53 protein-coding genes, 4 tRNA genes and 1 pseudogene (2 of these 58 only partly in view) are annotated in these 55,588 nt (G+C 66.9%); 19 read left to right on the top strand and 39 right to left on the bottom strand.

Translation table 11 applies throughout. The features are described from left to right. The 6 genes in view from ACIBO2_RS44725 to ACIBO2_RS44700 are tightly spaced (at most 20 nt apart) and all read right to left on the bottom strand, a layout consistent with a single transcriptional unit that may run on beyond the window. Window positions 1-87 carry the start of a hypothetical protein gene (locus tag ACIBO2_RS44725; RefSeq protein ID WP_358532552.1) on the bottom strand. Its footprint begins 1,302 nt before the window's first position, so the window shows 87 of its 1,389 coding nt (coding positions 1-87); its start codon is at window positions 85-87; its stop codon lies beyond the left edge, outside the window. Window position 88: 1 nt separating this feature from the next. After that, a complete protein-coding gene (locus ACIBO2_RS44720) occupies window positions 89-1,288 on the bottom strand; it encodes an OmpA family protein (protein ID WP_358532549.1) in 1,200 nt (399 codons plus the stop codon). Beyond that, window positions 1,281-2,219 (bottom strand): hypothetical protein, encoded by a 939-nt coding sequence (locus tag ACIBO2_RS44715; protein ID WP_358532546.1) that lies wholly within the window; start codon window positions 2,217-2,219, stop codon window positions 1,281-1,283. Before ACIBO2_RS44715 ends, ACIBO2_RS44720 begins: the two co-directional genes overlap by 8 nt. Next, window positions 2,216-4,486 carry a hypothetical protein gene (locus tag ACIBO2_RS44710; protein WP_358532543.1) on the bottom strand — a complete coding sequence of 757 codons (2,271 nt, stop codon included), beginning with the start codon at window positions 4,484-4,486 and terminating at the stop codon, window positions 2,216-2,218. The genes ACIBO2_RS44715 and ACIBO2_RS44710 overlap by 4 nt, the downstream gene beginning before the upstream one ends. Beyond that, window positions 4,479-5,153, bottom strand: coding sequence for a toll/interleukin-1 receptor domain-containing protein (locus tag ACIBO2_RS44705; protein WP_358532540.1), 675 nt, complete (start codon window positions 5,151-5,153; stop codon window positions 4,479-4,481). The genes ACIBO2_RS44710 and ACIBO2_RS44705 overlap by 8 nt, the downstream gene beginning before the upstream one ends. Window positions 5,154-5,173: 20 nt before the next feature. Further along, a complete protein-coding gene (locus ACIBO2_RS44700; protein WP_397304204.1) occupies window positions 5,174-6,454 on the bottom strand; it encodes a helix-turn-helix domain-containing protein in 1,281 nt (426 codons plus the stop codon). 102 nt (window positions 6,455-6,556) lie between these two features. On the opposite strand from ACIBO2_RS44700, the gene ACIBO2_RS44695 reads away from it, so the two are divergent. Both ACIBO2_RS44695 and ACIBO2_RS44690 read left to right on the top strand, forming a co-directional pair. After that, on the top strand, window positions 6,557-6,850 hold the full coding sequence (locus ACIBO2_RS44695) for a hypothetical protein (protein ID WP_358532535.1): 294 nt from the start codon (window positions 6,557-6,559) through the stop codon (window positions 6,848-6,850). Between the two features lie 336 nt (window positions 6,851-7,186). Then, window positions 7,187-7,387, top strand: a complete 201-nt coding sequence (locus tag ACIBO2_RS44690; RefSeq protein ID WP_397304203.1) for a hypothetical protein — start codon at window positions 7,187-7,189, stop codon at window positions 7,385-7,387. Between the two features lie 259 nt (window positions 7,388-7,646). Here the strand turns inward: ACIBO2_RS44690 and ACIBO2_RS44685 are convergent, their stop codons facing one another. The 3 genes from ACIBO2_RS44685 to ACIBO2_RS44675 form a co-directional block, all read right to left on the bottom strand. Then, the gene (locus ACIBO2_RS44685) at window positions 7,647-8,057 is read right to left on the bottom strand and encodes a hypothetical protein (RefSeq protein ID WP_358532529.1); all 411 of its coding nucleotides are present in this window, start codon (window positions 8,055-8,057) and stop codon (window positions 7,647-7,649) included. 458 nt (window positions 8,058-8,515) lie between these two features. After that, window positions 8,516-8,591, bottom strand: a tRNA-Lys gene (locus tag ACIBO2_RS44680). Window positions 8,592-8,650: 59 nt separating this feature from the next. Further along, the gene (locus ACIBO2_RS44675; RefSeq protein ID WP_358532526.1) at window positions 8,651-9,805 is read right to left on the bottom strand and encodes an acyl-CoA dehydrogenase family protein; all 1,155 of its coding nucleotides are present in this window, start codon (window positions 9,803-9,805) and stop codon (window positions 8,651-8,653) included. Window positions 9,806-9,896: 91 nt separating this feature from the next. Between ACIBO2_RS44675 and ACIBO2_RS44670 the strand changes: the two genes are divergently transcribed. Beyond that, window positions 9,897-10,196 (top strand): PspC domain-containing protein, encoded by a 300-nt coding sequence (locus ACIBO2_RS44670; RefSeq protein ID WP_397304202.1) that lies wholly within the window; start codon window positions 9,897-9,899, stop codon window positions 10,194-10,196. Here ACIBO2_RS44670 and ACIBO2_RS44665 read toward each other — a convergent pair whose 3' ends face one another. Then, window positions 10,197-11,462 (bottom strand): MFS transporter, encoded by a 1,266-nt coding sequence (locus ACIBO2_RS44665; RefSeq protein ID WP_358532521.1) that lies wholly within the window; start codon window positions 11,460-11,462, stop codon window positions 10,197-10,199. It lies immediately after the preceding gene. A gap of 109 nt (window positions 11,463-11,571) precedes the next feature. Then, window positions 11,572-11,922: a metallopeptidase family protein gene (locus ACIBO2_RS44660; protein ID WP_397304201.1), complete on the bottom strand. Its 351-nt coding sequence runs from the start codon at window positions 11,920-11,922 to the stop codon at window positions 11,572-11,574. A gap of 51 nt (window positions 11,923-11,973) precedes the next feature. Here ACIBO2_RS44660 and ACIBO2_RS44655 point away from each other — a divergent pair, with 51 nt between their 5' ends. The 7 genes and pseudogenes from ACIBO2_RS44655 (at window position 11,974) to ACIBO2_RS44625 (ending at window position 16,580) form a co-directional block, all read left to right on the top strand. Then, complete coding sequence (locus ACIBO2_RS44655; RefSeq protein ID WP_358532517.1) at window positions 11,974-13,518, top strand: metallophosphoesterase; 1,545 nt, start codon at window positions 11,974-11,976, stop codon at window positions 13,516-13,518. Beyond that, window positions 13,519-13,591 (top strand) — tRNA-Glu (locus ACIBO2_RS44650). Between the two features lie 87 nt (window positions 13,592-13,678). Further along, a tRNA-Asp gene (locus ACIBO2_RS44645) sits at window positions 13,679-13,753 on the top strand. A gap of 4 nt (window positions 13,754-13,757) precedes the next feature. Then, window positions 13,758-13,834: transfer RNA gene (locus ACIBO2_RS44640), tRNA-Phe, on the top strand. A gap of 712 nt (window positions 13,835-14,546) precedes the next feature. Next, a complete protein-coding gene (locus tag ACIBO2_RS44635) occupies window positions 14,547-15,851 on the top strand; it encodes a hypothetical protein (RefSeq protein ID WP_358532514.1) in 1,305 nt (434 codons plus the stop codon). Between the two features lie 215 nt (window positions 15,852-16,066). After that, window positions 16,067-16,411 carry a type II toxin-antitoxin system Phd/YefM family antitoxin gene (locus ACIBO2_RS44630; protein WP_397304200.1) on the top strand — a complete coding sequence of 115 codons (345 nt, stop codon included), beginning with the start codon at window positions 16,067-16,069 and terminating at the stop codon, window positions 16,409-16,411. Further along, window positions 16,327-16,580: pseudogene (locus ACIBO2_RS44625) on the top strand (Txe/YoeB family addiction module toxin). The gene ACIBO2_RS44630 and the pseudogene ACIBO2_RS44625 overlap by 85 nt, the downstream one beginning before the upstream one ends. 48 nt (window positions 16,581-16,628) lie before the next feature. Here ACIBO2_RS44625 and ACIBO2_RS44620 read toward each other — a convergent pair. The 5 genes from ACIBO2_RS44620 to ACIBO2_RS44600 are packed head-to-tail and all read right to left on the bottom strand — an operon-like array spanning window position 16,629 to window position 21,538. After that, window positions 16,629-17,618: a hypothetical protein gene (locus tag ACIBO2_RS44620; RefSeq protein ID WP_397304199.1), complete on the bottom strand. Its 990-nt coding sequence runs from the start codon at window positions 17,616-17,618 to the stop codon at window positions 16,629-16,631. Between the two features lie 52 nt (window positions 17,619-17,670). Beyond that, on the bottom strand, window positions 17,671-18,534 hold the full coding sequence (locus ACIBO2_RS44615; protein ID WP_397304198.1) for a bile acid:sodium symporter: 864 nt from the start codon (window positions 18,532-18,534) through the stop codon (window positions 17,671-17,673). Window positions 18,535-18,583: 49 nt separating this feature from the next. After that, window positions 18,584-19,909, bottom strand: a complete 1,326-nt coding sequence (locus ACIBO2_RS44610; protein ID WP_397304197.1) for a Dyp-type peroxidase — start codon at window positions 19,907-19,909, stop codon at window positions 18,584-18,586. A 21-nt stretch (window positions 19,910-19,930) separates the two neighbouring features. Continuing rightward, window positions 19,931-20,947 carry a hypothetical protein gene (locus tag ACIBO2_RS44605; protein WP_358555015.1) on the bottom strand — a complete coding sequence of 339 codons (1,017 nt, stop codon included), beginning with the start codon at window positions 20,945-20,947 and terminating at the stop codon, window positions 19,931-19,933. 57 nt (window positions 20,948-21,004) lie between these two features. Next, entirely contained in the window at window positions 21,005-21,538 is a 534-nt protein-coding gene (locus ACIBO2_RS44600; RefSeq protein WP_358555012.1) for a hypothetical protein, read from the bottom strand. Between the two features lie 159 nt (window positions 21,539-21,697). Between ACIBO2_RS44600 and ACIBO2_RS44595 the strand changes: the two genes are divergently transcribed. Next, the gene (locus tag ACIBO2_RS44595) at window positions 21,698-24,817 is read left to right on the top strand and encodes a BTAD domain-containing putative transcriptional regulator (RefSeq protein ID WP_397304196.1); all 3,120 of its coding nucleotides are present in this window, start codon (window positions 21,698-21,700) and stop codon (window positions 24,815-24,817) included. A 33-nt stretch (window positions 24,818-24,850) separates the two neighbouring features. On the opposite strand, the gene ACIBO2_RS44590 is transcribed toward ACIBO2_RS44595, so the two are convergent. From ACIBO2_RS44590 to ACIBO2_RS44575, 4 genes are all read right to left on the bottom strand, one after another. Next, a complete protein-coding gene (locus ACIBO2_RS44590) occupies window positions 24,851-25,849 on the bottom strand; it encodes a hypothetical protein (RefSeq protein WP_358555006.1) in 999 nt (332 codons plus the stop codon). Next, window positions 25,846-27,339 (bottom strand): phenylacetate--CoA ligase family protein, encoded by a 1,494-nt coding sequence (locus ACIBO2_RS44585; RefSeq protein ID WP_397304195.1) that lies wholly within the window; start codon window positions 27,337-27,339, stop codon window positions 25,846-25,848. Before ACIBO2_RS44585 ends, ACIBO2_RS44590 begins: the two co-directional genes overlap by 4 nt. 250 nt (window positions 27,340-27,589) lie before the next feature. Next, complete coding sequence (locus ACIBO2_RS44580; RefSeq protein ID WP_397304194.1) at window positions 27,590-28,783, bottom strand: serine hydrolase domain-containing protein; 1,194 nt, start codon at window positions 28,781-28,783, stop codon at window positions 27,590-27,592. A 40-nt stretch (window positions 28,784-28,823) separates the two neighbouring features. Beyond that, entirely contained in the window at window positions 28,824-29,201 is a 378-nt protein-coding gene (locus ACIBO2_RS44575) for a hypothetical protein (protein WP_358555000.1), read from the bottom strand. Window positions 29,202-29,427: 226 nt separating this feature from the next. On the opposite strand from ACIBO2_RS44575, the gene ACIBO2_RS44570 reads away from it, so the two are divergent. Continuing rightward, the gene (locus ACIBO2_RS44570; RefSeq protein ID WP_397304193.1) at window positions 29,428-29,817 is read left to right on the top strand and encodes a TraR/DksA family transcriptional regulator; all 390 of its coding nucleotides are present in this window, start codon (window positions 29,428-29,430) and stop codon (window positions 29,815-29,817) included. A gap of 15 nt (window positions 29,818-29,832) precedes the next feature. Here the strand turns inward: ACIBO2_RS44570 and ACIBO2_RS44565 are convergent, their stop codons facing one another. After that, entirely contained in the window at window positions 29,833-31,203 is a 1,371-nt protein-coding gene (locus ACIBO2_RS44565; RefSeq protein WP_358554997.1) for a hypothetical protein, read from the bottom strand. 43 nt (window positions 31,204-31,246) lie between these two features. Here ACIBO2_RS44565 and ACIBO2_RS44560 point away from each other — a divergent pair, with 43 nt between their 5' ends. After that, window positions 31,247-31,822, top strand: coding sequence for a hypothetical protein (locus tag ACIBO2_RS44560; RefSeq protein WP_358554995.1), 576 nt, complete (start codon window positions 31,247-31,249; stop codon window positions 31,820-31,822). 47 nt (window positions 31,823-31,869) lie between these two features. Further along, window positions 31,870-32,475: a hypothetical protein gene (locus ACIBO2_RS44555; protein ID WP_397304192.1), complete on the top strand. Its 606-nt coding sequence runs from the start codon at window positions 31,870-31,872 to the stop codon at window positions 32,473-32,475. A 12-nt stretch (window positions 32,476-32,487) separates the two neighbouring features. Here the strand turns inward: ACIBO2_RS44555 and ACIBO2_RS44550 are convergent, their stop codons facing one another. Further along, the gene (locus ACIBO2_RS44550) at window positions 32,488-33,075 is read right to left on the bottom strand and encodes an NAD(P)H-dependent oxidoreductase (protein WP_358554991.1); all 588 of its coding nucleotides are present in this window, start codon (window positions 33,073-33,075) and stop codon (window positions 32,488-32,490) included. A gap of 85 nt (window positions 33,076-33,160) precedes the next feature. Between ACIBO2_RS44550 and ACIBO2_RS44545 the strand changes: the two genes are divergently transcribed. Continuing rightward, a complete protein-coding gene (locus ACIBO2_RS44545; RefSeq protein WP_358554989.1) occupies window positions 33,161-33,649 on the top strand; it encodes a MarR family winged helix-turn-helix transcriptional regulator in 489 nt (162 codons plus the stop codon). Between the two features lie 177 nt (window positions 33,650-33,826). Here ACIBO2_RS44545 and ACIBO2_RS44540 read toward each other — a convergent pair whose 3' ends face one another. From ACIBO2_RS44540 to ACIBO2_RS44515, 6 genes are all read right to left on the bottom strand, one after another. Beyond that, on the bottom strand, window positions 33,827-35,866 hold the full coding sequence (locus ACIBO2_RS44540) for a cellulose binding domain-containing protein (protein ID WP_358554986.1): 2,040 nt from the start codon (window positions 35,864-35,866) through the stop codon (window positions 33,827-33,829). Window positions 35,867-36,132: 266 nt separating this feature from the next. After that, window positions 36,133-37,386, bottom strand: a complete 1,254-nt coding sequence (locus tag ACIBO2_RS44535) for a DUF4407 domain-containing protein (protein ID WP_358554983.1) — start codon at window positions 37,384-37,386, stop codon at window positions 36,133-36,135. An 88-nt stretch (window positions 37,387-37,474) separates the two neighbouring features. Beyond that, window positions 37,475-38,488: a hypothetical protein gene (locus ACIBO2_RS44530; RefSeq protein ID WP_358554980.1), complete on the bottom strand. Its 1,014-nt coding sequence runs from the start codon at window positions 38,486-38,488 to the stop codon at window positions 37,475-37,477. Continuing rightward, entirely contained in the window at window positions 38,433-40,583 is a 2,151-nt protein-coding gene (locus ACIBO2_RS44525) for a hypothetical protein (protein WP_397304191.1), read from the bottom strand. The genes ACIBO2_RS44530 and ACIBO2_RS44525 overlap by 56 nt, the downstream gene beginning before the upstream one ends. A 2-nt stretch (window positions 40,584-40,585) precedes the next feature. Next, on the bottom strand, window positions 40,586-41,326 hold the full coding sequence (locus ACIBO2_RS44520; protein ID WP_358554974.1) for a hypothetical protein: 741 nt from the start codon (window positions 41,324-41,326) through the stop codon (window positions 40,586-40,588). A gap of 266 nt (window positions 41,327-41,592) precedes the next feature. Further along, entirely contained in the window at window positions 41,593-42,288 is a 696-nt protein-coding gene (locus ACIBO2_RS44515; RefSeq protein WP_397304190.1) for a Crp/Fnr family transcriptional regulator, read from the bottom strand. 547 nt (window positions 42,289-42,835) lie between these two features. Here ACIBO2_RS44515 and ACIBO2_RS44510 point away from each other — a divergent pair. Further along, window positions 42,836-43,291 (top strand): Pycsar system effector family protein, encoded by a 456-nt coding sequence (locus ACIBO2_RS44510; protein ID WP_397304189.1) that lies wholly within the window; start codon window positions 42,836-42,838, stop codon window positions 43,289-43,291. A 31-nt stretch (window positions 43,292-43,322) separates the two neighbouring features. Here ACIBO2_RS44510 and ACIBO2_RS44505 read toward each other — a convergent pair whose 3' ends face one another. The 3 genes from ACIBO2_RS44505 to ACIBO2_RS44495 all read right to left on the bottom strand — a co-directional run bounded on the left by ACIBO2_RS44505 (window position 43,323) and on the right by ACIBO2_RS44495 (window position 45,698). Continuing rightward, a complete protein-coding gene (locus ACIBO2_RS44505; protein WP_358554965.1) occupies window positions 43,323-43,952 on the bottom strand; it encodes a DUF899 family protein in 630 nt (209 codons plus the stop codon). 94 nt (window positions 43,953-44,046) lie between these two features. Then, window positions 44,047-45,180, bottom strand: coding sequence for a CU044_5270 family protein (locus ACIBO2_RS44500; protein ID WP_397304188.1), 1,134 nt, complete (start codon window positions 45,178-45,180; stop codon window positions 44,047-44,049). Beyond that, window positions 45,177-45,698, bottom strand: coding sequence for an RNA polymerase sigma factor (locus ACIBO2_RS44495; protein ID WP_397304187.1), 522 nt, complete (start codon window positions 45,696-45,698; stop codon window positions 45,177-45,179). The genes ACIBO2_RS44500 and ACIBO2_RS44495 overlap by 4 nt, the downstream gene beginning before the upstream one ends. A 163-nt stretch (window positions 45,699-45,861) precedes the next feature. Between ACIBO2_RS44495 and ACIBO2_RS44490 the strand changes: the two genes are divergently transcribed. After that, a complete protein-coding gene (locus ACIBO2_RS44490; RefSeq protein WP_358554956.1) occupies window positions 45,862-46,497 on the top strand; it encodes a hypothetical protein in 636 nt (211 codons plus the stop codon). A gap of 65 nt (window positions 46,498-46,562) precedes the next feature. Here the strand turns inward: ACIBO2_RS44490 and ACIBO2_RS44485 are convergent, their stop codons facing one another. The 4 genes from ACIBO2_RS44485 to ACIBO2_RS44470 all read right to left on the bottom strand — a co-directional run bounded on the left by ACIBO2_RS44485 (window position 46,563) and on the right by ACIBO2_RS44470 (window position 50,284). Continuing rightward, window positions 46,563-47,756 carry a sensor histidine kinase gene (locus ACIBO2_RS44485; protein WP_397304186.1) on the bottom strand — a complete coding sequence of 398 codons (1,194 nt, stop codon included), beginning with the start codon at window positions 47,754-47,756 and terminating at the stop codon, window positions 46,563-46,565. Then, window positions 47,753-48,397: a response regulator transcription factor gene (locus ACIBO2_RS44480; RefSeq protein WP_357939612.1), complete on the bottom strand. Its 645-nt coding sequence runs from the start codon at window positions 48,395-48,397 to the stop codon at window positions 47,753-47,755. Before ACIBO2_RS44480 ends, ACIBO2_RS44485 begins: the two co-directional genes overlap by 4 nt. A 50-nt stretch (window positions 48,398-48,447) precedes the next feature. Then, on the bottom strand, window positions 48,448-49,827 hold the full coding sequence (gene lpdA, locus ACIBO2_RS44475; protein WP_358554950.1) for a dihydrolipoyl dehydrogenase: 1,380 nt from the start codon (window positions 49,825-49,827) through the stop codon (window positions 48,448-48,450). An 82-nt stretch (window positions 49,828-49,909) separates the two neighbouring features. Continuing rightward, entirely contained in the window at window positions 49,910-50,284 is a 375-nt protein-coding gene (locus ACIBO2_RS44470; RefSeq protein ID WP_358554947.1) for a tautomerase family protein, read from the bottom strand. A gap of 45 nt (window positions 50,285-50,329) precedes the next feature. Between ACIBO2_RS44470 and ACIBO2_RS44465 the strand changes: the two genes are divergently transcribed. Then, window positions 50,330-51,382 carry a quinone-dependent dihydroorotate dehydrogenase gene (locus tag ACIBO2_RS44465; protein ID WP_397304185.1) on the top strand — a complete coding sequence of 351 codons (1,053 nt, stop codon included), beginning with the start codon at window positions 50,330-50,332 and terminating at the stop codon, window positions 51,380-51,382. A gap of 129 nt (window positions 51,383-51,511) precedes the next feature. After that, on the top strand, window positions 51,512-52,291 hold the full coding sequence (locus ACIBO2_RS44460) for an aminoglycoside adenylyltransferase domain-containing protein (protein WP_397304184.1): 780 nt from the start codon (window positions 51,512-51,514) through the stop codon (window positions 52,289-52,291). Between the two features lie 8 nt (window positions 52,292-52,299). Here ACIBO2_RS44460 and ACIBO2_RS44455 read toward each other — a convergent pair whose 3' ends face one another. The 4 genes from ACIBO2_RS44455 to ACIBO2_RS44440 all read right to left on the bottom strand — a co-directional run. Next, complete coding sequence (locus ACIBO2_RS44455) at window positions 52,300-53,904, bottom strand: beta-N-acetylhexosaminidase (RefSeq protein ID WP_358554938.1); 1,605 nt, start codon at window positions 53,902-53,904, stop codon at window positions 52,300-52,302. Then, entirely contained in the window at window positions 53,901-54,752 is an 852-nt protein-coding gene (locus ACIBO2_RS44450; RefSeq protein WP_358554935.1) for an N-acetylmuramoyl-L-alanine amidase, read from the bottom strand. The genes ACIBO2_RS44455 and ACIBO2_RS44450 overlap by 4 nt, the downstream gene beginning before the upstream one ends. Before the next feature lie 125 nt (window positions 54,753-54,877). Then, window positions 54,878-55,126: a hypothetical protein gene (locus tag ACIBO2_RS44445; RefSeq protein WP_219532555.1), complete on the bottom strand. Its 249-nt coding sequence runs from the start codon at window positions 55,124-55,126 to the stop codon at window positions 54,878-54,880. Between the two features lie 104 nt (window positions 55,127-55,230). Next, a protein-coding gene (locus tag ACIBO2_RS44440; protein WP_397304183.1) for a LacI family DNA-binding transcriptional regulator crosses the window boundary here: on the bottom strand, window positions 55,231-55,588 show its final stretch. It continues 692 nt past the right edge of the window; 358 of the gene's 1,050 nt are visible here — the last part of the coding sequence; its start codon lies off the right edge, out of view; it ends in the stop codon at window positions 55,231-55,233.

Here is a 55,588-nt window from a genome sequence, read left to right as displayed (position 1 = left end):
GCAGGGCAGGATCGCCTCCGCCGCCACCGGCACGACCACCTCGCCCATCAGCGGCTCCTGTTCCAGTACGGCCTCCTCCGCAGTCATGTCAGCCGCTCCCCAGGGTGATTTCAACGCGGCGGTTCTGAGCCATGCAACTCTTGTCGGGTTTGCCGTCGTTATACTCGTGAGTGCATTTCGGCTGGGACGATCCGGCGCCGTCCACCCGTGCCCCAGCGGCCACGTCCCCCAGGCGTGCCTTCACGGCTTCCGCACGCCGCTTGGACAGATCGCGGTTGTACGCGTCGCCGCCGATGGAGTCGGTGTGTCCGACGACGCTGACGACCTTCCGCGTTCCCAGCCGCTCGATGAGGATGTCGAGATACCCCGAGGCGCTGGGGGTCAATTCGTCTGAGCCGAACGCGAACAGGAACTTCTCCGGTAGCACGCAGGGGTTGCAGTCGAAATTGGGGAATTTGATGACCGGGTCGTCGGGCCGCTGGACAGTGGAGCCGCGCTTGGCACTCTGGGCCTGTTCCAGAGCGCATTCCGTCCCCAAGTGGGCGCACACCTCCTCCCAGAAGGAGTTGAGCCAGGCATGCTCGCTGGTCTTTAGGGGGGGCTGCCCTACTTGCAGCCCTATCCCTTTGATTTTGATCTTGAGGCCTTTCAGCTTGGCCAGATCCTTCTTGTTCTTACAGGAGGCGACCAGGTCGGCGGCGTTCGAGCGGCCCGCGGTGACCTTGCGAAGATCCAGACAACCGGTGTTGCCGAGCCCGTCCGTCACGACGAGCACGTGCGTGCGGTTGGCAGGCGTGTCCCCGCGCTGCGAGCCGGCCGAGGCGAGTGCGGCCATCGGGTCCGAGCCCGGTACCTGGGGGCGTTCGGCGAGCAACGCCTCGACCTCCTTTTTCAGGCAGTCGCGAACGGCTCGGCGGCCGTGCTCGGGGTTGCTGCCGGTCGGCACCGGCAGCTTCACGTCGTTCAGCCGCTGGACAATGGTGGTGGACGACCCGTCGAACCCGGCCAGCGACACCAGTCGGATGCCGTTCTCCGTATAGTCGGCGGCCAGTTGCTCGGTGATCTCCCCGACCGGGTCCACCGGCTGCGACACGCTCTTGCCCTGCTCCGGCCAGAACGACCCGCTCAGATCCACCAGCGCGATCTGCTTGGACGTCACCTCTCCCGTGTCCCCGTCGGCGGGTGTGGTGATCCAGCTACATCCGTTCGACACCGGCCGCCGATCGGCGCACCCCACCACGCCCACGAGAAGGGCTACGACGACCGCCGTCCGCCATACTTCACGCATTATCGCCTGCCTTGCTGGAGGTGGCGATCCTGGGATCGCCTGCGGCCACGCCCAACTCCTTCAGAACGGCACGCAATGCGCTGTCGCTCTGGAAGGCGATCTCCAGCGCGTCCACGTGGTCCCCGCTGAGCGTGATGTTGCTGAGACTGGCCAGCAGCTTTTCGGCCTGATCGACCCGCTTCTCCAGCATGAGCTGCAGGTAAGACGCAGCGTTCTTAGGGTCCTCGGTGAGCGCGAGTGCGTATGGAGCGATCCAGGACGTCCTGGCGATGTCCACTTCACCGAATTCGGTGAGGCCCTTGCGAAGCACGTCATGCCAGATGTCCTGCAGATCACTGGTCAGGCGTACGGCTTGTTTGCGCAGGTCGCCCTTACCATCTTCGTGGAGCCGAACGATCCACACCTTGCGAAGTTCGTCCTTGACGGGGGCGGCGACGTCCACTCGGACGCGGACTTTCGCCTGCAGATCGCCATCGTGGAAGCATGCCTGCAACACCTTGGCGAGTTCGCGCTCCGCCTCCGCGGCCTGGTACGGCGGGAAGCGACGCGCCACGGGCCTGATCAGTTCCTCGATCACCTCACGTGCGCCCTGCCTGCTGGATGCAATGAATCGTTGCAGTTCCGCGGGGTCGGCATGGCGCAGGGGCTCACCTGCCGCCGTCCCCCGCACCTCCCAGGCGACCAGGACGGTGACCGTGAAATCGAACGCGTCCCCCAGCGCCGGTACGGACAGCGAGAACGTGTCGCGTGGCACATAGTCCGGAGTGATCGAGGTCGGCGGAGCGAACGGATCCAGGTTCAGGCCACCGCTCGTGAACCAGGCGCGCGCCCGAGCAACGAAGCGTTGCCACCATGTAGGCCGTAGCGGCGGTTTTGGCCGCGCCGGCGAGTCCCAGCCGTCCGGGGACAGAGAGTCGGGGGATATAGTCATTGCTCCTTCTCCAGATCCTCTTTCTTCCAGAACTTGCGATAGAGATTGATGCGTGTTCGCATCGCCTCGTCGTCTCCAGGCTGGTCACGATGGCCGATTTCAGCCATTGCGACCAGCAATTCTTCGAAGGTGATCATCAGCTCGGAACGGGTTACACAGTCGGCGTGCCAGCGGCCCAGAGTCCGCCACGCTTCGGTCCTCGTAAGGGCCTCGTCGCACGCGCACCACCACAATTCGGCGATATCGGCCAGTGACAGCGCTGGATTCTCGCCCGTCGTGATACGTGGCAGCGTGTGCACGAATTGGAGTAGGTCATGGTGCCCACCGAGCCGCAACCGCGCGATTCGCACGATCGCGCGGGCCCTCAGTTCCTTAACGAAGGGAAATGGCAACGGCCAGGTCCGCTTCGCCAGGAAACTCAGGACCGGCTCGCGGTGCCCTAGCTCATACAGGTCCCGTAGGCACTGCGCGATCAGCAGCCCGAAGCGGCCTCTGAGGACGCCCATGGATTCCTGCACGGCCTTCAAGGCTCTGCCAAGCCGTTCTTCGTCCGTGATACGTGTCCCATATGCTCGTAACGCGACCGCGCGCTCCGACTTGCGTAGGGACCGTGACAGGGACTTCAGCTCACCCTCCGCCGCGCGCCGGAGGTGGGGGTCGCCGAAGCGGATCATCGCTTCCAGCAGCCAGGCAGCGCACTCGTGGTGCCGGTTCCTGTCCGATCGCGCCCAAACCCGAAGCACCTTTGACCTGATCTGCGCGTAGTCCTTGGTGGCGATCACCGCGAGCGCCTGCACGGCGCGGACACGTTGCAAGCCGTCCTGCTGCTCGCACAGGTCGACCAGCCACTTGCGCAGCGGCTCACGGACGACGTCGTAGTCCGACCAGGCCACCTCCACGACGATGCGGGACAGCTCACGCTGTCGGCGCCACACCGGGTCGGTGCCGACGCCCGGCGAGGGGCCCGCGGAAAGCTGTGCCAACCAGCTGCGGAACGGCTCACCGAACAGTTCGCGACGCGAACCGGCCCCCGGCCGCTCGATCTCACAAAAGTCCTGCGCCAACCGCCCCGCTCTGTCGGTGATGTCGCTCATCGACACTTCATCGAGCACCGCTGCTGCGATGATGTAGGCCTGCCGGACCGGTGAGTCGTCCGATCCGCCCTTGCGTCGCAGCAGGTTCTTGGCCTGCTCAAGGAGATTTCGACGAGGAAACGGCGGAGCATCCTCACTTTGGCCGGCCTGACCGTAGCGGCGGCGCCAGTTCCACCACTCCTGTGCGAAGATCACCCCCTCACGCGGCTTGGTTCCGGGCGACCGGACCGCGGCGTACCACTCCTGCGCCTCCTGCGGACCCTCTTCGACCTCCTTGACCAGGCCTGGCAGCACGTCACTCATCGCCACGTCGACTGTCGCTCGCGTCGGTGTCTTCCCGCCGAGCCGATACGCGTGCAGGAACGCCAGGTGACGCAGGAACACCTCCTCGGCCACAGGTGGCGTGTGCTCGACGACATCGAGAACGGGAAGGCTCACGTTGTCACTCACCAAGACGATCATGAACGACGTCCGCTCCACCAGCCTGTTCACTAGATCATCCATATCCGAGCGCCGGAGTTGGGCCGGCCAGTTGGTGCCAAGCGTGTCCACCAGGAGACCCACCCGCGATCCGATACCGGTCATGAGCACCTGGGGAGCGGCCGGGCTCAGGCGCCAGACGCGCGAGTCCTCGCGGTTCCGTCCGGTCAGCTCGTCGAGTACGGCGAGCGCGGTCGTCCCGCCCCCGTCACCGGCTCGGACACGCAGGAAGGCCAGGCGGCTCCGGTCCAGCACCGCGAATAACCGCGGTTCCGTGCCGGTGTCCACGTATTGGGTCGCGGCTGTCGCCAGGTTTCCCGGCTCCACTCGTTGCTTGGATGATTGCCGCCTCTTGCCTCCATGCTCGTGAATGTGAAGGTCACGCCCCGCGAACATGCCGAATTCGGCGTAACCACCGATGTTCAGGCGGGAGTTGGTTCCGTAGAACTCGTCCCGATAGCTCGCCGTACTGGGGTCATCGCTCTCCGAGCTTTCCGAAGGGTCGGGTGTATCTGGCTCCTCGGATCTTTCCTCACGTAGCCCGGCGGGTGGCGCGATATCTCGTGCATGGCCGTCGAAAGCCTTTTCTTCTGGCACGGGAACGAAAAGCTCAAGTTCCCGAGGGGATTCCGAAGGACTATCGGGGGCGTTGCCCTGCTCGGGCTCCTGGGCCTCATCGGGTAGTTCAGTCACCGTCGAGTTCCTCAATAGAGTTCCGACCGACGAACTTACCGAACCTGGCGCTGCCCGCATCTATATTAACGTTTGACCTGCCCGGCTCACGGGTAATCTGCGCTGGGTTTCTGGAACGGATACTGTCCCCGGCCGTGAAACTTTCGGCGTCCAAGTGCCCGCCTACGCGAATCGAGATCCCGTCGCCTGGCTGCGCTTTCTCGGACAGCCCCGGCACGAGTTCCATCAGTCTCTGCCCCAGAAGATCAAGGTCCTTGTCCACGCTGCGACTGGCCAGCCGCGCGTACTGGCATCTGGCCAGTTTCGCCAATACAGGCGGAAGATCCTTCTCTCTGAGCGGAGCGACCGATCCGATCAGGACCGGGATGACGCGGACGCCGCTTGCGAACGCTTCCTCGATCTCGCGACGTGTCCAGTCGCCCTCCTTGTCGATCTTCCGCTGCCCCTTCTCATCGGCCGCCAGCCAGCGGACACCGATGACGACGAGTAGAGCGTCACTGGCGTGAATGGCGTCAAGCAGCGCCTCGGAGAAATCGTCCCCGTAGGGGATGCTCTTGCTCGCGCGGAAGAACACCGACGAATCGAAGCGATCCGATAGATGCCTGTCCAGCATCGCGGCGACGTTCTCCTCGTCGCCTGTGGAGTAATTGATGAAGACTCTCGTCATGACCGCCTCACTGCTCTCGTTCAGACTTGTGGTGAGCTCAAAGACGCGGTGAGCGCGGGATACAACTCACGCACCGCTGGATGGGTGTGCCATCGCGACAACTCCCGGGCAATACGGCGCAGGTCGGTCGTGATCGTCGCGGAGGCGACGACATCGGTAATGCGCAGCAAGTCGGTAGTCAGCGCGCAAGCATGGTCGACCTGACCTGCCGCCGCGTGCGCGAGCGCTTGACGGGTCCCGAACCTGGCCCGAGAGCGGAGAGCCTGCGGGCTGATTTTGGCGACCTCGACGTCCAGGATTTCGCTCGCCTTTTCGGGCATGCCCAACTCGTAAAGGCACCAACCGGTGACCATGGAAACTGCGTCGGGCAGATTCACCGAACCGAGCACTGGCCTCCGCGACTTTTCTGTTGTGTCATCCAGCAAATTGCGAGCCTCTTCCAGGCTCTCCAGACACGCCTTGTAGTTTCCCGCGAGAGCGTGTCCCTGCGCCTCGCGCTGCGCAGCCAGGGCCCGGATCCGACTTGGCATCTCCCGGGACTCCTTTGCCTGCCGCGCCAGTCGGATGGTCTGCTCGGAGTCCTCCCGGTAGAGGGTGACCAGCGCGCGTCGCACCAAGGCGTAGACGGCCAGTTCACGGTCGTTGCTGGCGGTGGCCATCCGAACCGCCTTCGCCGTCCACCACAGAGCGGCCTGGTCGTTGCCCGACTCCTGCGCCATCCACCCGGCGTACTCGGCGAACCTCGCGCCCAGTACCAGGAATTCGTCCCTCAGATCCCTGTCCGCCTGCGCGGCAAGGGCGCGCAAGACATGAGTCTGCGCAATCACCGGGGGCAGCACCGCACCCGGGCTTGCTGTCTGGCCGAGACTGCGGAACTGGTCGAACAGCCCTCGAAAGACCTCCAGCGCGGTCGGCTCCTTCGCGGTTGCCGAAAGCCCCTGGGAACTCAGCCCGAAGCCCAGTAGGGAAGAGGCGGTCATCGCCAGCGCCTCCCGCCGGTCGACGGGATGAAACCAGCTGTTTCCATCATCTGCAAGATTCATGAACCACACCTCATCGTCGCCTTCGTCCATTTCGGAGAATTGCGCTTCCAGCGACTGCGCAGGCGCGAGTGAACGCAGCGCGCCATTGGCGCCGAGTGCTGCGTCGCTCATCTGCACTAGCTTGGCGGATGGAGCTTTACTCCCATTCTCGATTTTGCTCAGATGTCCCTTGCTGTAGTGCACCAGATCACTCAGCTGCGCCAACGACAGCCCGGCCGCCATTCGCATTCTCCGAAGCTCTGCACCGAATGTTCCCATCCGCTTCGCCACCTCTACCCTGGTTTCCCGTTGCCGTTGCCGGTCGCCGCGAGACAACACCTATCTGCGAATAGCCGCTTCACGCACGCTGGAAATCAGCCGATGGAAATCCCGAACGGCATTCGCATCAACAAGGAGGTAGCGATGACCCGGCGAGCGGCCTACCCCAACTTCCGCCCGCGTGATCCCATCCAGCTGACCAGGGTGCGCGGGACGCTCCACTTCTGGGCAACATGGAGTTGTTTGGTCGACCTGTACACGGAAGGCATCCATCGACTGGCGCTCACGCTGCCGATAGTGATCATCGCGCTCCTGGACACATGGCATGCATTCCGAGGCACGCCCAGCACGTCCGACAATAGCAGTGCATCGGACAATCATCGCAAAAATTCATGAGAGTGGATTCATGTGAAGAGGGTTTCCCGTTTCCTCTCTACGGGGAAACGGTCAACCCCCATGGATCACTCCCATACCGCCCAGATACACAAAGACGCTATTGGATCTTGGGTCCTCCGGACCTCGGTGATCGAAGAAATGATCATTAAATCCGCGGGGGCCCATGGGGCAAATCGTACAAATGGTGCAAGAAATGAATAATATTCATTCTGCTTCGCGGGCCCTGCGCCTGTCGATAATTACATCCGTCCAGGTCATGCCTCTGTGAGGGCTTCGCGTGGCATGCGCGAGTTCCGACCATCAGGAGAGGAGGCGGGTGCGGCATGATGACCGGCTGTGCTCCTTCGCCTGGCCTACCTGACCGTCACGAACACTTTCGTCGCACTGCGGTTGCTCCCGATGAGCGATCGAGACAAGGACGTCGAGATACTGGCCCTGCGTCATCAGATCAAGATTCTTGAATGGCAACTCGGCGCCGACGCCAAGGTGAGATTCGCCCTGGAGGACAGTGCCTTCCTCAGCGCCCTCCTGGCATAGTTGCCACGCGAGGTTCCGTGCCGGTTGCGGCTCCTCGTCCGGCCGGACACTGTCCTGCGCTGGTACCGCGATCTGATGAGACAGCATCACGCTCGTACCTGCCGTCCGAAGCGGCGTGGGCGCCTGCCCACGGTCCGCTCCATCCGCGCTCTCGTCCTGCGCCTGGTTCGAGAGAACCCAGCCGGGGCTATCGGCGGGTCCACGGAGAGCTCATCACACTCGGCATCGAGATCGCACCATCCACGGTCTGGGAGATCCTTCAACAGGAAGCCTCGATCCAGCACCCGAACGGGCATCCAGCACGTGGGCTGACTTCCTGCGCTCGCAAGCCGACGCCCTGCTGGCCTGCGATTTCATCGAGACCATCACCTTGAACGGGCCACGCCAGTACGTCCTGGCCGTCATCGAGCGCGCCACCAGGCGCATCCGCGTGCTCGGCACCACTGCTCACCCGACCGCCGACTGGGCTATCCAGGCAATCAGGAATCTCGTGATGGACCTGGACGATGCGGGCTGCCGGGCGCGCTATCTGATCCGCGACAGAGATGGGAAGTTCCCCGCCCTCATAGACGAGATCCTCGCTGAAGCCGGCATCAAGGCTGTACTCATCGGCATCCGGATGCCGCGCATGAACTCCATCATGGAACGTACGGCGCAGCCATGCCGCCACGAACTCCTCGACCGCTGCCTCCTATGGCACGAACGCCACCTACGGCACGCCCTTCGCGAGTACGAACACTTCTACAACCAGCACCGAGCCCCTCAAGCCCTGAACCAAGCAGCCCCGCGGCGCCCTGCCCGGGACCCGATCACAGACCCTGGGCGAATCATCGACCTGAACATACGCCGAAGTGGCCGGCTCGGCGGAGTTCTCCACGAGTACTCACATGCCGCTTGACCTGCATGGATGGAATTGTCGGCAGGCGCAGTCCTCGATGTTGCGCCACAGCTCGACCAACTTGACGGAGAACACGTATACGACGGGGCCGCCGGAGCTGGCGCACGATGCGGCCGAGGCGAGCGCCGCTATCGTCCCGCGGCCGGTCTCCCCTCGGTCTCCCAAGAGGGTCCCAGCGACCCTGCGGATTCAGGGGTAGTGGCAAAGGGTCTGGTCATAAGGGTCAAGGATGGTAGGGCGCCCGGGGCTCGAACCCGGAACCTACGGATTAAAAGTCCGCAGCTCTGCCAATTGAGCTAACGCCCCCTAGCAACAGCACAAGGGTACAGAGATTACCGCCCCCCACGCGACGCCCTTAAGCCCCCTCACCGGTAAGCCGGGAGCCCCGTCAGCGCTTCCCCCAGCACCAGTGTGTGGATCTCCTGGGTGCCTTCGTAGGTGAGCACGCTCTCCAGGTTGTTCATGTGCCTGATCACAGGGTACTCCAGCGTGATCCCGTTCCCGCCCAAGATCGTCCTAGCCTGACGGGCGATGTCCAGCGCCGCCCGTACGTTGGCCAGTTTGCCGAAGCTGATCTGCCGGGGCTCCAGCTTCCCCGCGTCCTTCAGCTCGCCCAGGTGCAGGGCCGTCAGCCCCGCCTGTGCCGTTCCGACGTACATCCAGGCCAGCTTCTCCTGGGTCAGCTGGAAGGCGCCGATCGGCTTGTCGAACTGCACTCGCGTCTTCGCGTAGGAGACAGCCGACTCCAGGCAGGCGCGGGCGGCGCCCACTACGCCCCAGATGATGCCGAAGCGGGCCTCTGAGAGGCAGGAGAGCGGGCCTTTCAGGCCGGAGACTTCCGGGAGTACGGCCGAGGCGGGCAGGCGTACGTCGTCGAAGTACAGGGACGAGGTGACCGAGGCCCTAAGGGACAGCTTCTTGTGGATCTCAGGGGCGGAGAAGCCCGGCGTATCGGTCGGTACGACGAAGCCGCGGATGCCTTCGTCCGTCTGCGCCCACACGACGGCCACGTCGGCGATGGAGCCGTTGGTGATCCACATCTTGGAGCCGTTCAGGATCCAGTCGGAGCCGTCTCGCTTGGCGTACGTGCGCATGTTGGCCGGGTCGGAGCCGTGGTCGGGCTCGGTCAGGCCGAAACAGCCGATCGCCTCACCGGCGGCCATCCGGGGCAGCCATTGCTCTTTCTGCTCGGCGGACCCATAACGCCAGATGGGGAACATGGCCAGCGAGCCCTGAACCGACACGAAGGACCGCAGACCCGAGTCGCCGGCTTCCAGCTCGCGGCAGGCCACACCGTACGAGATGGCGTCCGTTCCGGCGCAGCCGTAACCCTCGAGGTGCATGCCGAGCAGGCCGAGCGAGCCGAGTGCGGGCGCGAGCTCGCGTGCGGGGAAGGTGCCCTGCTCGAACCAGTCGCCGACGTACGGCAGGACGCGGTCGTCGACGAAGGACCTGACGGTGTCGCGGATCAGCCGCTGCTCGCCGTTGAGCCGGTCGTCCAGGCGCAGCAGGTCGTCCATCGAGCGTCCTTCCGTCACGTAAGGGCCTACCAGGGTTCTACCAGGGGGAATCCTGATGTGCGAACGCCGGGTCGCCGGGCAGTCTTGAGACATGAGCGAATACAACGTCAAGCAGCTTCGTCGGACCAACAACGGCCGCGTCATCGCGGGTGTCTGCTCGGGCCTCGGGGAGTACCTGGGCATCGACGCCAACCTGATCAGGATCGGCCTGGCGATCGTCACGCTGTTCGGTGGACTCGGAGTCGGCGTGTACGCCGTCGGCTGGCTGCTCATGCCGGACGAGGACCGCAACACCTCGATCGCCCAGGACCTCCTCGGCAAGCAGCAGGCCAAGTCCACCTGGCAGGACAGCACCGACTACTACCGCGGCGAGCAGAAGCCGCAGCAGTGATCAGGCGGGGGCTGGGGTCTCGACCCGGGACTCGGACCAGAGTATGGCGAGCACGGCCGCGGCCGTCACACCCGTGACGCCGGCCAGCGCGACCACCGGCTCCGGTCCGAGTTTCTCGGCGGCGAATCCGCCGATCAGGATCCCGATCCCTTGTACGGCCAGCAGCCCCGACTGCACCAGACCGAACGCCTGGCCGCGTTGATCGGCCGGCACGCACTGGACGAAGGCGGCATTGGCCGCAAGCTGGTACGCCCCACCCACCCCCGACAGGAACCACGCCCCCAGCACCACGGCCAACGGCGGCTGCAACGCGGTCACGACCAGCGGCAGACAGCTCAAGATGGCCATCCACCCCATCATGCGCAATCGCCGCGGCGGCGTGACGAACCTACTGAAGAAGAACGCCCCCACCGCGGTCCCCATCGGCATCGCCGCCATCAACAGCCCGGTGACCACCGGGAGCGACAGGGTGCCGGTGCTGAGCTTCGCCGCGTAGGGGACGGCCAGGCCCTCCGGCAGGATGTAGAAGCCGCAGAGCCAGGCGAAGAGCACGAGAGTGCGGAGTTTCCGGTCACCGAAGACGAGCCGGGATCCCGCCCTGACCATGGCCCACATCGACGGCCTGCCGCTGTGGTGGGCGGCCCCGGGGCGCCGATGGACGCGCGCGACGAGGATCAGCGCGGAGCCCAGGAACGTGGCCGCGTCGACCGCGAGCGCGCGATAGGGGCCTACGGCGGCGATCATCGCGCCGCCGGCCGCGAAGCCCAGCATTTGGATGCCCTGGTTCGTCATGTTCTGCAATGCGGACCCGACGAGGTATCGGTCACCTTCGAGCACCTCGGGCAGCAGTGCCGCGCGCGCGGCCGAGAAGGGCGCGCTGAGCAGCACCACGAGGAACACCAACCCGCACAGCACGGGGAACGGCACCCCCGGCAGTGCCATGACGCTCACCAACGCCGCGCGGAGCAGGTCGCACGTGATCATGACGCCCCTGCGCGCGAACCGGTCGGCCAGGCCGGCCAGCAGCGGGCCGCCGAGGATCGTCGGCAGGTAGGTCAGCGCGTAGACGGCCGCGGTCGCGAGCGGTGATCCCGTGCGGTCGTAGACGAGCACGGCCAGCGCCACCTGGGCGAGTTGGTCACCGAGCAGGGACAGGCTCTGGCCGTACCAGAGCGCGCGGAACTCCCTGATGGCGATGACCTCGCCGTATGTGACTTGGCGCGGGAGGGCACGGCGATGCCGTCCCAGCAGCCGTCGCGTCCGCATGGCCCCCATTGGACTCCGCTGTGCCTGACTCAGAGTGTTCGCTATGTCACCTAAGGTGCCCGATCATTTGACAGGCCGCAACCCAAAGCAGCTAACCCATTGCGAACGGTTACCAGCCTAGTTCATGGAGCCGCGCGTCATCGATGCCGAAGTGGTGCCCGACCTCGTGCACGACCGTTATGCGCACTTCGTCGATCACATCGGCCTCGGTATCGCAAATCTGACATATCGGATTGCGGTAGATCTCAATGCGGTCGGGCAAGACTGCGGAGTACCAGTCGCCGCGCTCTGTGAGGGGGATTCCGGTGTACAGGCCCAGGAGGTTGGGTTCGGGCGCATCGTCGACCACCGTGACGACGACATTGCTCATCGCCCGGGTCAGACCTGGGGGGATCACGTCCAACGCCTCGGCTACGAGCTCCTCGAACCTCTCCCGCGAAACCTCAATCACCCTTGCCATTCTGCCTCGCAGGTTGGGTAAGCAAGAAACTGTATGAAGTTCGCTGACAGATTGAAGACAGTCCTCCAGTCGCGGGTGTCCAGGGTCGTGGCCGTCCTCATCGTGGCCGCCGTGGGCGCCTGGCTCGGCATCTTCCTCAGCGGCACCGTCAGGGCTCAGGTCGGTCCGGTAGAGACGGGTATGTCGCTCCGACCCGCCTGGGACGGCGAGACGATCGTGGACGCCAGCCCGCTGGGCACGCTCACGTTCCGCACCCATGACGCGCCGCTCCGGCTCCGCATCTCCCTCGAGAACATCGACCAGGAGCGCGCCAAGGCGATCATCGAGGACCCGCGGCTGGCGGACCGGCTGCCGGAGATCATCGAGCGCGACCTGCTCGACGGTGTCCGCGCGCTGCTGATCCGCTCACTGCTGTGCGCGGGGGCGGGGGCGCTGATCGCGAGCCTGCTGGTGTTCAGGCGTCCTAGAGTGGCGCTGCTGGGCCTGCTGGTCACCTCGGTGGCACTCGCCGGCACCAGCGCGCTGGCGGCGCTCACGTTCCGCCCCAATTCGCTCGTGGAGCCCAGATACTCGGGGCTGATCGCCGCCGCGCCGTCGCTGGTGGGCAGCGCGGAGTCGATCGTGACGAAGTTCGAGTCGTACCGATCACAACTCACCAAGCTGGTCACGAACGTCTCCAAGCTGTACGACACGGTGTCGACGCTGCCGTTGTACGACGCGGACCCCAGATCCATCCGTGTCCTCCACGTCTCGGACATCCACATCAACCCGATCGCCTGGAACGTGATCCGCTCCCTGAAGGACCAGTTCAAGGTCGACATGATCATCGACACCGGCGATATCTCCGACCATGGCACGAAGACCGAGAACAAGTTCGTCGACGAGATCGGCACCCTCGGCGTCCCATACGTCTACGTTCGCGGCAACCACGACTCGATGATCACTCAGAAAGCGGTCGCCAAGCAGAAGAACGCCGTAGTCCTGGACGACAAGACCCAGAACGTGGCAGGCCTGAACATCTACGGCCTCGGCGACCCCCGCTTCACCCCCGACAAGACCGTCGCCGTGGACTCGGACCCGGCGGTCCTGGCCCAGTTCGGCCGCTCGCGTGTGCCGCGAATGGGGAAACCGGACGTGGTCGCCGTCCACGACCCGGAGGTCGGCCGCGGCTTCTCCGGCGCCACGCCGATCATCCTCGCGGGTCACACCCACGAACGATCGACGACCATGCTGCCCTCGGGCACCCGCCTCCTGGTCCAGGGCTCCACGGGCGGCGCCGGCCTGCGCGCCCTCGAACACCCGCAGCCGACCCCCGTACAGGCCTCGGTCATGTACTTCGACAAGGAGACCAGACGCCTGCAGGCCTGGGACGACATCACGCTCGGCGGCCTCGGCGAGCAGTCGGTGTACATCCAACGTCACGTGGAGCGCGACCCGGGACGTATGATTTCTCCAGAGCCAACGAACGCCCCGTCGCCAACGGGATCGATCACTGGCACGACGTCGCCGGCCGCTGGTCCGCCACTTTGGCATCAAGGGCAATCGTCCCCTATGCTTCAGAGGTCTCCAACGGAAGACGACAGGGAAAGTTCCTGAGCCCCCATCGTCTAGCGGCCTAGGACACCGCCCTTTCAAGGCGGCGGCACGGGTTCGAATCCCGTTGGGGGCACGGCGAAGCGCCTGGCGCACCGCAAAACGGTTGGTCGAAAGCCAACCGGGAGCTGGTAAGCTAAGCGAGTCGCAAAGCAAGACGCAAGGTCCTGTAGAGCAGTTTGGAGTGCTCGCCACCCTGTCAAGGTGGAGGTCGCGGGTTCAAGTCCCGTCAGGACCGCTCGGGTCAGGTAGCTCAGTTGGTACGAGCGTCCGCCTGAAAAGCGGAAGGTCGGCAGTTCGACCCTGCCCCTGACCACCATTATTCACCAGCAGGAATGCCCCGCCCATGATCATATGGACGGGGCATATTTGTGTCTGCGTGTCTAAGGTTCCGGAGCGAGCTGACCAAGACGGTGTTCGAGCGCACCGGCCTGGACAGCGGCCGGACCGATGCTCCGCCGACGTGCTGGAGCTGCGTCCCCAAGGCCCTGGAGCAATGCCCCATGCTCCAGGCGGACTTCACCTTGTACACCGTTAGTGCAGTCGAGGCGGTCAGTGTCCCTGCTGTCCCCGCCGTCCCTGAACCTGCGGTGACCTGCACGAAGGCGAGCGGAGACGAGGGCCGGTCCACCTGGGCGGCTGCCCCTACCGTCCCTGGTGATGATGACTACACCGATCACGAGGCGAGAAGCTGAACGGTGCTTCGTACGCCCTTCTAATGCGCTTCGCGCTGAAGATCGACTGTAACACTCGGCGGGGCGTCTCCTGAGTGTTACAGCATGTCCATGTATATGCGTCGATGAAGGCTCGTCAAGACGCTGAAAACATTGCTGAATCGCCCTTCTATGACCCCTTGCGTTCTATTGTCGCGCTCCAATGCACGCGTTTGGATCAAAGGGCGATCTTCTGGGGTGCATCCCCAAGCGGTGGGTTCCGAATGCGTCCCAGCGCCGCCGCCTGTCCTGCCCCAGTGCTCTCGTCGTGGGCGGTTCGCCGGCCTGCGCCGTTCCCCAAGAGAAGGAGCCGTGATCATGACCGCGCTGACCTACACCATCTTCACCGAACCGGCGTCTTTGGAGGCGTCAGACGCCAGACGGAGGTCCAAGTCCACAGGGACGGTGTACCTGGTCGTCACCAACACCTCAAGGAGGACGGACTGGTCCAGGATCGAGGTGAAGGTGCCCGTGGGCGACGGCCCCGGGCATCTTGGCCCGAACATCACGGAGCTGAAGGGCGAATACACCGACAACCAGTGGGGAGCCCAGGCGACAACTCGGGGGGTGAAGGTTGAGCGCCAACAGGGCACCAACGTCTTCGAAGTCACTCCCCAGACCGGGGGCGTTGCATCTTTCAGACCTGGCGACTACATGGTGCTGACGCTGGAGAACATCACCGTCGCCTCGGCCGCCGGGCCGGCAGTACTGACGGTGAGAGAGAAGACCGAGGACGATGACGGGGAGCACACTCGCTACACCTCGGTAGCGCTGGTGAAGGCCGCTCCGAAAGAGATTCCGGCGCCGCGTGGCTTCCATCCGGACAAGGGCATGATGGGCGCCGGCGAAAACCTGACACTGAGCTGGGAGGGGTCCGCCGAATTCGACTACAAGATCCTGTTCCCCGGCGGAGAGGAGACCATCCCCCCGGGGAGGCGTAGCTGGCCGCTGGCCGACGCCCCGAAGCGGGCTACCACCTACACTCTCGTTGCCACTGACTCCGTCACTAAGCAGCAGCATTTTCTCACCACGACCGTTCAAGTGCGCTATCCCGTCCTAGAAACACTCACCGCCACCACCGGCATTGACTCGCCCTGGGTCCAGGGCACGTCGGAAGCGACCAAGGGGCGTATCACCTTCACCGGCGCAGGGGTGGAGATCTCTAGCAACTCCGGTGCGAAGGGGACCGTGACGGCCGACAAGGCCCATCTAAACGGCGTCAACACTGAGTGGGTGCAGGGGAGAAGCGCCGACGATGGAAAGATCACCTTCCCCAAGGACGGGCTCAACGTCAGCCAAGGGAACGGGTCATGGGGAACCGTGCACGCCGACAAGGCCGATCTAAACGGCGTCAACACTAAGTGGGTGCAGGGGAGGAGCGCCGACGACGGATGGATCACCTTCCCCGTGGAAGGGCTCAAAGTCAACCGGAAAGACGACAACCATCTGACACATCTGGTTGTTGGTTATGCGACCCACGACATCGTGAAGACCAGAATCGTTCGGGGGCCAAAGGACGACGATGGATGGATCAGCTTCCGTAAGGAGGGACTGAATGTCCACCGGGAGCGCGGCACAGAACGGGGAACCGTGTACGCCAGTGATACTGACCTGAAGGGATGACTCTAAACGGCGTCCAACACAATGCCGAATTGATCTCATAGGTATCAGGGGTGGCGGCGCTGGGCGCGGCCACCCTGCCCTGCGCCTGCTGGCCACTGGGCATGCAGTGTGGGGTCAATCCCGGAGTGTGGCAGCTCGTTTATGCAGGTGCGCAGCACTGCCCTTGATGAGCGTGCGACGCTCCTCTTTGATGGAATGACTGCGTGACGAACTGAGTGACAACCGCGGCAGACGATCACGGACGCGCCGCCACCCTCGATGCCGTCATCGACGACCAGGAAGAAGTCCTCATCACCCGTCCCGGCGGGGAAGGCGTCGTGATGGTGTCGCAGCGCGAATACGAATCGATGCGCGAGACGCTCTACCTCATGGCCTCTCCTGTCAACCGCAGACGGCTGTCGGAGGCGGTCGCCCGTCTGGAGGCCGGAGGCGGCGCCGTCCGCGAACTGGCCGATGAGGACACCACCTCGTCAAGATCCTTTTCGACGAACTCGCCTGGGAGGAGTACTGCGACTGGCGGCGAGAAGATCGACGGATCCTCAAGAGGATCAACCAGCTGATCGCCGACGTAGCCCGGAACGAGAATGAAGGCATCAGCAAGCCAGGGCCGCTTAAGTATGAATGATCCGGTTACTGGTCCCGGCGCATCACCTCAGAGCACCGGCTCGTCTACCGCGTCAACGACGACACCTCATGATCGCTGCCTGCCGCTATCGCTATGAGAAGTAGCGTCCGTCCGGCTGCCTATTAGAGAAGCGCTCCTTAAACGATTCGCTTTTACCGCGTTGGCGTAAAGGACGAGACGACCAGCCAGACCCCGGCGGCCACGATCACAGCTGCGACAGCGAGTTCCTTCGTTCGTCCGCCAATCATGCTTCGCGCCACATGGGCGGTCCCGGCCCAGGAGATCCGCACCCAAGGGCGCCAAACGGCCGACGCGACGAGGACGGCCGCGAGAAGCAGGGGCCACCGTATCGAATCGGCGAAAGGTATCTCCCAGTCGCCGCCGTACTCGCTGATGTACGTCGCGACGTCGAGCAGCGGGAAGAGGAGAAGAGCCGTCGCGGCTGCGGTGCCGGCCAAGCGTTCCCAGCGGGTGGAAGCGGTGGCTTTGGTGGCCGCCGCCAATGCGACGAGAACGACCGGCAAGCCGATCCTGTCGGCCGTACCGGACCACCACGCGAGGCCGTTCCAGGACGACTCCGAAATCATGAAGTAGGTGGCGCGAAACTCCCTTGGGTAGATGACCGTGAAGCGGGTGAACATCGCCGCCAACGCTGCCGCGCCGACGGCGCCCGCCCACAGGATGGCCCCATGCTGCCTCCGGGACAGAGGTGACCGGGCCGCCAGGAGCAGCGCCCAAGCCGCCACCGGATAGCAGACGATCAAAGGCCAGGGCAGTACGACCGCACGTTCCTGCCCGGTGCATGGGTCGGGGCCCGGCAGCAGAAGCGCGGTGACGAGCCCGAACGCGAGTACGGTGCCGACTGCGGCGACGGCGGTGAGCACGGCCCGACGTGACCCGCGCAGGAAAAGGCCGGCCACGACGACCGGCAGCAGAAGAACCCCCCAGAACAGCAGTTCTCCCGGTACGTACTCCAGCGTGTACGGACCTTCCATCGGAAAGGGAGCCGAGCTCGTCGCGGCACAGAACCAGCCGACGCTCTGGCTGCCGGCCCCGAAGGCCGTCAGGATCACCGGCCCGGACGCGGCCAGAACCGCACCTAAGCGCAGCACCGCCGCTACCGGGGCCGTGGGTTCCCGCATCACGGCACCTCCGAAAGTGATCAGCCCGGGTCAGGGTAGCGGCTAGCGATCTTCATGTGGAGGCCCGGTGACGGCTCAGTACCGCCGCGATGGGGACCGCCGCCGCCAGGCCGCTCAGCAGTACGGCGGCCAGCGCTCCCAGGATGGACGGCGCGTTGTCGAAGGCGAGACCGACGGCGGCGAGTGCCGGGCCCGCGTTGCGTACCGCCGCGACCCCGCCCATCGTGGTACGGCGTGCCGGTGGTCCGGTGGCCAGGGCCGTACCGAGGGCGAAGGCGAGGGCGGAGAAGACGAAGCCAGCGAGCAGGCTGAGTGAGCCGATCAGCGCGACCACGTCACGCCAGTTGCCCACGAGCATGCCCGCCAGCACGATCAGGAACGTCACGTTCGACGCCTTGGCGGCCACCGGCTGCCATGCCAGCGCCGTGGGCGGAGCGTAGTGTCGCACGATCAGTCCGACGGCGAACGGCACCAGCTGCAGGACCACGACGGTCAGCATCAGCACCGGGACGTCGAGTGCGACTCCGCCGCCCACGTCGGCCGCCTGGAGGATGAGGTTCGCGGTGGGCCCGAAGGTGATGCTGCCGATGGCGGCCAGCAGGACCTGCATCGCCGCCCCCGCGACCACGTCCCCGTTCTGCACCATGCCGAGTTTCGCGCCGAACGGGCCGCCAGGGGAGGAGGCCGTCAGGAGCAGCGCGATGTACGCCGCCGCAGGCAGGCCGAACAGGGCGGCGACGCCCCAGCCGAGGAGCGGGATGGCGACCAGGTTTGCTACCAGCACCAGGATGAGCAGCAGGACGTTCGCGAAGACGGCGCGCAGGGCCGGCAGCGTCGCGCCGAGACCGGCGGCGAACATGGTGGCCGCGATGAAGACGACCGTGACGGCGTTGAACAGCAGATGCAGCGTGTTCATAAAGGCTCCTGGTCGTCATGACGGAGCGGCGTCAGCGGCGTCAGTGGTGTCAGCCGGTCAGGTCGCCCAGCCAGCGCAGTGCGGTCAGTCCTGGCATGAAGCAGTATTCGCCGCCGCGTGTGACGACGAATTGGGGTAGGGAGAGCAGGCGTCGCCGTACGGGACGCCGGGGGATGGTGAAGGACCCGGACCCGGAGGCCGAGCCGACGACAGGGTCCTTCGCGTCACCCGCGCCGAAGAAGACGCCGTCGTTCATCCATTCGGACTGGACGAACTCGAACTGCCGCCCCAGATGCGCTCCCACGAAGGCGAACATCAGCCCCCGGTCGGCCCCGTCGTCTTCCAGGACCCCGTCGGGCAGCGGCGGGCCGTACGCCGTGCCGCGCCTGATCATGCGGTGCAGCCGCGGCACTCCGGCGACCGCGGCATCACGAGGATTGCCCCGGCGGATGTGGCACCCGCCGGGGGTCGTGAAGCCGCCGGCGTCGTCCCGCTCGAACAGGAACATGTTGTTGCGCGTCCGGTCGGCCCCGAGATCGGGGTCGTCGTGCAGAGGGCTGAGCGCCAGTGGTGCGCCGCTGCGCCAGCGTCCCATGATCTTCGCCGCCAGCACTTCCTCGTCCGACGGATCGGTGGAGTTGTCCCTCAGGTACCGCCGGAACAGGGCGACGCGCTGGTGGAGTTTGCGGAAGACCACGTAGCTGCCGTTGCGCCCGAGCACGTCGGGTTGCGGGGTCTGGATGCCGCCGAGCTCGTCGCGGTAGCCGAGGACGAACTCGCCGGCCTTCAGCGGCGTTTCCAACGGGTTCGTACCGGCTATGCCGCTGCCTTCGACGGCGGGATGGCTGATGCCGTCACGGTAGCCGAAGGGTTCGGTCTCGGTGGGCAGCGCGTGGCAGTTCTGGCGCCAGATCGCCGTCACGCCGGGCAGGGCCTCGTACGCCGGCCGGGCGCGGTCGATGGCGGCCTCCAGCAGCGCGCTGTCCGGCGCGAGTGCCACCAGCACCACGTGGACCTCAGGTGTGCCGAGCGGGGACTCCCAGTGCTCGGGGCTGCTCTCGCCGGTGTCGCCCAACGCGTTGGCCCGCGCCGCCATGCCCTGCCGGAACTCCCAGGCGAAGGTGTCCAGCCATTCCAGCGGAACACCGAGCACCTTGAGACCGTGATAGGTGAGCGCGACGCTGACCCAGGTCTCGCCGAGCGGGCTCACCGTGTCGGCGGCCGAGGTCACCAAGGCACTGGCTCGCCGCATCAGCTCCCGCCCGTGGTGGCGGTCGTCGATGCGGAACAGGATGTACGTCGCCGCGTACGGCGTCGGGCGAGGGCTGAGCACCCCGCGCTGGATGTCGTCGAGCTCCAGTTTGACGATGGTCACCTGGACCCGCCTCCCCGTGCGCTATTTCGCCGAGACGATGTTGTTCCAGAAGGCGCGCAGGCTCTCGTCGACGCCGAACAGCGAGCTGAAGATCGTGGTGTCGGCGAAGATCACGTCACCGGCCCGGTCGCCGCTGGGCGGCATCCACAGGAACATGTTGAACTCGGTGTTGCCGGCCTCGGTGAACGGGTGCGGCCTGGACATGTCGATCGGCTGCCTGCCCAGCACGTGGATGACGTTCGGGTCGTCGGTGGTCACGGCGTAGTGCGGCAGGTGCATGTGGAAGTTGAAGCTGGACACGCCTTCCAGCCACCTCTTGGTGTCCAGATCCCTGGCGACGGACAGTGGGGCGCTCTTGCCCCCTTCCGTCACCGCGGGACGCAGCCCGTAGCGGTTCTCCACGGGCACCCCCAGGCCCGCCATCAGCGATCGGGTGTACCTTCCGAAGCGTTGCTGACGGGGCACCAGCGCGTCGCCGTGATGGTGATACTCCATGTCGCGCACGGCCATGTCGTCCGACGCGCCGACGTCGTGATGCGGTCCCAGGGCCAGGCAGGTTCCCTCGCGGGTGAGGAACTCGCGGACCGCCTCGATCTCCGCGGGTGTGGCGTCCTGCCCGGTGATCATGTGGTCCAGCCCCCACACGAACAGGGTGTCGGTGTCCGCCAGCACCCGTTCGTCCAGCGGGGTGTGGAAACCCGCCTGATCGACGCGTTGGTACACGGGCATCGGGTATCCGGTGGTCTCCTCGACGAACTGCTGGAACGGCAGCCAGCCCCAGAAGAACAGCTCCAGCCCGCCCGCGATGCCCTGCTGGAACCGCAGCGGATCCGACCATTTCGGGTCCTCGTAGGCCGGCCACGTCACGCGTCGCACTTCGGTCATCGTGGAGAACCGGTTGTTCAGCTGGGTCACATCCCGGCCTGCCTCGGCGGGATAGCTCCACGCCACATAGATGCTCAGCCGGCGCCGACCGGGGCTGTAGGGGCGCGGCACATGGTGCTGGTTGTAGGTGCGCGCGGTTCTGGACTCGCTCATCTCTTCTCCAGGAAGCTCTTCTCCCGGAAGCTCTTCTCCAGGAAGCGCTGGTGGGCGTCACTGCAGCTGGTCGAGCATCTCCGACATCGCGCTCTTGATCCGCAGAGCCTTCTTGATCTCGTCGGCGGTGACGTACGGGTACTCGCCGTACTCGATGAAGCTCGGGCAGTGGTGCTCACGGACGAATCTGATGAAGGCTTCGGGGTTGGTCTTCCAATCCTCGGGGAAGCCCTCAAGGTTCTCGAAGGCCGTGTTCACTCCCGCCCGGGTGAACAGGGCGATGGCGTCTTCGGTGTACTTGTCGAAGTCGGTGTCGAAGATGCCCTGGTACATAAAGCGTGTGTCATCGTCGAAGAGCACCCAGCGCAGGTAGTGCAGCTTCAAGGGTGCGAGCAGGTCGGGGTCGGCCTCCAGCGCCTTGGCGAGGGTGTAGCCGTGCTCGCGGATCGCGCCGGCTCGGCCGGGTTTGACCTTCGCGATGATGGTGAACCCGTAGCACGCCGGGGTCCGAGGGTAGACAGGGCCGTATTTACCCTGCTCCAGGTGGTCGGTCTCCTTCGGGATGACAGCCGCCTGCGGCCTGATCTCCATGCCGATCCCCTCCGTCGTTCTACTTCTGGGGGAAGGCTAAAACCGGCTGAATGTCCCAATTGTCGCATGATGCGACTTTTTGGGCCAGTCTGGGCGGCGAGATCGAGCTTGATCCACATGGTATCAATGGACGATTCTTACGCTAGGGATCTCTCCTAGGTGTCGCTAGGGATTGGGCACTTCATGGTGTACCACTTCGCCGTTCTGGGCTCCGTTCAGGTCTACCCGGAAGGGACGCCGCAGACCCCGATCCATCTTCGTGGCAAGCCTCGGGCCGTACTGGCCACGCTGCTGCTCAACGCCAACACGGTGATCTCCCGCGACGGGCTGGTGGCCGCTCTGTGGGATGAGCCGCCGGCCACGGCGGTGGCCAACATCCAGACCCACGTATGGCAGCTACGACGGGCGATCCCTGGTGGGGACCAGATCGTCAGGACCGAAGGGTCCGGCTACCTGCTGCGCGTCGAACGCGATCAGCTCGACGCGCTGATCTTCATTGACGCGGCGCGCGAAGGGCGGCTGGCCGTCCAGCGGGGTGAGCTGGCTGTCGCCGAGAGGGCCTTCGGTAGGGCGGTGGCGCTCTGGCGGGGCCGGCCCGCCGAGGACCTCGTGCTCGGTGACATGGTGACGCCCCGGATCGCCGAGCTGGAGGAGGAGCTGTACCAGGCGCGTTCCGACTGGATCGATGTCCGGCTGGCCCTCGGGCAGCATGACCAGCTGATCGGTGAGCTGCGGAAGATCGCGGACGCGCAGCCGCTGCGCGAGCGTTTCTGGGGCCAGCTCATGCTCGCCCTGCACCGGGCCGGGCGGCGGGGTGAGGCGCTGGACGCTTACCGGCGCGTACGGACGCTCCTGGTGGAGGAGCTGGGCGTCGAGCCGGGCGCCGAGTTACGCCGGCTCCACGCGAGCCTCCTGGAGGACCATGAGACACCGGCTGCGCCCGTCTCGGGGACAAAAGTCTCGGGGACAAAAGTCTCAGGGACGAAAGTCTCAGGGACGAAAGTGGTGCCCGACTCCACGACGTGGCACCACATCTGCCAGCTACCCGCGGACCTCGCTGATTTCGTGGGCAGGAGCGCAGAGTTGAAAACGATTACCTCGATTGTGCGCGGCAGGGACCCGGCGGCCTCCGCACCCATGATCGTGACTCTGTCGGGCGCCCCCGGACTCGGCAAGAGCACCCTCGCGATCCACCTCGCGCATCTGCTCCGGCCCGCCTTCCCCGACGGCCAGCTGTACGTACGCCTCGGCGCGGCCTCGCCCGCTCCACGCGATCCCTGGCGCATCCTCGGGGAACTGCTGAGAGCGCTCGGAGTGGACGGAAGCGCGCTCCCCGACACCCTCGAAGAGCGCGCCACCCTGTACCGGTCCCGCCTGGCGGACCGCGAGATCCTCATCATCCTCGACGACGCGGCGGACGAGGCGCAGGTGTCGCCCCTGCTGCCGGGCACGGCGCGGGGCGCGGTTCTGGTGACCTCCCGCGCGCAGCTCGCTCTTCCCGGCGCTCAGGCGATCTCCCTGGACGTACCCGGCGAGGACGAAGCGGTGGAGATGCTCGAACGTACGGCCGGACAGGCCCGCGTGCGCGCGGAGCCGCAGGCGGCGGCGTCGATTCTGCGCGCCTGCGGCCGCCTGCCGCTGGCCATCCGCATCGCGGGGGCCAGGCTGTCCGCCCGGCCCGCCTGGCCGTTGTCCGACTTCGCGGCCCGCCTGGAGGACACTCGGCGGCGCCTCGACGAGCTGGCTCTGGGCCAGCAGACGGTTCGGGCCAACTTCGCCGTGAGTTACGACGCCCTCACCGACGTGGCGCGGCGGACGTTCCGGCTGCTCGGCTTGTGCGGCCTGGAAAGTGTGCCCGAGTGGGCGGCGGCGGCGCTGCTCGGGGAGTCCAGGGATGTGGCGGATCGCGCGCTGGAAGCCCTGGTGGTCGCCGGTCTGGTGAACGGGCCCGAAGCCTGTGCTGCGGGCGGTCTGCGATACCGGCTGCATGACCTGTTGCGGGCGTTCGCACGGGAACAGGCCGAGGCCGAGGACAGTGAGACGCAGCGGCGCGCGGCCCTGCTCCGGCTCGTCAGCGAGAGCCTCGACCGGGTGACGGCGGCCGTTGGCGGCCTCCCCCTGCCCTGCGCGCCCACGCCTAGCGTCGGCGAGTCCCGCCCGGCGGCAGGGGAGTGGGACTCCGCGTGGCTGATGGAGGAGCGCGGGAACATGGTGGCGGTGGTCGAGCTCGCCGCCGCTTTGGACAGACCCGCCCTCGCGTGTGAGCTGGCGTACTATCTGACGGCTTATCTACGGATCCACGGCTTCTTCGACCAGGCCACCCGGGTGCACGATGCCGTCATCGCCGCCGCGACCCGGCTGGAGCTCACCCCCGCGATCTTGACCACTCGGCTGCTGCGGGCGGATCTCATGGTGGAGCGTGGGATGTTCGGCGACGCGCTGGGGGAGTTCCAGTCCTTGCTTGAGCCGTTCGAGCGCTTGGGCGACCGGCGCTCCACCGCGTACGCGCTCAGCGGGCTCGGCATCTGCCGGCATGTGTTCGCGGACTTCGAGGAGGCGCTGGACCGCACCACGCGCGCGGTCGACCTGTTCGAGGAGCTGGGCGATCACGGCGGGCTGCTCAGCGCGTTGATCCACTTGACCTCGATCCACCTTGAGCTCGGCCACCACGACCAGGCCGCCGAGGTCTGCCGTCGTGGGCTGGAGCTGGCGCGCGGCGCCCGCACCGCCTACCCCCGCGCGATCCTGCTCCGGGCCCTGGGCATCACCCACTACAGCAAGGGCGAGGTGACGGAGGCGATCCGGCGCTATGAGGAGAGCCTTGAGCTCAGCCGCGGGCACGGCTATCCGATCATCACCACCTTGACCGAGCGCCGGCTGGGGGAGGCTCTGGGCGCGGTGGGGCGGTTCGATGAGGCGGTGCGGACGCTCACGCACTGCGGGCGGAGCTTCGCGCGCTTCGGCGACACCTACGGTGAGACGCTCACGGCGTACGCCCTCGGGGAGGTCGCCTTCCGGCGCCGTCTTCCGCGAGAGGCGCTGCGGCACCTGACGCACGCGCTCGACGTGCTGGGAGTACGGGAGATGCCGCTCTGGCGCGCCCGAGTCCTGCGCGAGATCGGCCGCGTCCATGCCGATCTCGGTGACCCGGACGCCGCCGTGGCCGTCTGGAACGAGGCGCTGGCCATCTTCCACAGCGTCGACTCCGGGGAAGCGGCGGAGGTGAGCGCCTTCCTCGCCACGTTGCGGACACACCCACGCCAGGTGCCCGCCGGGTGACTCAGCCGCCCGTTCCCCGTACGACCGGCACGACTAGCTGCCTGTTCCCCGTACGACCGGCACGGCTGTGACGCCTGCCTGCCGCGCCGCCCGCCGGGCCGCACCCGGCCCGGCCCCCGTCGCGACGACGGCTCCTTCGTGCAGCGCCACCCAGGAGCGTGCGTCGGCGGGGAGATCCTCCAGCGCCCGGGCGAGCTCGACTCGCCCCGGTCCGGCGCGCAGGGCGCGAGCCCGCTCGCGGCGTCGCCAGAACAGGTGCTGTCCCACGATCAGCGGCCCCAGCGGCAGGAGCAAAGGTACGAACTCCAGCTCGGTGAACAGCACGGCGAGCGTCAGGCCCAGCAGCAACGTCCCCTCGACCACGGCGGCCCACCAGCCGGCGGTCCTGCCGTACGCCTTGGCCGCCACCAGCGGCCACACGGCCAGCATCAGGCAGTCACCGAGACCGGCCAGGCTCGACACCGGCCCGTAGCCGGTGGCGAGTATCGGGGCGAACGGCAACCCTTCGACCCGGGACACGAAATCAGCCGTCAGAGAGCTCACCCCCGTGGCAAGGGCGTCATAGACGGTCAGCGCACCGGCCAGCCCCGCCACGTGGGCGGCCCGCATCCCCGTCTGCGCCCACATGTTGGCGACCCCGACCGTGAGCAGGATCATCGTGAGGTCGTTGACGACGAGCACAGCCGTCGGCCATTGCGCGAAGTACGCGGCCACGTCCGCCGCGCACAGCAGGGCGGCCGCCAGCGCGGCGTTCCGGCCGCCCAGCACCGGCGACAGGACGAGTTGCGACACGGTGAAGACGACCACACCGAAGATGGTGACGATGACCCCGGTCGGCATGTGCATGTAGGCGAACGGCATGGCGATGAGCGCCACGACCATGATCCAGATATCGGTCCAGACGAACCTGCCGACCGGCGGGCGCGGCATCGTCACCCTGGCGAAGTAGAGCGCGGCGACACCCATGGTCAGCAGGATGAGCAGGTAGAGGACCAGTCCGCGCAGGACCGCCTCGGTCATCAGGCCGCTCATCGGACTCCCATCTCGGCGACCGCCTCCGCGGCCGCCCGCAGGGCCGACTTGCCCGTCCGGGCGGGCTCGGTGGCCGTGAAGTGCTCGAACGTGTGCTCCCGCAGGTCCGCGCGGACCCGGCAGAGGCCGGGAAGCGCGGCCGGATCATCGACCAGCTCAATGCCCCGCAGGGGAAGCCCCAGGTCGGCCGCGCGCTCCTCCAGCCGGGACACCAGCGCGCGGCTCACGTTGCCGGTCACGGCGTGCAACACCGGTCCCGACCGGGTCTCCTCCAGCACGTACCGCGTCGGGAGCGGGATCTCGCGCTCCGCCTGGAGGAGGTCGAGCACGTCGCGCGTGGTGACGGACGAGGGTGACAGCCGGCCGAGGACCCGCGAGGTCGCCGGTACGGCCGCCAGTTCGCAGGCAGGCTGCTCGCCCTCGGGCAGCACTTTGACGATGTCGCCGGTGACATAACGGAGCAGCAGGGTCGTGTCGCGGTACGTGGTGTACGGCGTCACCACCAGCACCCCGTGCGCCCCCGGAGCCGCCGGCTGGAACGTCTCGGGGTCGAGAACTTCGACGTGCCCCTGGTCGGTGGGGAGATGCAGGTGTCCCTGCCCGCAGACCTGCCCACCCACGGGGGCGATCTCCGTCATCGAGTAGCTGTCCAGGACGCGAGCCCCGAACATGGCCTCCGCCCGCTCCTTCAGCGCGTCGGTGAGGACCTCGCCACCGGAGTGGATCTCTTCGAGGCCGAAGTCCTTCGCGTCCCAGCCGCCCCGCTCGGCCTCCTGGACCAGTGCCGCGAGATACGAGGCCGTTGTGTTGAGGTGGGTCATCTGTGGCCGCTTGCCCGGAACGTGCAGCGGGACCGCCAACCGGTCCAGCGTGGCGCGGGGGTCCACGAGACCTACGTGGACGAAGGCCGCCCCGGTCATGGTCGCCGCCCGCTCGATGAGGATCTGGGCGATGGACCGCGAGGTGATGCAGTTGGCCCAGACATGTTCGGAGCGGAGTCCACCGGCGAGCATCAGCGCCAAGGCCGACATGCCCGACATCAGGTCGATCTCGTAGCGGGAGAACCAGACCATGGTCGGCACACCGGTCGTGCCCGTGGTCTGGGCGAGTACGGCCGGGCGGGCCCCGTCCGCGACGAACGCGGACGGCAGGTCACGCAGCGCGGCCTTCGTCGTCGGCTCGATCGAGGCCAGGGACTCCAGGGTGATGGACTCCGGGTCTATACCGTGCTGCTCGAACCACCGCCGGTAGTAGGGGGTGTCGCGGGCGGTCAACCGTACCGTCCGCCGGAGCCGGCGCGAGGCGAGGTCACGCTGCATCTCAGGGTCGGGCGCGGCCAGCATCTCGCCCGCGCCTTCACCGGGGGAGCCGAACTCCTCCAAGGTCGCGCGGAGGTCCTCGACCAGCGCGGTCACGTCCTTCACCCGGAACCGGCGGCCCGCCAGCATTGACCAGGCGTACCCCATCTGCCGGGCGGCTGTCCCGAACATCCTGTCCCATCCTTTGCGCGGTGGTCATGGAACACGACGGTCCCTGGGAGCGGCACGAAGCCGCTCCCAGGAGCCGTCAGGAGGGACCGAGCCTCAGCCGTTGAGGCTGAACACGGCGGTGGAGAGGGCGCTGACGACGTAGCGCGCGTAGAACCTGGCCGTCTTGACCATGACTTCTCCCTTCGTTCCTGCCCCGGTAAGGGCCAGGAACGACTGTCGTCGCGGGGCCTACACGATCGCTACACGGCCACTATCGGCGCAGGTCAGCGCTCTCCATCGCGCGCTGGACCGCGTCGAGGAGGGTGGCGGCTCTACGGTCAGGTGTTCCTTCCTGGATGCGGTTCATGATGTAGCCGAACGCGAGGCCGCTCGCCGGGTCGGCGAAGCCTAGCGATCCGCCCATACCGGGAAACCCGAAGGCGGTCGGGCGGTACCAGAAGGCGTCGGGTGTCGGCAGGCCGAAACCGGTGCCGATCCGGACGGGTACCCGAAGGATGCGGTCGACGCCACTGACCTGCTCCGCGGTCGCCGCCGCCAAGGTCTCGGAGGAGAGGACGCGCTGCCCGTCGACCTCGCCGATCAGCGCGGCGTAGAAGCGGGCCAGCGCGCGGGCCGTGCAGATGCCGTTGGTCGAGGGCATCTCGGCGGACTGCTCGTCGGGGTCGTTGTGGTCCAGCGCGGGCGTGATGATGGTCAACAGGGACCGCACGGTCAACGACGTCGGATCGGTATAAACCGCCATCACCTCGCGCATGGGCTCGGGAAGGGCGTCCAGGTCGATCCCGGCCAGCGCGTCCAGGTCGAGCGGGGTGGAGATGATCCGGCTGACCCGATGCCGCTCGGCTTTCGGCAGCCCGATCCACAGGTCCAGGCCGAGCGGTCCGGCGATCTCCTCGGCGAGGAACGTGCCGAGGCTGCGGCCACTCACCCGGCGGACGACCTCGCCGACCAGCCAGCCGTAGGTGTGCCCGTGGTAGCCGTGGTCGGTGCCCGGCTCCCAGGATGGGCGCTGGGCCGCCAGCGCGGTCACCATCGGGTCCCAGGCGATGGCTTCCGCCGGGGTGATCGGGTGGTCGATCGTGGGCAGTCCGGCTTGGTGGGTGAGCAGCCAGCGGACGGGGATGTGGTCTTTGCCGTTCGCCGCGAACTCCGGCCAGTAGTCGGCGACGGGTGCGTCGAGGTCCAGTTCGCCGCGCTGGGCCAGCAGATGCGCGCAGGCGGCGGTGATGCCCTTGGTGGTGGAATAGACGACTTGCAGGGTGTCGCGCTCCCAGGGACGGCCGGTCTCGGGATCGGCGATCCCGCCCCACAGGTCGACGACTTTCCGGCCGTGCAGGTAGACGGCCACCGCGGCGCCCACCTCCTGGCCGCCGGCCAGATTGGCGGCGAATGCCGTACGGACTTCTTCGAATCCTGGTGCGGTGCTGCCGCCGATTTCGGGCATGCGTCATCGCCTTCCGGTCTTGTGGTGTCGCCGGGACGTGCTAGTCGCGCCACTTCTCGATGAGCCAGGCGCAGACCTCCGGCTCGGTCATCTCGGGAAACTCTTCGGTGAACGCGAGGAGAGCGCGCAGTGCCTCGCCCCGCTCCAGGCCGCGCGCCGCCGCGTGCCTGAGGTACTCCTGACGTGCGGCGGAAGGACGACCCCCGCCCGCGCCACGGCCGGGCAGGCCGTTGCGCCACCGCACTATTTCCTCAAGTCGATCAGCCCGCCAGCCGGGAACCCCGTCGATCTCGACGTCGGGCTCGGGAAACGGATGAGTCGAATCGCTCGGATAGCGGGAGCGCCATTTGTGCACCGCGTGCCGGCTCACGCCCAGCGCTTCGGCGATGCCGATACCGCCGAGGTAGTGCTCGGTCATGATGCACCAACTTCTCTGTCCGGCCTCCTTCGTGGATCTCATGACTACCACGCCCGAGGTGGTGTCCCAGGCGCACCGAACGTTGTCTCCGTCGGAGACAACGATAGGCCGGTACGGGAAACATCGTCAACGGCGGAGACGAGGTTGGATCCGTCTACCTCCTGCCACTTGTGCCACAGGATGTGAGGCACCGCGCGTACCCTGGTAGTGAAGGTGAGGGACCGTGATGACCACACAACACCGGGACGCCGCGCTTTCCCCCTCGGAGCAGGCGACCATACGACAACTGCTCGACGCCGACCGTCAAAGGACCGAAACCCGCATCGCCGTGCTGGGCCATGACCGGGACGAGATGGTCCAGTCGGCGGCGCAGTCGGCCTCCGACGACGAGCACGACCCTGAGGGGACGTCCACCGCCTTCGAGCGGGCCCACGTTGAGGCCCTGCTCGACCAGGCCCAGACGCACCTCGTCGACCTGGACCTGGCCGTCGAGCGGCTGCACGACGGCACGTACGGGATCTGCGCGAAATGCGGGCAACGCATCGCCATCGAGCGCCTGATGATCCTGCCGGCCGCCAAGATGTGCGTCGGCTGCGCCGCCCACCACCGCCGCTGACCAGCGCCTGGTGGCTCAGGTCTTGCGTCTCCAGAGTTTGCCCGTCGCCAGATCGAAGTAATAGACGCGTTCGCTGGAGCCGCTGCGGACCAAGAAGGCGCCCTCTTTCGACCAGCCGAGGGCGACGTCAAGGAAGTCGTCGCCGGGGAATCTGAGAGGGACGCTGGCCAGTCGCTCGCCGGTCTCTGGGGCGAAGGTGTCGACCCGCGCCCCCTGGTCGGCGATGACCACGAAGCGACTGCCGTCCGCCCGGAGGTAGTAGCGGTCCTGGGGCTTCAGGGGAAGGCTCATCCGCGTCCGTCCCAGGTGATCGAGAACGAGCACCTGGGATTGCGTCGTCACCACGATCCCGTTCTCGTTGAGGTCGTGGACCTGCCGGGCGCCAGGGAGTGACACGGTGGTCCAGGTCTTGGTATCGGTGACCTGGGCGCCGTCCTTGGCCAGGGCGATGTACCTGCTCTGGCCGGCCCACGTCGCCGTGGGCACCGCCGTGTCCGGGAGAGCGGCGGTGAGGTAGTGAACGCCCTTGGCGTCCTGATAGACCATGCGTCGATCGTTTCTGTCCAGGTAGACGACGGCCTTCTTGTCAGAACTGCGCACGAACGGTGCCGCCTGGGGCGCGCCGCCTTTCCTGATGATGTACGGCGCGGCCTGCGGGAATGGCTGCTTGTTCACCAGCCACGTGCGGCAGGGCTGGTCCATTTGGTCGGTCCACGGACAGGTGGGTCTTTTGTATTCACTCACCGTCATGAACTCGGCCCGATAATCCGGGAACGACAAGGGCGGCGTGTATTCAGGCAGTTCACGCTGTAGCGGGTGACCAGGAGTGAGCAGCGTGGCCGAAAGCACGATCGCCGTTCCCGCCAGATAGAGGCTCCGCGTCGACCATTCGCGGATGGTCCGGTCCGTCTCGTCCGGTGCTTCGGGCCGGGCGCTCACTTTTCCAGCGGCACGGGGTACGGCCGCCGCCACGATAATCACGATGGCGGCATGGGCCAGCCGTGCCGGGGTGATGTCCTGGCTCGCCAGCAGATAACCGCCCGCCACTACGGCGCCACCCAGGCCGAGCAGCCATGTCGTTCGATACATGTTCGCGTCGTGGGCAGAGAGCGTTGGGGCCGGTAGTCGTACATCGCGAAAGACGGAAACGGCGCACCAGCCCAGCACCAGATAGAGCGGGTCATTGGTGAAACAGGCCAAGGGAACAGCCGGGACGAGGGCGATCAGCCGCCATCGGCGCAGGTCGGCGAAATGGTCGATGACCTGGCGGGCGTTGGCCGCCGTGACGGAAAGGCCCATCAGCGTGGCGAACCTGGTGAGCCGCTCCGATGTGACCGGTATGGCCGCCATCAGCACGGTGACCATGGCGACTACCCAGGAGATCATCGGAGGTACCGTCACGAAGTGCCACCATATATGGTGCTATATCGTGAGTTCGGATGATATATGGCGGCAATTTGGCATCGCTACGTGGCGTGCTCAGCGTTCGCGATTATCGGCTATGGTGGTCGGCGGCCTGACGCTGGTGATTGTCGCGGCGGCTCTGTGGGGAACCGGGTCGATAACTCCGCGTGTGCAGTGGAGTCTCGAGGCTTTGTTCCTCCACGCGGAGGTGGACCAGAATGGCGTCCTGTCGACGCCCGTGCATATCGAGCTGGAAAACGAGGGGATGGCCTCATTCGTTCTTACCGGCATCTCGGCCGAAATACCTGGGCTCCGCCTGCTACCTGCTGACCAGGAGAAAGGGGAGAGTTCCGTGGTCGCCGTGGAGGGCGATAACCGGCAAAGCGTGGAGAGGCGCATCGTCATCACTGACTGCGCGGCGGTGCCCCACGAGCCCCAGCCGATCCGCTTCACCTACCGAACCTGGCTGGGTCCGGGGTCAGCGGAGGTGATGGGCAACTCATGGGGGCTGCAAGGACTCAACGGAAGTGTCCCGGTCGCCTGGCAGAGAGGTCTCGCGGCCGAGGTCTGCGATGACGCGGTGAGTCCAGATTGGCCCTGACAGGTAGCTCATTCGTGGGCAACGGCCAGCCGGGAGGGTCGTGGGACATGCCTCCTCTCGCAAGGATCGCCACCGGTTTCGTCTTCACGTTCGGTGCCCTCCGTTTCAACGGGTTCGACCTGCTGTTCGACCCCGCCGGATGGTTAGTGTGCGCGTCCGGGCTGTCCAAGCTGCGGCGATCCCTCGACGACCCCTTCAGCCGGGCCAGGTCCTTGGCTGTCGCCATGGCCTGCGTCTCGTTCATCGCCATGATCGCGTCCGGTGAGCGCCCGAGCCGTAGCCTGGCTGTTTCCCCCATCACGTTCACGCAACTGATCGGAATCGCCAACACGCTCGGCGCCCTGCTCGCGGTCTGGCTGATCGCTGAGGCCATCATCAGACGGATCCGTCCCTGCGGGGACATTTCAGGGGCCGTCCTCCTCGACGTGCTGCGCTGGGCCGTGGCCGTTCTGGGAGTGCTCGGCATGCTGGCCGGGTACGGCTACGCCGACCTGGGACCGATCACGGCCATCGCCTGGTTCGCGACCGTCGTGGCCTTGATCGTCGTGCTCTACCGCTCGGCGCATTCGCCGTACCTCTCCCCGACATGGGAGGACCCTGTCCGTGAGAGCGCGGGGACCGCCGGTGAGGGGCGGCCCCCGGGCGCTGACTAGCGCGACTGGACCTCAGGCCGCCGCGCCCGTCTCCGACCTGGCCTCGCGCACTCCGCGCAACGCGTCGGCCCAGGCGATCACCTGGTCGAGCATGCCGCGGACCGAGGCGTCGAGACCCTCGCCGGGGACGAAAACGCCGGTCGCGAATGAGGGGAGCAGGGGGACGGCGGGTTGCGCGCGGACCGTGGCCACCTGGAGCTCGGCGAGCACGAGTCTGAGGGCCTCGGCGGCTCGGACCCCGGCAGCCCATCCGCCGTAGCTGACGATGCCGGCGGCCTTGTCGTTCCACTCCCGGTACACGTAGTCCAGCGCGTTCTTGAGTGCGCCGGGGAAGGAGTGGTTGTACTCCGGGACAAGGAAGACGAAGCCATCGAAACCGTCGATCAGTTCGGACCATTCGCGGGTGTGCGCGTGCTCGTACTGCTGGAGGTTCGGATTGCCGCCCTCGTCGAGGTTGCCGAGGCGGTGGTGCGCGAGATCGATCAGCTCGTAGTCGGCGCCACCGTGAGCGCGCGCCGTGTCGAGCACCCAGGAGGCGATCTGCTCGCCTCGGCGTCCGGGTCGGGTGCTGCCGAGGATGATGCCAATGCGGAGTGCCATGACGCCCTTTCGAGAGAGTTGACGCGTCAACTCTAAGACTGGCAGAGTTGACGCGTCAACTCGCTTGGTCGGTATGATTTCCGCCATGGCGGAGACCCGTACGCTGGAGCCCGAGGAGTGGGAGCTCTGGCACACCTGGATGCTCGCGCAACGCCTGCTTGCCCGGGAGTTCGAGCGTGGTCTGCAGCGCGACTGCGGCATCTCGAAGGCTGAGTTCAGCGTGCTGGTGACGCTGTGGAAGGCGCCCGGCCGCGAGATGCGCGTCGGCGAGCTCTCCGAGTCGCTCGCCTGGGAGAAGAGCCGCGTCTCGCACCAGCTGACCCGCATGGAGAACCGCGGCCTCGTGGAGCCGACCCAGAGCGGGGCCGGCGGCCGCCGCACCGGGATCGGGCTGACCGCCAAGGGCCGTGAGCTCGCAGAGAGTGCCATCCTCGGGCATGCCGGCAACATCCGCCGTTACTTCCTCGACTCGCTCACGGCCGAGCAGGCCGCGGTCATGCGGGCCTGGAGCGAGCAGGTAGTCGACCGCATCGAGCCGCGCCGCGGCGAGGCCGCCAGCGATCACGTTTTCTAGAGCGGGCCGGACGCTGCCCCTCGGAGGGAGTGTTCCTCCAAAGGCCCCCAGCCACCACGGACCGGCTTCTTCCCCCCCGGAGGGGGTTTCCCTCCAAGGGACCCTAGCCACCACGGACCGTCACAGGGATCGAGACGGCCCGTGGGACGAAGCACCGGGGGCCCTGGAGTCACCGCCCTAGCGGGTAGTGCAGACGGTTCCGTTGAGGGTGAAAACGCCCGGCAGGACGTTCGGCCCGCTGTAGTTGCCGACGAAGCCGATCGTGGTCGATGCCCCGGTCGCTAGCGAGCCGTTTCCGGGCTCGTTGACGGCCTTGACGTCCGGCCCGTTCTGCGTCCAGGTGGCGTTCCAGCCGCTGCCCAGGCTCTGCCATGTCCTGGGCCAGGTGAAGGCCAAGGTCCAGCCGTTCATCGGCGCGCCGTTGTTGGTGACGTCGATGGCGCCGACATAGCCGCTGGCCCAGTCGGTCTGGACGGTCAGCCGTACCGTGCATGAGCTCGAAGCGGGGGTGCCGGTGGTGAAGGTCAGCGGCGGGGAGGCCCACGAGACGCCGCCGCCGGTGTCGCGGGCGATCACGTTGAGCGTGTAGCGGGTGCCCGGCGTGAGGTTGCTCACCGTGAGCGAGGTTCCGGTGGTTTCGCCGAGTTGCTCGCTGATGGCGCCGTTCTGGCGGTGGAGCTCGTACTTGACGATCGGGCGGGCGCCGGGGGAGGCGGCGGGCCAGGAGATCGTGGCGGCCCGGTCCGTCACGTCGGCGGCGGTCGGCTGTCCCGGCGCACCCGGGCGGCCGGTCTGGGGCGTGGCGGGGTGCAGGACGACGGTGGTCATCGACAGCGGCGGCAGCGTCTGGCTGGTCGCGCTGCCCGCGGTCGAACCGGTGATGCTCGTGGCGCCGTTGGTGTGGGTCAGTACGGTCGGCGCCCCCGACGCCGGGCTGAAGCCGGAGTAGCCGATGGTCACGGGGTAGGACGTGTCGGACGACGTGTTGATCAACAGGACGGCCAGGTCGCCGTCGGGGCGGCGGGCGGCGTGCGCGGTGACCTTAGCCTGGCCGGTCGCGGCCCGGATGAACTGGTCGCCGGGGCGGGCGAACTTGCTCATCATCTGCAGGGCGTAGTAGGGCGCGAAGGGAGTGTTCAGCTGCGGCTCGCAGACGCTTCCGTCGGAGGTGCACGTACCGCTCGACAACAGGCCGAAGTCACCGTAATCGGTCTGTCCTTCGACCTGGGTGATGTTGCCGATGCCGTTGCGGACGTTCCACCAGTCCACCGTGAAGACCCCGTTCGCCAGGAGAGTCGCGTAGGCGTCGGCGGCGGCCAGCGCGCCGGGCTGGGTGGTGGTGCCGCCGCTGCTGGATCCCGTGTTGAACTCGGTCATGGCCATGCCGATCCGCTCGGAACCGGGCCCGGCGTACTTCGCGATCTGCTGGCGGGTTAGTTGGATCATGTCGGGGACGTGGGCGGCCTTGTCGAGGGCGCCGGGGTACCAGTGCAGGATCACGAAGTCGATCTTCGGTCCGGCGATCGAGAGGACGGTCTTGTTCCAGGTGCCGTCGTCGCCGTCGGCGACTATGGCATCAGGCCAGTTGGCGGCCGTGGTCAGCACCGCGCCGATCTTGATGGTGGGGTCGACCGCCTTCATGGCGTCCGCGTACGTCACGACATGGCGGGCATACTCGGCCGGACTCTTGTCGGCATGATCGTCCGCCTCCCAGGCGGAGCCGTAGTGCCCGTTGCCGTAGTTCTCGTTGCCGATCTCCCAGTATTTGACGCCATAGCCCTTGGTGATATTGGCCTGACGTACCCAGGCCGCGGCCTCGTCGGCGGTGCCGGTGCCGTAGTTGGCGGTCACCATCGCCTGCGCCCCGGTGCGGCGCACACCACTCATGAAGGTGTCGAAGTCGGTGTTGGGCGCCACATAGCCGCCGGGGGCGGTGTGAGTGGCCCAGTGGTAGATGTCCGAATAGGAGCCGCCGGGATAGCGCAGCAGCTTCACCCCGGCATCCTTGAGCAGGTCGGCGGTCGCGTTGGTGCCCAGGTTGGTGTCCCAGATGGCATGGTTGGTGCCGATGCCGGTCTCCGGGACGGTGGCAAGCGCGGCGCGGGCGTTGACGGTCACCGCGACCGGGGTGACCTCGTCGGCGTGCGCCGCGGGGACGTTCAGGGCGGTCAGCGTCAGCAGGACAGCGGACGCGGCTCGTAATGCGAATCTCGGCATCGGTGCACCTCGCCATGGGTAGCGGCATTCACTCGACGCCCCCTCCTGCCAGGCGGCAACATGATCATGGGGTGTGGCGTCATGCCCGTCAACCAACGGTGAAACTTTCACGCCGACCGGCCGCCGACCCGCGGATCCGCCCCTCACCATCGGCAGCGCACCCGTCACCCCCGCCAGGAGCAGCCCCACGCCTCAGTCCGGTCAACGAGGTCCTTGGCGTGAGACCGACGCCCCCATGCCTGTGACCGCCTACCGCTTCGTAGGCGTCAGTTGGGCCGGGGATGGGCTCCGTTGCGCTGCTCGCCCAGGGTCGTGCGCCGCAGTTCATGCGTACGCATATTGATCATCTCCTCGATCCTGTTGCGCGCGGCGACATCGGTCGCCTTGCGCTCCACATCGATGTCCTGGCGGCGTTTGCGGCGTTGCTCGGCGGCCGCGTAGGCGTCCAGTTCGAGCTCGTCAATCGTCGCTTCTGCCGTGGATCGCACCCGATGTGCGTGGACCTCCTCCCGGCGGCGGTTCTCCTCGCCGACCATGCGGTCGTACGCGGTCGTACCACCCATGAGTTTCACGAGCACGGGAAGGCAGTCGATCATGATCAGGAACAGCCGAAAGAGCCAACTCGCCGTCGCCAGGTAAGCGTTGTCCTGAGTCAGCTCATGCAGTGCCTTCAACCGTTCGAGCAGCCCTACCGGGTCGCTCGCTGTGGGCAACTGGGCGAGCCTCTCCTGGATCTTGGCGTCGACCGCTTTCTGGTAGTCCGTCTCCTTGAGCGCGAGCGGGCCTCGAAGTTGAGAGATCTGGGCTCGAAGTGCGTGCAGGGTTTTCGTGTTCTCGGTAATGCGACTGCTGATGAAGAACTGATGCGCGTCCTTCTCCCGCTGTCGACATAGTGGCCCTTTTCCTTTCCTGCCGCTCAGCCCGCGGCCTGGCTCACCTGCGCATTCGTCGTTCGCCTTGTCGACCAGCTTGCCATGGCGCCCGTTCGCCGCGTCGACGCGTTTCTCCAACCGCGCGGCCTCTTTCTCCATGTTGGCGAGACGGGCCGCGTCTGCTTCCGTCGTGGTGGCGAGAAGCCGGCTGCCGCCACAGTCCTGCCGTTCGGGGGTGGCGGGCGGACGCGGGTTGCACTCCACCCACTGAGCTACCCGGGCGTTCCGGATGTCCTCACGCTGGTCCTTGACGTGCTGAACCACCGCTGTCTCGAACACCCGGAGCACGATGGGCTCGGCGATGATGGCACCCATCACCATCGCGACGAGCAGGCGTGGCACCAACATGAGGAGCCGGCGTTGCCACATGCCCGTGACCGTTGAGACCAGCCACCTATCCAGGTTGAGCACGACCAGGGCCCAGATCATGACTGGAATGATCAGAAGTACGTGGGAGTCACCAAGCACCTGGCTGAGCGCGAACCACATGGACATGCCGGCCATGACGGCCGTCCCGAGCACCACGCCGCCCACACCGGTATAGCGGGTGCGTTCCAGTGGCACCTGTGACAGGAGATGCTCATCCACGCCTGCGAGCACTCGAAGTCGACGGCCCAGGTCGGCCTGTCGCCATTTCCCCACGACCGAGGACGCCCATCGGGACGTACGTGACGCCTCAGTCATCCAGGTCTTCCAACCCGATAGACCGCGGACCGTCCTCGCCACGCGCATGCCGGCTTTCGCCGAGGGCGCGGCGCTCCTCTGTCTCCGATGAATCGATGAACGGCTCAACGCCGGTCACCGCTTTCATCATCTGGTTGATGAGCCTCTGGGAATCGATGGGAAGGAAGTCCAGCGCGCCGTCGGGCAATTGGCGGAGCAGGTCGGACAGGGACTTCATCCGTTGTTCTTGAATCTCTCGGGCGACGCTCACGGCGTCACCCATCAAGAGTTGCTCGCGGCTGACGCTGAGCGCGGTGACAGCCTCCACCCCGCGCTGGAAGATGTTTTCGATCCGCGCCACGTCACGGTTCTCGATGGCCCACAGGAGTTCTTTGCTCTCCCCTTCCCACTGGAGCTTCTTCAGGCTCTTGCCATGGACGATGACATCGTTGGGCATGAACAACTCGACATGGGCGAGGTCCACCTCCATGCCGTCTATCGTCGGTGGGTAGAACTCGAGATAAGCCTGCACCCTGGCGGCGACTTCTGGGGCCAGGGCGTGCGTGTCCTCGATAGGGCGCGTCGCGCCGAGTTGCATCAGCTTCGCGTCTTTGCGCAGGTGGCCGGCTAAGATTTCGGCGACGTCCTGAACGTGATCCGCCACGACCGTCTCCGGATTGGTCACCCGGCACTTGAAGTTCGCTCTGACGATGAACCGGTAGCCAAGGTCGCGGGAGGGAAGCTGCACCTCGACGTGCACCGAACGGGTGCGTACGTCGACAACGGCCACGGAGACCGCCTCCACGACCGCCTCCTCGGAGCCCTTGAGGTGACGACGTTCCATGAATGCGCGATGACCGCCATGGACCTCGAAAACAAGGACGGCTCCCGCGGGTGTCGCGGGCAATTGGCTCGTGTCCCTGCGAGTGAAGAATCCCCAGGACCGTTGCGCCGGGGGCAGAGGTTGTTCGTCAATGATCGGATATGGGATGGCCATCAGTGCCACCGCCTCCTGTTCGTGTGCCATGGGGTCGGCCTCGTTCGCCACTCGTCTTCAGCACCGCCAGGACGAGTTCACGGGTCCGGATAGAGTCCTCCGGGTTTTCACGTACGGCGGCTCCCGCTCGCTCGATCGCCTGACTGATCAGCGTCGCGGCGTCCGGGGGCAGGGCCGACCACACGGCCTCACCCAGGGCGGTAGCGGCCGGTATCGCTCCATCCCGACCCTTAAGAGCGCGCAGAGCGCGATAAAGGGCTCGGATCGCATCACGTCGGTAGTAGGCGCTGTGCAGGGTCCAGGCCCACAGAACGCCCAGCGGCTTGGCGCTCTCCGGCTCGGACATGAGCAACCACGCCGCCAGGGAATCGTCGTCTGCTTCGAGACGATCACACGAGAGGACGGCGAGTGCGGCGGCAAGGGCCGTACGCGCACGACCCGGCTCGATAGGGCTCCGCAGATCCAGGTCGACATGCCGGGCGAGCAGGCGTAGAGGCTGGAGTGCACCGTCCTCCCGCTCGGCCGCGCCCTGGAAGAGCAGAACAAGGGCACGCCGGGCGACCACCCGGATTCTGATCGCACGCAGCGACAGGAACCACAGCCAGTCGACGCTGTCGGCAGGGTAGCGGATGGACAGCCCTCCGGCGAAGGCCAGCGCGGCGGTCATGGCACGGGGCTGCCCGGCATCCATGACCCAGCTCAAGGCCGTGTTGAGAGCGATCGGCGCCAGTGCGTCGTCCGCGCACATCATCGACAGGAGCAGGGCTGCGGTGAGCTGTTCTGAAGCACCGCCTCCGGCCCAGGGCTCGAGGAATGATTCCCGAACTTCCTGCGAGTTGGCGGCGGCCAGCAGTGAGAGGCCCGCTGCCGCCTGCGTTCGTACCTCTGCCAGATCGTCGGCCAGGCCGCGGATCCACAGTCGAAGAGGCTCCCAGAGGTCGTAGCCATAGAGTCGCAGGAGTTCGTTGATGACCTGCTCTCGGTGTTGCGAGCCTCGGAAGACGATCCTGCGCTCTCCCGCCGATGGGCCAGGTACGCGCTCCACAGTGATCAGGGGGTGATCGCCGCCCCACCGCGCCCTATTTTGCGGAAGAGTGTCGTCATAAGCCCGTTTCTCCGGCTCTCTGCCCCGTAACTTGACCTCCTCCGCTATCCGTTCGAGATCGACAAGGAGGCGTTCGAATACGCGCTCGGGCACTCCGTACGCAAACGCGAGGGCAGCGACCACAAGGACCTCAGAGCGCTTGGGCTTGTCGCCGAACCACTTGGTCACCTCGTTGCCTGTGAGGTCGGCGAGCACGTCGGTCGGGGATTGCCCGCCGAGCGCGATCTGCCGCGCGAGCGCCGCGATCCGGCGAGGTGTCCGCAGTTCGATGGCCTGCCTGCGGACTTCGGCGATCTCATCGGTGACGGCGATGCCGTTGAGGTAGGCATCGAACAGCTTCAGCGGATCGGGCGTCCGCCACCCGACATGGAAGCCCTCCAAGCCGGAGAGCTCCTGGCCTCGGTTAAGCGTGATCACCAGATGTGCTTGAGCCTGTTCGAGTTTCCGGCTGAGCGTCTCGAACTCGAACCGCTGGAGTGTCGCCGCACCGGCGTCCGCGACCCAGCCCTGAATGACGTAGCCACGACCTTCCCGGAAGGCCGTCTTGGCGGCTAGTTCGTCGAGGGTGCGAGCCGGAGACAGGACAGTGATCTTGGCGTTTCGCTGTTTCACCCTGTTCAGGAGTGCGATCGCACTGATCCATTTGCCGCTTTCCTCGCGGCCCACAAGCACGACCACCCGATGCCCGCACAGGTCAAGCAGGGCCTTCTCGAAGCACTCAGGCGCGACGAAACACTCAAGGGCCATCTCGATGTCCACGAGGTCGAGCGTGCCGGTCATCGAGTGTGTGGATCGACGTGCGCCGATGCCGAAAATGGAGTGGGAGCCGTCGACCTGATCGAAGAAGTTGTTGATGACGGTGGCGTTCTGGCCGAGGGCCCCCTCGTCGAAGCTGCCTTCCTCTCCTGGCGATTCGTTGTCGCCTTGCCCTTCCTGCTTCGCCTCCTCCGGGTCGGGCTCTGGACCGTCCGGCGCCGCTTCGTCCGCGGGCTGTCCCTCGGGTTGTGGTGTTTCTGGCATTACTACTTCCTGCTCACGCCGAAAATCGCCTGACGGGCGTCGACCGGGCCGTAGAGGTTGGTGATGGCCTCGGCGTTCTGCGAGATCGCTCCGATGAGATGATCTGCTGTATGGGCGTTTGTCGTGGGTTCCGTAGTTGTAGATAGGAAGTCCAGATCTGCGGGAGTCATACCTGGCACCCGGACCCACGCGGACGCGTCGTACTCCTTCTCTTGGACCTTCACCTCGCGGAACTCGGATGCCGCGTAGGAAGTATGTCCGTTCCTTACGATGTCCTCGAAGACGCGCTGGGAGAGAATTAGAACGAGATTCACATCTGACTTCTCGTCAAGGATTCGCTTGAGCGGACCCCATGAAAGAAGTCGGCTTACCTCGACGACGGCCTGTCCGGCGTACCCGTTCGCGGCCGGATAAGCCGAGCCGAAGGCGACAGCCACCCGCAGCCGCAGCCGGGCTTCGGGGGGCAGGTCTCGATTGTGGTCGCTGAGCTGTTTCTCCAGCTCCCTGACGTATTGGTCGACGACCAGCGCATCGGGCTCGCCGTCAGGCAGCACCGCGAGCTCGCCGTCGCCGCCTGGCTGACGTACCCATGTGTCGCGGTGGAGACCCGCCAGCTCGGCCGCTGCCTGGTGGATGTTGACGAACTGGGCTTGCATGGTTTCGTGACGCTTGTCATTGCCGCGCCCGTACCCCTTGAGATCGCTCGACACCACAAGTGCGCGTCCGAAATCACCTGTGTCCATTGATTATAAGCGCCTTCCTTGGCTCTGCTTCGGGATCAACAGTATGGGGGATGATGCGACGCCAGATTCACTACTAATAGGGGATGCAGGGTCCAGGGTTCGCAGTCTGGTCACAAAAGGGTATCTATCCCGGCGGTCCTAGATCTGTCCGCCTGCGAGGGTGCCGCCGATACCCGCCACCGTAATAAAGTTCCAGAATTCCGTTCGATATGCAGCTGGGTGGAAAAGTCCTGACAATTGTGTATAAAGCGGCAATCGGTGCGGCCTCAGTTTCCGTGCTGCAGGGCGCGGAGCTGATCCGGATCCGTGATGATCAGCTGCCGGTAGCCTGTTCGCAGCACGCCGCTCTCCTTGAGCGCCCGCATCGACTTACTGACAGCGGCATCTCGTGCTCCGATCAGCCGTCCCAACTCCTGTTGGGACAGACTGACGCCCAACTCGAGCCCAGCCGCGGTCTCGATCCCATGGCGCCTGGCGAGTTCGCCGATGACCCGCGCGAGCCGAACGGTGACATCGAAGGCGGCGAAGTCCAGTCGTCGCTGATTGGACCACTCAAGCCGGTCCGCGATCATGGCGGCGAGCGCCGCGCCAAGGTGCGGATTGCGGCCAAGGAAGCCCAGGAAGGTGTTTGCCGAGATGCGGAAGGCCAGGGTTGGGGTGCAGAGCGTCACCGTGGCGGAGCGTTCGGCTCCACGCAAGACGCCCATCTCTCCCACGAGGTCGCCGCTGACCCGGATGCTGAGAAGCGTCTCGACCCCTGTGCCGAGGTTCGCCGTCACTTTCGCACATGCGGACGTTCCCGGCCGGACGGAACGCAGAAGGTACACGCGATCAGAGCGGGGGTCGCCCTGGCGAAGGAGAACTTCGCCCGCTTCGAAGCGCTGTGGTTCGCCCAGGGCGAGGAAGTCAGCCTTGGCCTGTTGATCGAACGCCGCCATCAGGGTTCCTTTGGGCCACAGCATGCGCCCGCCTCCCTACGCTGAAGGCGACCATCTGTTGATCGCGACGGGATCATGAACTCTTCCCATGGCCGATCGCGGTGACCGGCCCATCGAAGCCGTGTTGAGGTGCGCAAAGGACCATATGAAGTTGACGATATGAGATTACGGACGCATTCGCTTACGGGTTGGTGCGGAGGTGCGCGACCAAGCGGTGGACCGATCTACGGCTTTACTGTTGGTGTATGGGTATCTTGCAGCGGCCTCATACGGCTGGCGGCGATCGCCTCCCGATTGAGGTGGGATGCGCGATAATCTCGAGACCTGACCTCGGGAACCTGTATGTGGTTGCTGGTGCCGCGCTTCGAGCCGGCTTCAGCCGTGCGAGATGGAATCCACGGAATTCGTGGCCGATGCTTGCTTGTGGATGGGTGAAGTGATCTCAATTAAGAGAGGCGCTGCGAAGCGGGTATCCCTGCCTGGTGCTCCCAGCGCGCCGTCCAGCGTCCCAACAGGGCCGCGAGCAGGTTGTACCGATGACGCATGGAAGGCCCTCTCGCTCACCATCGATATGATCAAACATGCGGAGACCAAGGCGGGGTTCACGCTCGCCGCTTCAGGAGCCACCGGCGGCGTCATATATACGCTGATCAGAAGTGCTGAACGACCGAGCACGGTGTTCGCGATCGCTGCCGCGACCTGCGCATTCTTGGTGGTAGGCGCCGCCTGCTTCGGTGGACTGGCTTTGTTGCCCCGCCGCCGTGCCAACCCGGAGCCCATCAGCCTCCTCTACTACCACCACATCGCCACGCGATATCACGCCCGGCCAGACGCCTACGTTGGCGAGTTGGGCGCATTGGTGAAAGATGCCGATGCTCTCGTTGCTGCCATATCCGAGCAGGTTTGGGCGAATGCCCAGGTTGCCCGTCAGAAGTACCGCTGGAGTGGTCTCGGGATAAAGGCGCTGCTTGCGTCGCTGGCGGCCCTTGGGATCACGGCCTCCATCGCCGTGCTGCAGAGCGCCTGAGCCGACGGTCCTGATCAGTCGGCACGGCCTTCTACCCGTACGTGGGGTGCTGCGGCCAGCCGGGTGGGGAGTCCTCCCAGTCCTCCTGCCGCCCGTAGGGGGTGAGGTCGAGGATGCTGTTGGCGAAGACGAGCCGGTCCACGCCCCGGGAGCCGGTGGAATACGTCTGATAGACGTCCTCGCCGTCGCGCAGGTACACACTGAGCAGGAAGCCGCCACCCGCGCCGCTGTCATCCGCGAACGACGTGCCGTGCGAGGAGACGAACGGCAGCGTCCAGCCCATCCGCGCCTTGTACGCCTCGATCTGGGCGAGCGGCATGTTGGACACGGTGACCCAGGTGACTTCACTGTCGCCCAGGCGGGCCAGCCCGGTCGACGGGACGTTGTTCGTGAACCCGGTGCAGCCCGGGCAGTAGTCGTCCGGCCCGTTGTCCATGAACTGGTAGACGACCAGCTGCCGGCGGCCCTCGAACAGGTCGAGCAGGGTCTTCGTCCCGGCAGGAGTGTCGAACGGGTAGTCGTTGGCGAACTTCACCATGGGGAGGCGGCGCCGCTGCGCGGCGAGCGCGTCCAGCGTACGGGTGGCTTCCTTCTCGGCCTTGAGCAGGTCATCGCGGGCCCGCTGCCACTCCTCGGCCGAAACGGCCTTCGGTTTCTCCATGCGTCGATTGTTCCCCGTGGCACCGACAGAATCCGGCCGCCTCCGGATGCTGACCGCCCCCACCCGGCGGGCAGGGGCGGTCATGGCGGCGGAGTCAGGAGGATGGCTTGCGGTCGGTCCAGCCGGCTTCCAGTACGGCCTGCGAGTTCCACACTGTGCCGGGTTCGAAGGCGCTCTGGAGACCACCGGACTTCACCACGACATTCTCGTTCGCCAGGCCCCGCCCGGTCGTCTGGTCGAAGATCAGCCGGTTCTCCAAGACGCCGGAGCCCTTGGTGCGCTCCTTGACCGCCACGGCGGTGCCCTGGCGGCCCTCCGCGTCCGTGACGTTCTCGATGACGTCGACGGTGTCGAGGTCGGCGAGCATCCGGAAGGCGGCGCCGCGTACCTGGGGTGTGACCGGCATGTCGATGATCAACCCTATGCTCACGGTGAAGAGCCAGGGGTCGGCCGACATCGGGTCGCTGCTGGACTCGGTGCTGTGCCCCTCGTACGAGCGCAGCAGCCACGCCTTGAGCTTGGCCGGGTCGGAGGGTAGGCCACGCAGGTCCTTCATGGTGACGTTCCGGCCGAGCCAGAACACTTTGTCCCCGTCGACCAGGGGAGTGTGGTCGGTGAACTTCTTTCGGGGAGAGGTCGTGAGGGTCATCGGGCGTGGCTTGCCCGGCACCTTGACCGGGATCTCGGCCGGGGAGCCGGCCTGCTTCCATGCCTCCTCGTCCGCGGCGGTGACCGGTCGCGCGCCGAGCGGCTTGATGCTGCCCCACTGGTCTCCACCGGTGGCGTTGGGGGTCCAACCCTCCTCCCGCTGACAGTCCATGACCCGGTAGCCGGCGCCTTCGACCGCGAACAGGGTCCGCCGCATGGACACGGTGTGCCAGTAGGCGCCCGTCCCGGCGGGCTGGCGGGCCGCTTTCGCGGCGGCGGTCAGCAGGATGTCCCGAGCCGAGAGCTTCACCTTGGGGGTGGACGACGTGGCCGTCGTCCGGGCCGGAACGGGCGCCTGCGCCGTCATGCCTCCAGTGCTGGAGACCACGACGGCTACGGCGGTCGCGGCCGCGCCGATGAGGCTGAGGCCCCATACCGGCCGTACGTTTCTACGCCTGCGCCGCGCCGGCCGCGGCCGGGACATGGCGTGCGAGAGCTCCGCGGCCCTGGTGCGTTCGTCGACCGGCGCGTCGCCGAGGTGCGCGGGCCGGGCCGCCCGTAGTTCGTCGATGGGGTTCATGACCACTCCTCACTGAGGTTCTTCACCCGGAGCCGGGACCGTCCCGTCGGTTCCATCGCCTGCTTGAGCCGCTTGCGGGCCCGATGCAGCCGTACGCGGAAAGCGGCCGCCGAGCAGCCGACGACAAGGGCCGCGTCCTTGGGGGACAGGCCCTGCCAGGCGATGAGGATGAGGATCTCCCGGTCGTCCTCTGGCAGCTCGGCCAGCGCGCGCAGTACGCCGAGCCGCTCGGTCACCTGGTCGGCCACGTCGCCCTCGGTCCAGGCCCGCAGCTCCGCGTTCAGCGCCTCCCGCCGGGTCTCCGCGCGGATGTTGTCGCGCAGGACGTTCCGCGCGACTCCGAGCAGCCAGGGCAGGGCCGGCTCCGGTACGTCGTCCAGCCGCCGCCAGGCGACCGCGAACGTCTCGCTCACCACCTCGTCAGCCACCTGCCGGCCCGCGCGACTGACTACGTACGCCCACACGCGTTGTCGGCATTCGTCATACATGCTGGTGAACCGGTGCGAATCATCCGTCACCGCCTCAGCCCCTTAAATTCCGGATATTGTTCTTCTGACACCAGGAAGTGGTCCGAGCATCTTCGTTGTTACGCCAATCCCGAAATATCTGGACGACCTGCCGCTCAGGCAAAGAGGCCACCTATACGCTCGACCGCGACGTAGCCGAGCGCAGGGGATGAACGTGGACGAACGGATCGAACAGGCCAGACTGCTGTACGAGCGGGCCGTCTTCGACGGCGATGCCACGGCGCTGGAGGCGGCCGACCGGGATCTGGACGCCGTCGAGGCGGATCTCGCCCTGGCCCGCGGCCGGCTCGCGCACGGGCGATTCCTGGACAAGGGGGAGGAGGACCCGAGCGAGCAGGAGCTGTTCGAGCGCGCCGCGCGGCTCTACCGAACCCTCGGCGACGTACGCGGCGAGGGCGAGGCGCTGTTCTGGATCGGCCTCTTCCACCAGGTCGTCCACCGGGAAAACGACGCCGCGGTCCCCATGTTCGAACGCTCCCACGAGCTCGCGGCCCAGGCCGGCGACAAGCTGACCATGTCGTACGCGCTGCGGCACCTGGGCATCGCCGAGCACGTCGCCGGCCGCCTGGGCCCGGCGCGCCGGCGACTGGAGGAGTCGGTACGCCTGCGCCGCGAGCTCGGTTTCCTGCCCGGCGTCGCCGCGAACCTGATCGGCCTGGCCTACATCACCGCCGCCGAAGGCCACCGTGACCAGGCGCTGGAAGTGCTCGACGAGGCAGGCGAGATCGCCGAGACCACCGGCGCCCTTGGCGTCCTGCGCTCGGTGGAGGAAGCGCGCCAGGCCCTTTGACCATGCTGTCTACCTGCCCAAAGCGCAGACGGCCCAGGCCGAATTCTGGATGGACCCGAGCATGGTCAGCGTGCGCGGCCGGCGGTCACGTGAGCCGCGCCCGCCAGCCGTACGGTCACCGCCAGGCCGCCTTCCGGCCGGCCCACGGCCGTCACCGTGCCGCCGTGCGCTCCGACGATGGCCCGGACGATCGACAGCCCCAGCCCCGCGCCACGCGCCGACCGTACCCGGTCGCCCTGCAGCCGGCGGAACGGCTCGAACAGGTCGTCTACCTCGTCCACCTCGTACGGCGAGACCTGCGGCCCGGTGTTCTCCACCACGACCACCGCCTCGTCACCCTCCTGCCGCAGGCGCAACCACACCTCACCCCCGCGGACGTTGTACTTGATCGCGTTCTCCAGCAGGTTGAACACGCAACGCTCCAGGAACAGCGGGTCGCCCACGGCCACGGCCTGCCGCACATCCTGGTGCACGGTGATGTGCCGCTTCGTGGAGGCGAGCTCGATCTGCTCCAGCACGGTCCGTACGATCCGCGGCAGCTCCACGGGCTTGCGGATGGCGAGCTCCTGCTCCGACTGGGCCAGCAGCAGCAACCCCTCGATCAACCGCTCATAACGGGCGTTGGTCCCCAGCAACGCACGGGCCAGCGCCTTCAGATCGGGTGAGGCCGCCGGCTCCTCCAGCGACACCTCCAAAATCGTGCGATTGATCGCCAACGGCGTCCGCAACTCATGCGAAGCATTACCGATGAACCGCCGCTGCGCCTCGAACACCCGATGCAACCGATCCAACATCGCATCGAACGTATCGGCCAACCGCTTGACCTCATCCCGCGGACCCCGCAACCCGATCCGCTCATGCAACGTACTCTCCGACAACCGCCGCGCCGTCTCCGTCACCCGATCCAACGGCCGCAACGCCCGATCAGCCACCAGATAGCCGAGCACGAACGCGATGATCCCGATCACGATCATGATCACCACCGAGGACCGCAGCATGTCACTCAGCACGGTGGCCGCGCCCTGCTCCACATCGACCCGCACCTGCCGGACGGGCGAGCCGGCTTCGGGCGGCACGTCCTCCGAACCGGCGATCAGCGGGCCGCCGAACTTCGTGACGAACTGCGTGTTCATCGCCCGAGCCGTCAGCAGGTACGTGACCCAGAGCAGCATCGATCCGGCGACGAAGAACAGCCCGCCGTACAACAGGGCCAGCCGCATGCGCAGCCCTAGCCGGTTCCACGGCCAGAGCCGCGTCACAGCCGGTAGCCCTTGCCGGGGACGTTCTGGACCGCGAGCGGCGCGCCCAGTTTCCTGCGCAGCGACGTGATCGTGACGCGCAGCACGCCGGTGCCCGTGTCGGCGTGCTCGTCCCAGACCCGCCGGCGCAGCTCGGCGGAGGTGACGAGGTCGCCTCCGGCCAGCAGCAGCTGCTCCAGGACGTCGAACTCCTTGCGGTTCAGCGCGACCGCCCGCTCGTCCCTGGTCACCGTACGGCGGCCGGGATCGAGCCGGATCCCGGCCCGCTCCAGCGGCGTCGGCGCGACCCGGGACGACCGGCGGGCCAGTGTCCGGATCCTGGCCACCAGCTCGGCGAACGCGAATGGCTTGACCAGGTAGTCGTCGGCCCCCAGCGACAGACCATCGACCCGGTCGCGGACCTGCCCCGCGGCGGTCAGCATGAGGATCCGGCTGGCGCTGGCCAGCTCGCCGCAGACGTCGTCGCCGTGCACCTCGGGCAGGTCGCGGTCGAGGACGACGACGTCGTAGTCGACGTACGAGGCCAGGTTCAGCGCCTCCTGCCCGTCGTAGGCCACGTCGACGGCGATCGCGTGCAGCCGCAGGCCGCGCGCGACCGCGTCGGCCAGCTCTTCCTCGTCCTCCACGACAAGCACTCGCATGGGGTCGAGCGTGGCGGGTCGGGTGTTAGCCGCGAATAAGCGCCGTTCCGTCACATGTTGATCATGTGTCCCGAGAGGCCGTGGATCGCTTCCTTGACCGCCTCGCCGAGCGTCGGGTGGGCGTGTACGTTGCGCGCGACCTCGTGCACGGTGAGGTCCCACTGCTGGGCCAGCGTCAGCTCGGGCAGCAGCTCCGTCACCTCCGGGCCGATCAGGTGCGCGCCGAGCAGTTCGCCGTGCGTGTCATCACTGATGATCTTGACGAAGCCGACCGCGTCGCCCAGGCCGTGCGCCTTGCCGTTCGCGGTGTACGGGAACTTGACCACCTTCACGTCATAGCCCAGGTCACGGGCCTGCGCCTCGGTGTAGCCGAAGCTGGCCACCTGCGGCTGGCAGTAGGTGGCGCGCGGGATCATCACGTAGTCGAGCTCCATGGTCTCCGCCTCGCCGATCGTCTCGGCGGCGATGATGCCCATGGACTCGGCGGCGTGCGCCAGCATCAGCTTGGCGGTGACGTCGCCGATGGCGAAGATGTGCGGCACGTTCGTCCGGCACCGGCCGTCGATCGCGATCGCGCCCCGGTCGGTGAGGGCCACACCGGTCTTCTCCAGGCCGTAGCCGTCGACGCGCGGTGCGAAGCCGATGGCCTGCAGCACCTTGTCGGCCTCCAGCACCTGCTGCTGGCCGTCACGGGTCACCGTCACCTTGACCGAGGCGCCGGTGTCCTCGATGCCGTCGACGCGGGTGGAGGTGAGCACTTCGATGCCGAGCCGCTTGTAGCGCTTGGCCAGCTCGGTCGAGACCTCCTCGTCCTCCAGCGGGACCATCCGGTCGAGGAACTCCACGATCGTCACCTTGACGCCGTAGTTGTGCAGGACGTACGCGAACTCCACGCCGATCGCGCCGGCGCCCGCGATGATGATGCTGCCGGGGAGCTGATCGGTCATGATCTGCTCCTCGTACGTCACCACCCGCTCCGACAGCGACGTGCCCGGGATCAGCCTGGTGCTGGCCCCGGTGGCGATGATGCAGTTGGCAAAGGTGATCGTCTCGCCGTTCACCTGGATCGTGTTGGCGTCGAGGAAGGTGCCGCGGCCGTCGTACTCCGTGATGGCGTTCTTCTTCATCAGGTAGTGGACGCCCTTGACCCGGCCGTCGGCCACCTTGCGGCTGCGCTGGAAGGCGGCGCCGTAGTCGAAGGTGACCTCGCCGCTGATGCCGAAGGTCTTGGCCTCGTTGTGGAAAATGTGCGCGAGCTCGGCGTTGCGCAGCAGTGCCTTGGACGGGATGCAGCCCACGTTCAGGCAGACGCCACCCCAGTACTTCTCCTCGATGACCGCTGCGCGCAGCCCGAGCTGGGCGGCGCGGACCGCGGCCGTGTACCCTCCGGGACCCGCGCCGAGAACGACGACGTCATAGTGAGTGCTCATGAGTCGGACCATACCGCCCGCCCAACTCCACTCCTGAACCTCGCCCCTGTGTCAAGGACCGGCCGAGGCCGCTCGGCCGAACCTAGACCTCCACCTTGTACGGCAGCGCCAGCTCGTCCGCCGGAACCCCGCGAATGCCCCAGTTGACCTTGGGCATCTCGATGATCGTGATCTCCACGTCCTCGGCGGCGAGCTGAGATCTTTCATAGATCGTCCGGATCAGCGCCCGCTTGGCGTCGTCGCTGCGGCCGGTGAAGCAGACCACCTCGATGATCAGGTAGTTCGGGCCGCGCTGTGGGCACACGAAGTCCTCGGCGTCCAGCAGCAGGAACCGGTGGAACCGCTTGTCCTCCGGCAGCCCCCACGCGCTCACCACGCAGGAGTGCAGGAGGTCCGAGAGCTCCCGCTGCCGCCCGGCCCACACGTCACGACGCCCGTAGATCTTGAGCTGTGCCATGCCAGCCAATATAGGGAGTCACCGCGATTGGTACCCTGACCCCTGATGTATCGCCTCGTGTTCACGCAGGTCTTGCGACGTTTCGACGCCGAGGCCGTGCACCATCTGACTGTCAGGGCCCTCGCGCTGCTCTCGGCGCTACCCCTGCTCAAGCGGCTGCTCCACCGAGCTCTCGCGCCGCACGACCCGGTTCTGCGCGTCAGCGCGTTCGGCGTGCACTTCCCCGGACCGCTCGGCCTGGCCGCCGGGTTCGACAAGGACGCCGCCTGCGCCGAGGGCGTCGCCGCCCTGGGCTTCGGCCATGTCGAGGTCGGCACCATCACCGCGCACGCCCAGCCCGGTAACCCCCGGCCCCGGCTGTTCAGGCTGGTGTCGAAACGGGCCGTCATCAACCGGATGGGGTTCAACAACGCCGGGGCGGCCGCCGCGGCGCGCCGCCTGCGCCGCACCCGTGGGGTCCCGGTCGTGGTCGGGGTCAACATCGGCAAGACCAAGGTGGTGCCCGAGTCCGAGGCCGTGGCCGACTACGTGGCCAGTGCCAAGGAGCTGGCGGCGCTGGCCGACTACCTCGTGGTCAACGTGAGCTCGCCCAACACGCCTGGGCTGCGCGACCTGCAGGCCGTGTCGCTGCTGCGCCCGCTGCTCGCCTCGGTCAAACTGGTCGCGGACGGCACGCCGCGCCGTACCCCGTTGCTGGTGAAGATCGCCCCTGATCTCGCGGACGAGGACATCGACGCCGTCGCCGACCTGGCGCTGGAGCTGGGACTCGACGGGATCATCGCGACCAACACCACGATCCGGCACGGTGGCGAGACCGGCGGGCTGTCGGGCCGCCCGCTCAAGGCCCGCTCCCTGGAGGTGCTGCGCCGGCTGCGGGCCCGCGTCGGCGACCGGCTCACGCTGGTCTCGGTGGGCGGCGTGGAGGACGTCGACGACGTGTGGGAACGCCTGCTCGCCGGGGCCACCCTGGTCCAGGGCTACACCGGGTGGATCTACGGCGGGCCGTTCTGGGCCGCGCGCATCCACCGGCAACTGGCCCGCCGCGTCCGCCGCCACGGCCTCAGCTCGATCTCCGAGGCCATCGGCCGCACGGCCTGAGGTGCGCGGCGTGAGGTGCGCGGCGTGAGGTGCGCGACGTGAAAACGTACGGTGTGAAGCGCGTGACCTGAAAAATGCGATCCCGGAAACGGGACAGCACGCGTTTCCCCGCGTTGCTAGGGTTCCCGGATGCTCGATGATCTGCCTGACATACCCTCGCGTCTTTGCCGGGACTACCTCGCACTGGCCGATCGCCACGCGCCCGGTCTGGTCGAGGGGCTGTACCTGCAGGGGTCGATCGCGCTGGGCGACTACCGGCCGCGGCTGAGCGACGTCGACTTCGTCGCCGTGACCAGCCGGTCGCCCGACCCCGCAATCCTTCGTACGATCCACGCCGAGCTGAAGCCCAGCGGGGCCAAGCCGCACTTCGACGGCCTCTACGTGACCTGGGACGACCTGCGCAAGGACCCGGCGCAGGCACCCGACGGGCCGTCGGTGCGCGAATGGCGGCTGACCGAGTCGGGACGGGCCGAGCGGCACCTGGTCACCTGGCACGTACTCGCCCAGAGCGGGGTGGCGGTACGAGGCCCGGCGGCGGCCCAGCTCGGCATCCACACCGACTGGGACGCGCTCGCCCGGACGACCAGGGAGAACCTGGCGACGTACTGGACCAGGTGGGTCCAGCGCAGTGCCCGGCGGATCTCCTGGCCGGGCGTGGCCGCGCTGAGCGACCACCAGACCGCATGGGGAGTGCTCGGCATCGCCCGCCTGCGCCAGACGCTCGCGGTGGGTGAGGTGACGTCGAAGTCGGCCGCCGGCGAATACGCGCTGGAGGCCTTCCACGAGCGCTGGCACCGGATCGTGCGCGAGGCGCTGCGGATCAGGCAGGGCGGCCCCGCGCTCTATCGCAATCCGTTCCGTCGCCGGGCCGACCTGCTGGCCTTCATGACCATGGTCCTGGAGATGTGACCAGGCCCTCACACGCTGGGCCTGGTCGACTCCGCGTCGTGGGTCATCGAGTCCAGCCGCGTCATGACGTCGGCCACGCGTACGACGGCGGGCCGGTGCGGCCTGCGCCGCTGCCACGGCTTAGGCCCGTCCAGCGGCCGGTACTCCACCCCGATCGCGTCCAGCCGGCCGAGATGTTCGGTCAGGCGGGCCGGGAAGTCGCTCCCCGCCGAGCCGGACCACGCCACCTCCGCCAGGGCGCACGCCCGCGGCCATGCCCGGTAGTCGAGCGTACGGGCGTCGGGGATGCGCTCGCTCCAGAGCTGGGCCTGCGCCCCGACGACCCGCGACCGCTCCTCCTCGGACCAGTCGTCCGGGGCGGGGGAGAAGGCCGCGACGTCGGCGACCGTGATCGTGTCGCCGATCGCCATGGGCTCGTCAGCCGACGCGGACTCCGCGTAGTCGAAGTACAGCGGGAACACCGGCGTCGCGATCACCTCGTGGCCCGCCGCGGCGGCCCGGCGGCCGACGCTCATCCCGCGCCACGGCATCACCAGCGTGTCGTGCCGCAGCTCGCCGCTGACGAACGCCTCGTCCCACACGACCGCCCGCGCGCCGCGATCGGCGAGCACGTCGGCCAGCCGGCGCAGGAACCACGCCTGCAACTCGCCCATGGACGACAGGCCCAGTGAGTCGCGGTAGGCGGTGATCTCGGGGGAGGCGGCCCAGTGGTCGAGGACCACCTCGTCGCCGCCGATGTGCACGTATGGGGTCTCGCCGATGGCGCCGATCAACTCGTCGAAGATCGTGGTCAGGAACTCCACCGTGGGCGGCATGGGGGACAGGATGGCCGGAGTGATGCCCCACCGCTCCAGCACCTGGTAGTCCTCATCGGAGGAGCCGAACTCCGGATAGGCGGCCAGGATCGCCTGGGCGTGCCCCGGCACGTCGATCTCCGGTACGACGGTGACGGCGCGGGCCCGCGCGTAGGCGGCGATCTCCGCCAGGTCGTCGAGCGAGTAGTGGCCGCCGTGCGGGATCTCGTCGTAGGTTTCCGGCTCGCGGTAATGGTTGGTGGCGGTACGCGAGCGGTGCGACGACACCTCGTGCAATCTCGGATAGGCCCTGCTCTCCACCCGCCAGCCCTGGTCGTCGACCAGGTGCAGGTGGAGGCGGTTGAGCTTGTGTGTCGCCATCAGGTCGACCAGGCGCAGCACCTCCCGCTTGGGGAAGAAGTGCCTGGCCACGTCGAGGTGCAGCCCACGCCACGAGAAGCGGGGAGCGTCCTCGATCCGTACCCCGGGAACGATCCACGCCGCCTCGGCCGAGAGCGCCGAACGGTAGGACGCGTGCGGCAGCAACTGGTGCAGCGACTGTCCCGCGTAGAAGGCGCCCGCCCGGTCACCCGCCGTGATCTCCACTCCGCGCGACCCCACGACCAGCCGGTACGCCTCCGGCCCGAGTGCGGGGTCGTGCCGCAGGTCGACGGCTCCCGCGTCGCCCGGCCGCAGGTCGAGCACCGGAAGCGCCAGTCGTACGGCCTCGACCAGGTCGTCGGGCCCCGAGACGGCCGCGCCCGGGGTCAACTCGTAGGAGGCGGACAGATCACTCAGCAGATTGGGGCGAGGAATCATGCTTTGAGATAGTGCTGCAATCCGTCGGCGAGCGCCACCGCGATCCGCTGCCTGAACGCGGGATCCTTGAACTTGGCCGCGTCACCCGCGTTGCGCATGTTGCCGCACTCGATGAAGATCTTCGGCACGGTCGACAGGTTGAGGCCGCCGAGGTCATTGCGGTAGTCGAGGGCCTTGCTGCCGATGTAGTTGGAGTAGGGCAGGCCGGTGCCCTTCGTGTACGCGTCGCGCACGGCGATGCCCAGCCTGCTCGAGGCCGCCACGACGGGGTCGACCGGGCCGTTGATCTTCTTCGGCATGATGACGTGGAAGCCGTGGTCGGTGGCCGGGGCTCCGTCGCCGTGCACGGAGATCGCGGCGTCGGCCTTGGCCTTGTTGCCGATGGCGGCCCGCTGGGTGATGCACGGACCGACACTGTTGTTGTCGGCCCTGGTCAGCTTCACCCTGGCGCCGCGGGCCTTCAAGATCTTGACCATGCGGTTGGAGACGTCCCAGCTGAAGGCGGCTTCGGTGTAGTGGCTCGCCGTCTCGGTGCCCGTCGTGTCACACGGCTTCCACTTGGTCAGCACGTTGACCTTGCGGTTGATGGCCGTGGGATTGCGGTAGTTGCCGCCGTTGTGCCCAGGGTCGATGACGATGGTCTTGCCCTCCAGCGGGCCGGCCACCGCCTGCGGCTTGGCATGGGCCTGAGACTTCGCCTGAGTCGGCGTCGACGCCGGGGCCGAGGCGGGCGTCGTCGCGGCCGCTCGGGCGACCTGACCTGCCGCGGCGCCACCGCTGTCGGTGCCGCCGCACGCGGTGGCGATCAGGCCGCAGGCGGCGAGGAGTGACGCTGGAAGAGCACGCATACGCTCCAACTTACGTTAAGCGGCGTCCTCACCTGACGCTTATGTCAAGAAGCGGCCCCTCGCTGGACGCTTATGTGAAGCGCGGCTCCTGTGTGAAGAGCAACTCCTGTGTGAAGAGCGGCTCCTCACCAGACGTGTTCGCCCACCTCCTGCCGCTCCAGCAGCGCGGCGAGCTCCCGGGCGTCCTCGGCGTCGAGGCCGAGGACGACGCGGGGACGGCCCCACGGGTGGTCGAGGGAGTGGGCGACGTAGCTGGCCACGGACTCCGCACCGACGTCGGTACCCCTGTCCCGGCCCGCGCGCCACTGCGCCCAGGCACGTTCGAGCTCGGTCGCCGCGCGCTGGGCGCAGGACACCAGTTCCGGATCACGCATGGCTGTCCCCCCGGATCAGATCGTGTCGCATGACCCTGACGAGTAAACCGCCGTGCGGCGCCGCCACCGCACGGGTTGACCCAGCTTTGGCTCTCTCTAAACCTCTAAACGGGACCCGTGCTCCGCCGGACGATGAGTTCGGGGGTCACCTGGCGCAGGCGGGCCACTTTCGCGGGGTCTCCGATCCGGTCGCTGAGCAGTGCCGCCGCGGACCGGCCCATGGTACGGCGCGGCTGGTCGACGGAGGTGAGGGAGATGTGGTGCGAGGCGGCCAGGTGGGTGTTGTCATAACCCACCACCGACAGGTCGTCCGGCACCTTCAGGCCCAGTTCCGCCGCGGCCGAGAGGACGCCGAGCGCGACCACGTCGTTGGCGGCGAAGATCGCCGTGGGCCTGGGTTCGCGGCTGAGCAGGGCGAGGGCGGCCTGCCGGCCGCTCTCCTCGGTCGACTCCGCGGCCTCG

Source organism: Nonomuraea sp. NPDC050022 (assembly GCF_044460705.1).
In the GTDB taxonomy this organism is placed as follows: Bacteria; Actinomycetota; Actinomycetes; order Streptosporangiales; family Streptosporangiaceae; genus Nonomuraea.
Note: the sequence above shows the minus strand (reverse complement) of the source record. Positions and strands in the feature narration are given on the sequence as shown.

Coding starts and splice junctions, on each gene's coding strand:
- ACIBO2_RS44565 (WP_358554997.1), bottom strand. CDS start 31,203: ATGATCTCCTGGGTAGTCGCCATGGTCACCGTGCTGATGGCGGCCATA.
- ACIBO2_RS44505 (WP_358554965.1), bottom strand. CDS start 43,952: ATGGAGAAACCGAAGGCCGTTTCGGCCGAGGAGTGGCAGCGGGCCCGC.
- ACIBO2_RS44515 (WP_397304190.1), bottom strand. CDS start 42,288: ATGCTGTGGCCCAAAGGAACCCTGATGGCGGCGTTCGATCAACAGGCC.
- ACIBO2_RS44500 (WP_397304188.1), bottom strand. CDS start 45,180: ATGAACCCCATCGACGAACTACGGGCGGCCCGGCCCGCGCACCTCGGC.
- ACIBO2_RS44465 (WP_397304185.1), top strand. CDS start 50,330: ATGTATCGCCTCGTGTTCACGCAGGTCTTGCGACGTTTCGACGCCGAG.
- ACIBO2_RS44510 (WP_397304189.1), top strand. CDS start 42,836: ATGATCAAACATGCGGAGACCAAGGCGGGGTTCACGCTCGCCGCTTCA.
- ACIBO2_RS44450 (WP_358554935.1), bottom strand. CDS start 54,752: ATGCGTGCTCTTCCAGCGTCACTCCTCGCCGCCTGCGGCCTGATCGCC.
- lpdA (WP_358554950.1), bottom strand. CDS start 49,827: ATGAGCACTCACTATGACGTCGTCGTTCTCGGCGCGGGTCCCGGAGGG.
- ACIBO2_RS44715 (WP_358532546.1), bottom strand. CDS start 2,219: ATGACTATATCCCCCGACTCTCTGTCCCCGGACGGCTGGGACTCGCCG.
- ACIBO2_RS44620 (WP_397304199.1), bottom strand. CDS start 17,618: ATGCGGGAACCCACGGCCCCGGTAGCGGCGGTGCTGCGCTTAGGTGCG.
- ACIBO2_RS44575 (WP_358555000.1), bottom strand. CDS start 29,201: ATGACCGAGCACTACCTCGGCGGTATCGGCATCGCCGAAGCGCTGGGC.
- ACIBO2_RS44660 (WP_397304201.1), bottom strand. CDS start 11,922: ATGGCAAGGGTGATTGAGGTTTCGCGGGAGAGGTTCGAGGAGCTCGTA.
- ACIBO2_RS44550 (WP_358554991.1), bottom strand. CDS start 33,075: ATGGCACTCCGCATTGGCATCATCCTCGGCAGCACCCGACCCGGACGC.
- ACIBO2_RS44480 (WP_357939612.1), bottom strand. CDS start 48,397: ATGCGAGTGCTTGTCGTGGAGGACGAGGAAGAGCTGGCCGACGCGGTC.
- ACIBO2_RS44675 (WP_358532526.1), bottom strand. CDS start 9,805: ATGGACGACCTGCTGCGCCTGGACGACCGGCTCAACGGCGAGCAGCGG.
- ACIBO2_RS44600 (WP_358555012.1), bottom strand. CDS start 21,538: ATGGAGATCAGGCCGCAGGCGGCTGTCATCCCGAAGGAGACCGACCAC.
- ACIBO2_RS44580 (WP_397304194.1), bottom strand. CDS start 28,783: ATGCCCGAAATCGGCGGCAGCACCGCACCAGGATTCGAAGAAGTCCGT.
- ACIBO2_RS44455 (WP_358554938.1), bottom strand. CDS start 53,904: ATGATTCCTCGCCCCAATCTGCTGAGTGATCTGTCCGCCTCCTACGAG.
- ACIBO2_RS44460 (WP_397304184.1), top strand. CDS start 51,512: ATGCTCGATGATCTGCCTGACATACCCTCGCGTCTTTGCCGGGACTAC.
- ACIBO2_RS44530 (WP_358554980.1), bottom strand. CDS start 38,488: ATGGCACACGAACAGGAGGCGGTGGCACTGATGGCCATCCCATATCCG.
- ACIBO2_RS44720 (WP_358532549.1), bottom strand. CDS start 1,288: ATGCGTGAAGTATGGCGGACGGCGGTCGTCGTAGCCCTTCTCGTGGGC.
- ACIBO2_RS44665 (WP_358532521.1), bottom strand. CDS start 11,462: ATGCGGACGCGACGGCTGCTGGGACGGCATCGCCGTGCCCTCCCGCGC.
- ACIBO2_RS44590 (WP_358555006.1), bottom strand. CDS start 25,849: ATGAGCGGCCTGATGACCGAGGCGGTCCTGCGCGGACTGGTCCTCTAC.
- ACIBO2_RS44670 (WP_397304202.1), top strand. CDS start 9,897: ATGAGCGAATACAACGTCAAGCAGCTTCGTCGGACCAACAACGGCCGC.
- ACIBO2_RS44605 (WP_358555015.1), bottom strand. CDS start 20,947: ATGAGCGAGTCCAGAACCGCGCGCACCTACAACCAGCACCATGTGCCG.
- ACIBO2_RS44700 (WP_397304204.1), bottom strand. CDS start 6,454: ATGGGAACATTCGGTGCAGAGCTTCGGAGAATGCGAATGGCGGCCGGG.
- ACIBO2_RS44635 (WP_358532514.1), top strand. CDS start 14,547: ATGACCGCGCTGACCTACACCATCTTCACCGAACCGGCGTCTTTGGAG.
- ACIBO2_RS44540 (WP_358554986.1), bottom strand. CDS start 35,866: ATGCCGAGATTCGCATTACGAGCCGCGTCCGCTGTCCTGCTGACGCTG.
- ACIBO2_RS44545 (WP_358554989.1), top strand. CDS start 33,161: ATGGCGGAGACCCGTACGCTGGAGCCCGAGGAGTGGGAGCTCTGGCAC.
- ACIBO2_RS44585 (WP_397304195.1), bottom strand. CDS start 27,339: ATGTTCGGGACAGCCGCCCGGCAGATGGGGTACGCCTGGTCAATGCTG.
- ACIBO2_RS44695 (WP_358532535.1), top strand. CDS start 6,557: ATGGAAATCCCGAACGGCATTCGCATCAACAAGGAGGTAGCGATGACC.
- ACIBO2_RS44470 (WP_358554947.1), bottom strand. CDS start 50,284: ATGGCACAGCTCAAGATCTACGGGCGTCGTGACGTGTGGGCCGGGCGG.
- ACIBO2_RS44520 (WP_358554974.1), bottom strand. CDS start 41,326: ATGGACACAGGTGATTTCGGACGCGCACTTGTGGTGTCGAGCGATCTC.
- ACIBO2_RS44570 (WP_397304193.1), top strand. CDS start 29,428: ATGACCACACAACACCGGGACGCCGCGCTTTCCCCCTCGGAGCAGGCG.
- ACIBO2_RS44525 (WP_397304191.1), bottom strand. CDS start 40,583: ATGCCAGAAACACCACAACCCGAGGGACAGCCCGCGGACGAAGCGGCG.
- ACIBO2_RS44555 (WP_397304192.1), top strand. CDS start 31,870: ATGCCTCCTCTCGCAAGGATCGCCACCGGTTTCGTCTTCACGTTCGGT.
- ACIBO2_RS44445 (WP_219532555.1), bottom strand. CDS start 55,126: ATGCGTGATCCGGAACTGGTGTCCTGCGCCCAGCGCGCGGCGACCGAG.
- ACIBO2_RS44615 (WP_397304198.1), bottom strand. CDS start 18,534: ATGAACACGCTGCATCTGCTGTTCAACGCCGTCACGGTCGTCTTCATC.
- ACIBO2_RS44705 (WP_358532540.1), bottom strand. CDS start 5,153: ATGACGAGAGTCTTCATCAATTACTCCACAGGCGACGAGGAGAACGTC.